This is a genomic window from Corynebacterium guangdongense (assembly GCF_030408915.1).
In the GTDB taxonomy this organism is placed as follows: Bacteria; Actinomycetota; Actinomycetes; order Mycobacteriales; family Mycobacteriaceae; genus Corynebacterium; species Corynebacterium guangdongense.
On the sequence record NZ_CP047654.1, the window covers coordinates 279,707 to 334,907 of the forward strand.

Genomic DNA, 55,201 nt, shown 5'->3' on the forward strand with positions numbered 1-55,201 from the left:
GCCAGAAGTTGTAGAGGTGCTCGCCGCGCCGGGTGACATAGGGGATGCGCGCGTCGGTGTCGAGGGCGGCGCGGATGCGTTCGCGCAGCTCGGCGCGCGGGTAGGCGGCTTCGGTGTTCTCGGACCAGTCGACGGCCCAGGCGAGCGCCTCCTCGCCTTCGACGGGCACCAGCAGTTCGGGGTTGATCGTGTGGCGGCTCATAATCTGATGAGCCTACTGGAGTCGGGTGAAGCGCTCGGCGGCGTCCGCCGGGCCGGTGACCATGATGATGTCGCCTTCATGGGGGATTTCGTGGCCGCTGGCATGATGCCAGCGACCGCCCGGGTTCTTCAGGGCGACGACGTGGAGCTGACTGGTGAGGGCGTCCGTGAGCGGTTTGCCGAGCAGCGGGGCCGGCGCGTGCGCGACGAGGATGACGAAGTCCTCGGAGTAGGCCTGGTAGTCGAGGAGGTTTCCGCCGATGACGTGCGCGGTGCGCTTGCCGGTGTCGGCGTCGGGAAAGACGACGTGATGGACGCCGAGCTGGGTGAGGATTTTGCCGTGCGCGCTTGTCGACGCCTTCGCCCACACGTGCGGCACCCCGGCGGACAGGGCCAGCGACGCCGTGAGCACGGAGGCGTCCAATTTGCTGATCGCGACGATGACGCGGTCGAAGTCGGCGATGCCGAGCTGCTCGAAGGCGGTCTCGTTGGAGACGTCGGCGACGACCACCTTCGTCAGCAGGTCGGCGTGCGCCTGGACGGGTGCGTGGTCGAGGTCGACGCCGAGGACGGGCACGCCCATGGACTCCAGCTCGAGGGCGACGGCGGAGCCGAAGCGGCCGAGCCCGAGGACGGCGATGGCGTCCGGGGTGGTGCCCGAGCGGATGTCGCGGTGCAGGAAGTTAGCCAATGATCGGCCTTTCGGTGGGGAATTCGTACTGGCGGGTGGGTTGGCGGCGCGCCAGGGAGTTGGCGAGGGTGATGGGGCCGAGGCGCCCGATGAACATGCAGGCCATGAGGGTCAGTTGGGCGGCCGGGGGCAGGGCGGCGGTGATGCCGGTGGACAGTCCGACCGTGGCGAAGGCGCTGACCACCTCGTAGAGCACGATCCCCAGGTCGAAGGGGGACAGCGCCAGGACGACGCCGGTGGCGAGGAGGACGACGCCTGCGCCGAGGGTGACGACGGCGATGGCCTCGCGCTGCACCGCCGAGGGGATGCGGCGGCCGAAGGCGGCGACGTCGGTGCGGTTGAGGTAGGCGGAGCGCGCCACCAGCACCAGGACCAGCACCGTGGTGATCTTCAGGCCGCCACCGGTGCCGGCGGGGCCGGTGCCGATGATCATGAGGATGTCCATGAGGAACCAGGAGCCCTCGTTGAGCTGGGCGATGTCGACGGAATTGAAGCCGGCGGTGCGGGTGAAGGCCGACTGCGCGAAGGCGTTGAGGATCTTGTCCCCGACGCTCAGGGGGCCGAGCGTGGCGGGGTTGCGCCATTCGTTGACCAGCAGCAGCAGGGTGCCGACGCCGAGCAGGCCCGCCGTGCCGAGCAGGACGAGCCTGGTGTTGAGGGCCCACTTCCGCGGCAGCCGGTAGGTGCGGGCCAGGTCCACGATCACCGGGAAGCCCAGACCGCCGAGGATGACCGCCCCGCAGATCGGCAGCAGGACGCCCCAGTCGGAGGCGAAGTCCATCAGGCTGAGCGAATAGAGCGCGAAGCCCGCGTTGTTGAACGCACTGACCGCGTGGAAAACCCCGTGCCACAGCGCACGCGCCGGGGAGTAGTCGTACTGGAGCTGGAACCACATCGCCAGCCACAGCGCGGTGAGGGCCTCGATGAGCAGGGTCCAGCCCGCGATGCGCAGCAGCGTCTGCCCCAAAGACCCCATGCCGTCGCTGCGCGTCATGGAGGCCACGGTGATGCGCTCGCGCAGGCCCATGCGCAGAGCGAGCAACCGGGCGAGCACCGAGGCCAGGGTCATGACGCCGAAGCCGCCGACCTGGATCAGCCCGACGATGACGGCCTGCCCGAGAATCGACCAGTGCGTGGCGGTGTCCACCACGATGAGCCCGGTCACGCATAGCGCGGAGACAGTGGTGAAGGCCGCAGCCAAGGCGTCGGTGGATGTACCGTCCGCGGAGGAGGCGGGCAGCATCAGCACCAGCGTGCCCACGACGACGGCGACGGCGAAGCCTGCGACCGTGACCCGCGAGGGGCTGGCCTGAAGGGCGAGGCGGGCTCGCCTCGCCACGCCGGGGGAATTACTCACGAGCGGAAATGCTACTCGCTCCCGGGCGGGGTGCATCCCCTGAAAGACGGAGGGGCCGGTCGAGGTCCTTGACGCCGCCGGGCCGGTGCCGCGCACGAGAAGACCCCGGGGACGCGCTGACGCGTCACCGGGGCCGGGGGCCGGGGGCCGGGCGGTTTAGCCGAAGAAGGCGCGCTCGAAGGTCGGCCAGGACAGCTGCAGATCGTCCCGCCAGGAGGGCCAGGAGTGGGTGCCCGTGTTACGGAAGTTCCAGTCGGCCGGGATGCCGAGGGAGTCCAGCTTTGCCTTCATGTCGTGGGTGCAGCCGTTGGAGGCCGCCTCGATGATGCCGCCCTCGAACTGCAGGACGGCGGCGTTGGCGGAGGCGATGGCCGGGTCGACGCCACGAGCGGTGTAGTAACCGGCCATGTCGGTCTCGCCGGCGAGGCCGGAGCCGTTGGAGATGTACATCTCGGTGCCGCGCAGACCGGCGGCGTTGACGAGGGCGTCGTTGTACAGGTTGTGGCTGCCGCCCAGGGGGCCGAGCATGGTCTGCGGGTTGCTGCCGCCGCGATCCAGGGTCAGGCCGGTGAAGCCGTAGGTGATCGGGGTGGAGGTGGAGTAGCAGCCCGAGAACGCGCCCGCGGCGTCGTAGAAGCCGGTGTTGTGGGCGGCGAACAGCAGGGCGGAGGTCGCCGACATGGAGAAGCCGATGATGCCGCGCTGGTTACCGGCGTCGAGGTAGTTCTCGATCGGACCCGGCAGCTCCTTGGTCAGGAAGGTCTCCCACTTCTGCGGGCCGGTCAGGTAGCCGGAGTTCGGGGTGCCGAGCCAGTCCATGTAGTAGGAGAAGGCGCCGGCCATCGGAATGACGACGTTGACGCCCTTGCCCGAGTAGAAGTCGATGGTGCCCTCGTGATCGGCCGTGCTCGGGTTCAGGGTGAACCAGTCGTTGTTCTGCTCGGCGCCGCCGGCGCCGTTGAGCAGGTAGATCGTCGGGGCGTCGGCGACGCGCCTGCCCTGCGGGTCGGTCGCCGGGATGACGGCGAGCGGAATGTCACGGCCCATGGACGGGGAGTAGGCCTTCAGCTTCAGGACGCGGTCCGCGTTCTGGTCCGCGATTTTGACCCACGTGCGGTCCGAGGGCTGGGTGAACTCCGAGATCGTGGACTGCGCGACGTCGCCGGCGACCTGTGCCGGGGTGACGTCGGCCGCGCCGGCGACCGGGGCTGCGACGCCGGACATTCCGGCGCCGAGGGCAATTGCGATAGCCGCCGGGGCAGCCAGCTTACGAAGCAGTTTCATCTGTCTCTCTTCCGCTTTACTTTCACCGTGACCGTGGGGGAGAGGCCGGGGTGCGTCAAAGCTTGTATCGGGGCACCTGTAACAATCGTTAGCAAACGCTCGGAATTAAACCTTGGCTCGAATCTTGGCATGTTTTCAGGCGCTGCGCACCATCGGACGCGCATCGTGGGGAAAATACCGGCGTTGCCAGTGGTGAGCAAGTGAGAATCGTGTCATAATGTTGCCAGAATTTCCTGAGGTCCCCAGGGCCGGAATGTAACGATCGCCGGCCCTTCCGGGATGAACTCAGGGAGCAATCCTCCACCCAGCGAAAGGCAACGCGCATGTCCATTGTCGAGCAGATTCAGCTTCAGATCAACGAGATTCTCGGTGCCGCCCTGCACCTCGGCTCCTCCACCTCCTCCCAGATCGCCCTGAGCCTGGGCTTCTTCTAGGAGTCTGGGTGACGACGCCCGATCCCCCACCCCACAAAGGTGGGGGATCGGGCGTCGTCGTGCCCTGTGGCCCGCGTCAATAAGCTTCCGGGGGGTAGATACCCTCTTTCTTGCGACGTTCCGGGGCGCACGCCGTATCCTTGGGCCATGGCTAATGAACATTATGACGTTGTAGTACTCGGCGCGGGCCCCGGTGGCTACGTCGCCGCCATCCGCGCGGCCCAGCTGGGCAAGAAGGTCGCGGTCATCGAGAAGCAGTACTGGGGCGGCGTCTGCCTGAACGTGGGCTGCATCCCCTCCAAGTCCCTGATCAAGAACGCAGAAGTCGCCAACATCTTCAACCACGAGAAGAAGGTCTTCGGCATCAAGGGTGACGTCACCTTCGAGTACGGGGACGCCCACAAGCGCTCCCGCCAGGTCTCCGACAAGATCGTCGGCGGCATCCACTACCTGATGAAGAAGAACAACATCACCGAGATCAACGGCCTGGGCTCCTTCAAGGACGCCAAGACCATCGAGATCACCGAGGGCGATGACCAGGGCAAGACCGTCACCTTCGACGACGTCATCATCGCCACCGGCTCCGTCGTCAACTCCCTGCGCGGCGTCGAGTTCTCCGAGAACGTCGTGTCCTACGAGGAGCAGATCCTCAACCCGAAGGCCCCGGAAAAGATGGTCATCGTCGGTGGCGGCGCCATCGGCATGGAGTTCGCCTACGTCCTCAACGCCTACGGCGTCGACGTCACCGTCATCGAGTTCATGGACCGTGTGCTGCCGAACGAGGATTCGGAGATCTCCAAGACCATCGCCAGGGTCTACAAGAAGCTGGGCGTCAAGGTCCTCGCCGGCCACGCCACGACCGCCGTCCGCGACAACGGCTCCTCCGTCGAGGTCGACTACCAGAAGAAGGGCTCGGACAAGACCGAGACCATCACCGTTGATCGCGTCCTCGTCTCCGTCGGCTTCCGCCCGCGCACCGAGGGCTACGGCCTGGAGAACACCGGCGTCGAGCTCACCGAGCGTGGCGCCATCGCCATCGACGACTACATGCGCACCAACGTCGATCACATCTACGCCATCGGTGACGTCACCGCCAAGCTGCAGCTGGCCCACGTCGCCGAGGCCATGGGCGTCGTCGCCGCCGAGGTCATCGCCGGCGCCGAGACCCAGCCGCTGGGCGACTACATGATGATGCCGCGCGCGACCTTCTGCAACCCGCAGGTCGCCTCCTTCGGCTACACCCTCGAGGCCGCCAAGGAGAAGTGGCCGGAGAAGAAGTTCAAGGTCTCCTCCTTCCCGTTCTCCGCCAACGGCAAGGCCGTCGGCGCCAACGCCACCGAGGGCTTCGTCAAGATCATCGCGGACGAGGAATACGGCGAACTGGTCGGCGCACACATGATCGGCGAGGGCGTCTCCGACATGACCCCGCAGCTGACCCTCGCGCAGCGCTTCGACCTCACCGCCGGCGAGATCTCCCGCAACGTCCACATCCACCCGACCATGTCGGAGGCGATGAAGGAAGCGGCCCACGGCATCGACGGCCACATGATCAACTTCTAGGCACGTAGAGTCGGGCGTGAACGTTTGAACGCGGCCGGGAGGACCATCGCCTGGTCCTTCCGGCCGCCGTCGTTTCCCCACCCATGTTCAGGAGGCTGGCACCGTGCGAATCGGAATTGTGGCGGATCGCGGGCAACCGGCCGCAGACGTCGCCCGGGTGCTTCAGGGCCTTGAGGACGACGACGCCCTGAAGGGCGTCAACGTCGACATGGTCACCGGCACCCTCCCCATGACGGAGGAGGGGGAGGTGCAGCTCGAGCGTTACGGTCCGAGCATGCGCACGGCCCGTGACTGGGACCGGCTCATCTACGTCACCGACCTGCCACTGACCACCCGGCGCCGGCCGGTGGTGAGCCAGACGTCCACGGACGGCAACGATGTCCTTCTCAGCACCCCGGCCTTCGGTGCTGTGCTGGGCCGGCGCCGCCTGGGCAAGGAACTGAGGTCCCTGCTCACCGGTGGGGGCCCGGTCCACGGGGTGGAGGTGGCCGAGCCGGGCGATTCCTCGGCCTCGTCGCGGGTGCTTGACCGGCCAGGACGCAGCCTCAGCCTCATCGGCGGCATGGTCCGGGCGAATCAGCCGGGAAGTATCCTGCCCGCGATGGCCGGATCTCTCGCGGCCATGGCGGCCACCGGGGGCTTCGGCGTGTTCTACGGCTCGATCTGGAACCTCTCGGAGGCGATGGGGGCGTGGCGGCTGGCCGTGCTGTCCGTGATGGCGGTGACCGTCTTCTCCGCCTGGCTCATCGTGCGCAACCGCCTGTGGGTGCGCCGGGGCACACAGCAGTCCCGCTGGCGGGAGAACATCGACAACATCGTCACGCTGCTGACGATCGTGTTGACGGTGCTGCTGATGTTTGTGGTGGCGGCGGCGGGCATGGCGCTTCTCTCCGTGGTGGTGGTCCCTGGGGATTACCTGAAAGCAGAACTTGAGGAACCGGCCAGCTGGGCCTCCTACGTGCGGATCGGGTGGCTCTCCGCCGCGCTGGGGACTTTCGCCGGTGCGATCGGCTCCAACTTCGATCGATCGGTGGAGATTCGATCTGCGATCTACACCGTGCGCGAGTACGAACGCCGCCGGGCGGTGGCCGAACGAATTGAGGAGGCCGAGCGGGAGGGCACCCTCCATGACGAGGACTTCATCCAGCGAATGAGGGTGTGGGACAGTGATTGAGGGCAAAATCCAAGGTCAATGGGGCGCGGGCAGTGGGACAGGCGTACCGGTTGTGACCGTTCCGGGGAATGTGTGAACTCAATCTTTGGGTTGATACCCATTGGGGTGGCCTCGAGGGGCGTTTGCCGTGCTGGTGGGCAACATCACAACCCATCGAAACGGGCCCGGTTATAAGGAAACAGTAATGTTCACAATTTCTGCGGACGTGCGAAAAGAAGGCCACCGCTTAGGGGAACCTAAGTAGAGCGCTCCGAGGTGATTCTGTGAAAAACATGCCTGTGCCCGGGCCTGACCGGCAGTTTCGGTGGAGGTTCCGGAGAAATTCGTCGTAGAGTAATGCGGAACACTGGAGGTGTCATGACTGTTACTAACGCAGACCGTGAATCCCTACGTCACGGCAAAATCACCGAACGACCGCTGCGCGACAAGCCGGGATATCCGTCCTGGGCAATCAAGCTCGTCATGGCGGTTACGGGTCTTATTTTCGCTCTCTTCGTCATCGGCCACATGGCCGGCAACCTGAAGCTCTACATGCCCGCACACGACGGCGTCGCCGCCCTCGATGAGTACGGTGCGTTCCTGCGCACCATGGGCGCCCCGCTCTTCCCCTACGAGTCCATCCTGTGGGTCATCCGCATCGTTCTGCTGGTCGCCCTCGTGGCCCATATCCACGGCGCGATCACCCTGATCTCCCGCTCCGGCAAGTCCCGCGGCAAGTTCCGCCGCACCAACCTCATGGGTGGCATGGACTCCGCGGCCACCCGCTCGATGATCGTCACCGGCGTCATCATCCTGCTCTTCCTCCTCTTCCACCTGGCTGACCTGACCCTCGGTCTGTCGCCGGCCGCACCGGAGACCTTCGAGCACGGTGCCGTCCACGCGAACATGATTGCGACCTTCTCCCGCTGGCCGGTCGTCCTGCTCTACGTCATCGCCAACCTGGCGCTGTTCCTCCACCTGTTCCACGGCATCAAGCTGGCCGCTTCCGACCTGGGCATCACCGGTCGCCGGTGGCGCGTGGTCTTCAGCTGGCTCGCAGCACTGGTGCCGCTGATCGTGGTTGCAGGCAACATCATCATGCCCCTGTCCGTCCTCTTCGGCTGGGTCAGCTAGGTCAGATAGGAAATTTCATCCATGAGCAACATCGCAAATTCTGCACCGGCTGAGCAGCCGCAGTTCACCGCGCCGAACTCGTCCGTCGCGGGTGTCTCGGTCGGCACCGTCCTCGATAACGCGGAGCCCAAGGGCGTCCCGATGCGCGACATGTGGGACTACCAGAAGGACCACATGAACCTGGTCTCCCCGCTGAACCGCCGCAAGTTCACCGTCATCGTCGTCGGCACCGGCCTGTCCGGCGGCGCGGCCGCCGCCGCCCTCGGTGAGCTCGGCTACAACGTGAAGGTCTACACCTACCACGACGCCCCGCGCCGTGCGCACTCCATCGCGGCCCAGGGCGGCGTCAACTCCGCCCGCGGCAAGAAGGTCGACAACGACAGCGCCTACCGTCACGTCAAGGACACCGTCAAGGGTGGCGACTACCGTGGCCGCGAGTCCGACTGCTGGCGTCTGGCCATCGAGTCGGCCCGCGTCATCGACCACATGAACGCCATCGGCGCCCCCTTCGCCCGTGAGTACGGCGGCACCCTGGCCACCCGTTCCTTCGGTGGCGTCCAGGTCTCGCGCACCTACTACACCCGTGGCCAGACGGGTCAGCAGCTGCAGCTGTCGACCGCGTCCGCGCTGCAGCGCCAGATCCACCTGGGCAACGTCGAGATCTTCACGCATGCCGACATGCTGGATCTCATCGTCTCCGAGAAGGACGGCAAGCGTCGCGCCACCGGCATCGTCACCCGTAACCTCATCACCGGTGAGCTCGAGGCGCACACCGCCCACGCGGTCATCCTGGCCACCGGCGGCTACGGCAACGTCTACGAGATGTCGACCCTGGCCAAGAACTCCAACGCGGGCGCCCTCATGCGTGCCTACGAGCAGGGCGCGTACTTCGCGTCCCCGTCGTTCATCCAGTTCCACCCGACGGGCCTGCCGATCAACGCCTCCTGGCAGTCGAAGACCATCCTCATGTCGGAGTCGCTGCGTAACGACGGCCGCATCTGGTCCCCGAAGGAGCCGGGCGACGACCGCGACCCGAACACCATTCCGGAGGAGGAGCGCGACTACTTCCTGGAGCGCCGCTACCCGGCCTTCGGCAACCTGGTCCCGCGTGACGTCGCCTCCCGTGCGATCTCCCAGCAGATCAACGCCGGCTACGGCATCGGCCCGCTGAAGAACTCGGTGTACCTGGACTTCCGGGACGCCTTCGAGCGCCTCGGCGTCGACGTGATCGACTCCCGCTACTCCAACCTCTTCAAGATGTACGAGGAGGCCATCGGCGAGGACCCGCACGACGGCCCGATGCGCATCGCCCCGACCGTCCACTTCACCATGGGCGGCCTGTGGACCGATTTCAACGAGATGACCTCCCTCGACGGCCTCTTCGCCGCCGGTGAGGCCTCCTGGACCTACCACGGCGCGAACCGCCTGGGCGCCAACTCGCTGCTGTCCGCGTCCGTCGACGGCTGGTTCACCCTGCCGTTCACCGTGCCGAACTACCTGGCCAACCACCTGGGTGAGCCGCTGCTGCCGGCCGACGCGCCGGAGGCCGTCGAGGCCCTCAACCGCGCCCAGGCCCGGATTGACCGCCTGATGAACGTCAGGGGCCCGAACCCGCACGGAGCCGAGCACTACCACATCAAGCTCGGCGAGATCCTCTACCGCGGCGCGGGCGTCTCCCGCAACGTCGAGGACCTGCAGGCCGCGATCGCCGCCATCCGTGAGCTGCGCCAGGACTTCTGGACCAACGTTCAGGTCACCGGCGAGCAGAACACCATGAACCAGCAGCTGGAGTACGCCGCCCGGGTGGCCGACTACATCGACCTGGGCGAGCTCATCTGCGTCGACGCCCTCGACCGCGATGAGTCCTGTGGCGCTCACTTCCGCGACGACCACCTCTCCGAGGACGGCGAGGCCGAGCGTGACGACGAGAACTGGTGCTTCGTCTCCGCCTGGGAGCCGAACGGCGAGAACGGGTTCATCCGTCACGCCGAGCCGCTCTACTTCGACGCCATCCCGCTGCAGACAAGGAACTACAAGTAATGAAGCTGACACTTGAAATCTGGCGTCAGGCTGGCCCGAACGCCGAGGGAAACTTCGAGACCGTCCAGGTCGACGACGCTGACTCCCAGATGTCCATCCTCGAGCTGCTTGACCACGTCAACGCCGGCTACGTCGAGGCCAACAAGGAGCCCTTCGCGTTCGCGTCCGACTGCCGCGAGGGCATCTGCGGCACCTGTGGTCTGATGGTCAACGGCCGTCCGCACGGCCCGGGCCAGCACACCCCGGCCTGCCAGCAGCGTCTGAACCTCTTCGCCGACGGCGACACCGTGAAGCTGGAGCCGCTGCGCTCCGGCGCCTTCCCGGTCATCAAGGACATGGTCGTCGACCGTTCCGCGCTGGACCGAGTCATGCAGCAGGGCGGCTACATCTCCGTCCACGCCGGCACCGCCCCGGACGCCGACACGCTGCACACCAACTACGAGGCCAACGAGCTGGCGCTCGACCACGCCGCCTGCATCGGCTGCGGCGCCTGCGTCGCCGCCTGCCCGAACGGCGCCGCGCACCTGTTCACCGGCGCGAAGCTGGTCCACCTCTCCCTGACCCCGCTGGGCACCGAGGAGCGTGGCAAGCGCGCCCGTCAGATGGTCGACGAGCTCGAGACCAACTTCGGTCACTGCTCCCTGTACGGCGAGTGCGCCGACGTCTGCCCGGCCGGCATCCCGCTGACCGCGGTCTCCGCAGTCACGCGTGAGCGCGCCCGCGCCGCCTTCCGCGGCAAGGACGACTAGCTTGCGCCCGCTGCACCGGAGGGGTCAACCTTCCGGTGCAGCACTTGTGGCGGTGTGTCGGTCTCCCGGTAGACTGGAACCACAAATCTTTTGAGGCACGATGTCCCCGCACAGCCCCCGATCACGACCGTGACCTGGAGAGCGTGCGCCGGCAAATGAAAGAGAAGCAATCATGAGCACCCCGATTCACGAAAACTCGGCGGACTTCGTCAACGAGTCCTACCGTCAGTACGGCGACACCATCGATTCCACCTACATCGACGGCTACGACCCGATGTCGCTCAACGCGCCGCACTCTTCCCTGGAGAAGGGCTCCACCTGGGTCGGCATGGGCATCTGGGTTGCTTCCCTGGCGTTCGCCGGCATCTGGATCCACGGCCTCGGCATGGTGCTGTGGGGCTCCGGTTCCGTGAACTGGGACCCGACCCCGTTCCTGATCATCGGCGGCGTCGGCCTGATCTCCGCCTGGATCATCGGCTACCTGCTCATCCGCAGCGGCCGCCGTGAGTACAAGGAGTACCGCAAGCGCACCGGCCGCCACAACTAGGCTCCGCCACCGGCGCCACCGGCGCATCGTGCTCGACAGCACCCCGCCACCACCTCACCGTGGTGACGGGGTGCTGCCGTTCTTTCCGCGGGTCCCGGCCCCGCGGTCCATAATGGGCGCATGGGAAAACACACTCGCCCGGACAACGACGACACTGCACCGGCCGTGCGCGGCACGGTACCGGGGCCGGACCCGCTGGTGGAAGCTGAACGCCGCCGGGTGTTGCGCAGGTACCAGGCCTTTGCCACGGGGTTGCTGGTCGTCGCGGCGATCATCTTTCTGACGTGTTCCTTCCTGCAGTCCCGCGGCTACGACAGCGGCTGGCTGGGGCTGGTCCGCGCCGGTGCAGAAGCAGGCATGGTCGGCGGCATCGCGGACTGGTTCGCGGTCACCGCGCTATTCCGGCATCCGCTGGGCATTCCGATTCCGCACACGGCCCTGCTTCCGCGGCAGAAGGACAAGCTCGGCGACACGCTCTCCGAGTTCGTCGGCGACAACTTCCTCAACGCCCAGCTGATCACCGAGAAGGTCTCCAGCGCCAACATCCCGGAACGCATTGGCGGGTGGATGTCGCAGTGGGACAACGCGCGGGTCGTCTCGCGGGAGGCGGGTCGCCTGCTGGCCGCCGTGGTCCGCGACATTGACCCGGCGGACGCGGAGGCGATCATCCGCTCCCAGGTCATCGGGCGCGCCACGGAGCCCAAGTGGGCCCCGCCCGCCGGACGCCTGCTGCAGGGGCTCATCGACGACGGGAAGACCGAACCGGTCGTCCAGGCCACCATCACCTGGGCACGGAGGAAGATCGACGGCATGGAGGAGTCCGTCGTCACGATGATCGACGACCGCATGCCGCAGTGGGCGCCCCGCTTCGCCCGTGATCTCGTGGGGGAGCGCGTGTACAAGGAAATCGTCAAGTTCATCGAGGACGTCGACCGGGATCCGGACCACGAGGCGCGCCACGCCATCCGCCGCTTCATCGCGCAGCTGGCCGAGGACCTGCAGCACGACGAGGGGATGATCGAGCGGGTCGAGGGGCTCAAGGCCGACATGATGGCCTCCACCGCGGTGCAGGAGCTGCCCGGCGGCATCTGGGCGTCGACGTCGAAGGCTCTCCTGGACGCGGCGGAGGATCCCGCCAGCGCGCTGCGCACCAAGGTCACGGAGCTCACGGTCGAATGGGGTGTGCGCATCCGCACCGATCACGGGCTGCGCACCAGCCTGGACCGCCGTCTCACCGGGGCGGTGAAGTTCCTCGCCGAGAACTACTCGGGCGAGGTCACCAGCATCATTTCCGAGACGGTGCAGCGCTGGGACGCCAAGGAGGCGGCGGACAAGATCGAGCTCATGGTGGGCAAGGACCTGCAGTTCATCCGCTTCAACGGCACGATCGTCGGTGCGCTCGCCGGGATGGTTATTTACACTGTGAATTACGTGCTCTTCGGAGTGTAGAAAACGAGCCATCCCAAGGATGTGATGACGATGACCGACGATCGGACACCCCCGCAGGATTCGGGCGCCGCCGACGAGAACTCGCTGCTGGACAGCCTCAAGGCCGCCGGGTCCTCGCTCGGGGGACTCGTCGGCGAGTTCACCGGGGCCTACCGCAGGGACCGCGCCGGCTCCTCCCAGGAGACCGGCACCCACGCGCTGCATGACCCGGTGGAGGAGAAGGACACGACCGTCGCCCAGATACGGGCGGCCGGCGCGGACGCCCGCAGGACTTTCCAGGAGGGCTCCGGCTTCGGGGCGGTCAAGGGGGCCGCCGGCACCTTCGCCGGTCATGCGGAGGGCATCGTGCGGGACGTCGCGGGCAGCGTGGTCGCAGCGGTCGACGCCACCAGGGGGTCGGGCAAGCTCGATGACGTCGGCGGCGCGTTGGGCCGGGTCCGGGATTCGGTGGAGGAGACCATCGGCAGGGTGCGCGGCCGCGGCGCCGACGGCGAGGAGTCCGCCGGTTCGGCGGACGAGGGCTCCACCGATATCATCGACGGGGAAGTGATCTCCGCTGAGACGACGGAGACGCCCGTCGACGAAAAGGACAAGTAACCGATGGATCCGATGTCACTGCTGGACGGGTACATGTGGCTCGAGTCGCTGCTGTACTGGCTCATCGCCCTCGCCGGCGTGGTCGGCGCCGTGCTGGCCGCCACCACCCGCGACGACGCGTACCCCGCGGCCGGGCGCCAGGGCAAGTGGATCTGGGTGGCGATCCTGGTGGCCTCCGCCTTCGTGGTCTTCACCCGCTTCCCGTTCCTCTCCTGGGCGGGCATCGTCGCGATCGGCGTGTACTTCTTTGACGTGCGGCCGCAGATCAGGAACATCGTCAGCGGCAACTACGGCTGGTAGGGCCGTCACACATGATCAGCGACGCCCAGTGGCTGGCCGGGCGCCTCGACGCCGATCTCACCGACCCCACGCTGACCCGGGAAAGGATTCGCGCCGCCTGCGCGCAGGCGGCCGATCTCGGGCTGCACGGGGTCGTCGTCGATCCCGTTCACGTCGCTGCTGTCCCGGACGGCCTGGTGGTCTCCGTCGTGGTGGGTTATCCGACGGGGCGGCACCATTCACTGGTCAAGGCCGCGGAGGCACGGCTGGCGGTGCAGGAGGGGGCGGCGATCATCTGGCTGGCGGTCGACACGACGCTGATCGACGCCAACGCACTGCTGGCTGATGTCGTCGCGGTGCGGCAGGCGGTGCCGCAGCCGGTGCAGCTTGCGGTCATCACCGGCGGCAACGCGGTCGTCAGGGACGCGGCGGTCTCGGGTGGGGCGAATTTCTGCGTCGTCAAGCACCCCGCGGAGGCTCCGGGGCGGACGCTTGTGCGGGCGGCGGACCTGGGCGAGACCGTCGAGGCCCTGGAAAACGGCGCCGCCCGGGTCGCGGTGGCGAATCCGGGCGCGGTGCTGGCGGAGATTGACTAGCGGCTAGAGCTCGCTCAGGGGCACGTCGTGGCCGGTGACCGTCACGCGCAGGGCGCCGTCGACAATCTCGTAGCTGTCGATCGTCAGCGAGTTGGCGACGTCGGCGCCGGCGTGCTCGTTGGCCTGCTCGGCGATTCCCTCCTGCAGCGCCTGGGAGATGCTGGCGGAGACCTCCTGGGGCAGCTCCATGCCGAACAGCCGGGTCGAACGTGCCTCCAGGCTCATCTGGCCGTCGACGTCGGCGGGGGCGAGCGAGATGCCCGCCAGTCCCCGGGCGAATTCCAGATCCAGGGTCTGCTCGGCGACGTTGGCGTTCAGGTCGGTGATGCCGAGCTCATCGACGAGCGTGCTCGCCATCCCGGAGTCCTGACCGACCTGCGAACGCAGCTGCTCGCGGATGATGGCGAGCATGTAGTCCTCCGGCAGCTCGGTCGTGGTGGTCAGCGTGCCGGCCACCGGGTTCTCCGCGACGGTCAGGTCCTCGATGCGCACGTCGGCGGCCGGGGTGCCCTTGTAGGTCTCGCCCTCCTGCTGCAGCGTGGAGGGGGTGCGCATCGTCACTTGGGGCAGCGTGCCACCGAGCAGGCCGAACACCAGGGGAGAGGCGCCGAAGGAGACCTCGGGTTCCTCGGTGACCACGACGCCGTCCTCCTGCGCCTGCTGCTCGAAGCCTTGCGTGACCTGGCCCGAGAGGTACATGCGTAGGCCGACTTCGGCGGCGATGAGTAGGACGACGAGGACGGTGAGGATGGCGAGGAGGACCCGCCACAGGGTGGAACCGGAGGATGTCTTAGCCATGCTGCCCAGTATCGGTGAAGGCGGGCCCCGGCACCAACCGTCACAGGGAGGGGGACACGTGCTCCCAGGGAACCTCCAGCAGGTTGTCGCGGATGCGACGGCGCACCGGGGTGAGGGGGACGCCCTCGTCGACAAGCAGCTGCCTTGCCTGACGCCAGCGCACGCGCGGCCCGTAGGGGGCCCACCCGGCGGCGCGGTCCCAGGCGGAGTCCGCGGCCTGCAGGAGGTCGTGGATGCGCTCGCCCGGGACGTTGCGGTGGATGAGCGCCTTGGGCAGGCGTTCGGCGATGTCGGAGGGCCGGTCCAGATCCATCGGATCCCAGGCCAGGGTCAGGGAGCGGGGGCCGTGGGCGTCGATGAGCACCCAGGTCGAGCGTCGGCCCAGTTCATCGCAGGTCCCCTCGATGAACAGGCCGCCGGGGGCGAGGCGCTCGGCGACGGTCTGCCAGGCCTGCAGGACCTGGGAGACGTCGTACTGGCGCAGCACGTTGAAGGCGCGCACCAGGTGCGGCCGGTGGCCGGCGAGTTCGAAGCCGCCGAGCTCGAAGGTGACGCCGTCGCGGGGCGGCAGGACACGCTCCGGGGCGATCTCGAGCCCGATGACGCGGAGGTCCGGGCGGATCGTGCGCAGCCGGGTGGCCCATTCGACTGTGGTGGTGTGGCTGGCGCCGTAACCGACGTCCACCGCCAGGGGTGCGTCGGCGCCGGTCAGGAGCGCCCGGATACCGGGGTGGTGGACCGTCCAGCGGTCGGAGCGGCGCAGGCGGTTGTAGCCCGTCGTTCCGCGGGTGATGACGCCGAAAGGCCGACCATGCGTGTTCTCGGCGCGCACGTTGTGCGCCCGGAGATTGGGGACATGGTCGGCCATCGGTCGTCAGTTTTCGTTCGGGCGTCAGCGAGGACGCGTCAGTCTCAGAGGTTCTCGGAGATCCACTGGTCGGTGAGCTTGGCCTCGTTCTCGAAGAGCTCGTCCAGGTACTCGCCGACCTTGCCCTCGATGGCCGGTCCCATGAACGGGATGTTCACGGTGGTCTCGTTGTCGTAGTCCAGGGTGGTGGTCTCGCCGTTGCCGGTGACCTTGACGGTGCCCTCGAAGGACGCCGGGGTGCCCTTGACGTCGGCGGTGTAGGACAGCGGGAAGGTGCCGGTCTCGAGGTTGCCGAAGGTGACGACGCGCTTGAGTCGGAGGGCGTCCTTGATCATGGAGTGCACGGCCTCCGGCAGGAACTCCAGCGGCAGAACCTCGAAGAGGGTGGCCTGGCCGTCGGCCAGCTCGTTGAGTTCGCCCGGCTCCGGGGAGAGGTTCTCGGCGATGAAGGTCCAGTAATCCTTGGAGGCGTACGCCTGGTGGAGCTTCTCGACGGAGTGGTTGATGGTCACGGTGTTTTCGCTATGGGTAGCCATGAGACACAGACTACCGTTACACGCGTGACCGAATCATCCTTGACCCAAAAGCTCTCAGAGATTCCCGACACCGCGCTCGACCATGACGTGTCCCTGGCGGATCTGACCACCCTGCGACTGGGCGGCCGCCCGCGCTTCACCGTGCGGTGCGCGACCACGGCGGCGGCGGTCGAGGCGATCCGCGTGCTCGACCGCGCCGGGCAGGGGATCCTCGTGGTCGGCGGCGGCTCGAACCTCGTCGTCGCCGAGGGGGACCTCGATCTGGTGGTCGTGCTGCTGGAGAACGACGGGGTGAGCTACGGGCAGGACGGTCTCATCGAGGCCGAGGCGGGGGCGGTCTGGGACGACGTCGTCGCCGGCTCCGTGGAGCGGGGCCTGGGCGGCCTCGAGTGTCTCTCGGGCATCCCGGGTTCGGCGGGCGCGACCCCGGTGCAGAACGTCGGCGCGTACGGCGCGGAGGTCGCGGAGACGCTGACCGAGGTGCTGCTGCTGGACCGCACCGACGGTTCGGTGTCCTGGGCGCCGGCGTCCTCCCTGGAGCTGGCCTACCGCTACTCCAATCTCAAGTTCACCGGCCGCGCCGTCGTCCTGGCGCTGCGCATGCAGCTGAGCACCGACGGGCTGAGCACGCCGCTGCGCTTCGGCCAGCTCGCCGGCGAGGCCGGTCAGCGCCGGCCCGTCGCGCAGGTGCGTGAGGAGGTGCTGGCCCTGCGCCGCGGCAAGGGCATGGTGCTTGACGACGCCGACCACGACACCTGGTCGGCCGGCTCCTTCTTCACCAACCCGGTGGTGGACCCGGCCGTGGCGGATGAGGTGCAGTCCCGCGTCCGGGAGACCCGGGGAGCGGAGGACGCCGAACGGATGCCACGCTGGCCGGCCGACGGCGGCGACAAGCTCTCGGCGGCCTGGCTCATCGAGCGCGCGGGCTTCCCCCGTGGTTACCCGGACGAGGGCGCGCGGGCGCGGCTGTCGACGAAACACACCCTGGCGCTGACCAACCGCGGTTCGGCGGTCACCGGCGATCTGGTGGCCCTGGCCCGCGAGGTCCGCGACGGCGTCCGCGCCGAGTTCGGCGTGACGCTCGTGCCCGAGCCCGTGTGGATTGGCGTGTCCATCGACGCCTAATGCTCGTGGCTGGTCCCGATCCAGTGGAGCAGGTGGTGGACGCGCTCGTCCGCGATGCCGTAGTGGATGCTGCGGCCGTCGCGGGAGGAGGCCACCGTCCCGTTCTGCTCCATGGCGCGCAGGGCCGCCGAGGCGGTGGCGACGCGGACGTCGGTGGCCTCGGCCAGCTCCGTGACGGTCGAAGCGAACTGCCCCGCGTAGTGGATCGCGCTGAGCAGCTTCAGCCGGGTGGGATCGCCCATGATCTTGAACGTCCCGGACCAGTCGTGGGCCAGTGCCAGGTTGTGCTCCAGTGCCGTCATTGACTACCTCCTGCGGCCGAACTCTGGGAACCAGATTAGCCGGTCAGTTCCCGCCGGTGGTGACCAGCAGGATTGCGGCCCGGACGAAGTCGGCGACGTCCTCCGACTCCGGATCGTCCCACCAGTCCGCGGCCATGGCGTAGGGGCGGATGAGGCCCCGTTCGGCGTCGGCGAGCGCGATCTCGGAATCCTCGCCCTGGACGATGACGATCCAGCGCAGGCCCGTGGCCCGGCCGATCTGCTCGCCGGCGGCAGTGCCGATGAGGAATTCGGCGTTCTCCCGGGTCAGCCCGCCGTCGGCGTCGTTGAGTTCGAGCCACCTGGCCCGGTTCTCACGCGCGAAGTTCGCCAGGTTCTCCGGAGTCAGGGTCAGCCCCATCTGATTGAGCGCCGGCAGCAGCTGGTTGATCGCCGCGGCCTCGTTCTCGTTGAGCTGCTCGATGGTGACGAACTCGTCCGCCGGATCGTCGTGGTGGCGCAGCCCGACGTCCGTGGTCGCCTCCCATCCGAAGTAACGCCCGCCCACGGACTCGGCGAGGCCGGTCAGATACGTGCGCGCGACCGGAATGGTGGTGCGGTTCGTGGGCTTGTCGGCGCGCGCGACCGCCGCCCGCCACACCTGCCCCTTCCGCGTCACGCCGACGGGGGTCCACTCCGCCGAGACGGCGGCGAGGAGCCGCTGGGCGGACGCCTCGTCCGGGAAATCCAGGAAGTGGGTCTGAGGGCGCGGAACCGAGAGGTCGGAGCGCTTGGCCAGGGTGCTCAGCAGGACGTGGTCGTCGGGATGAATGTTCTCAGTCATGGATCCTGCCTGCTCGGACGGTGACGGGCCAGGTGACGGTGCGCGGCTGCCCGGGATCGCCCCAGGCGTCGGCCAGCGCGGCGGCGAAGTCAGTGAGCTCGGTGGAGCCGCGCCGCAGCGACTCCTTCGTAGCCGACCACGTGCCGAGGTAGTCGATGAACTGCCGGTGGGTGTAGCGGCGGATGATCGGCGGGCAGTCGACGGCCAGCGGGGCAAAGGGGAAGGGCAGGGCGGCGAGGCCCTCCTCGACGTGGCGGCGGCGGGGATCCCAGAAGCGGTGGAAATCACCCCGGTAGAACTCCCGGTACATCTCGTCGAGACCCTCCAGGTGGCAGAGGCCATAGCTGATCAAGGCGATGGCCGAGCCTTCCGCCGCGAGGGAACGGACGCGGTCGTAGAAGGCGTCGAGGTCGTCGATCCAGTGGGCCGCCTGGGCGACGGTCACCAGATCCACGGGCTCGTCGACGCTGACGTCCTCGGCCGCGCCGACCCGGTAGCTCACGCGCTCGTGCGGGATCGCCGAGGCGATCTGGCTCTCGGAGACGTCGACGCCGATGACCCGGTCGAAGCGGTCGGCGAGAGGAACGGTGAGCTGGCCGGTGCCGCACCCGACATCAAGGGCAAGTCGGGTGCGCGTCGGCAGGTCGGCGAGCAGGCCGGGCAGCTCCTCCGGATAGCTGGGCCGGTGGGCGGCGTAGTCGGCGCCGGCGTCAAAGATGGGGGACATGCCACCCAAGCCTAGACACCGGGCCGGGTGCGGTATCTCGGGAGTTGCGCTCCGGGTGCCGGCGCGGGTCGAGGGTGCCTCGCCCGGGGGCGCGGGGGACTGGTGGGCAGAAATGCGGAAGCGCCCCGTGGTTCATGGCCACGGGGCGCTTCCGGAATTGCTTACCGGCCACTGGTGGCCGGATTCAGTCCCTAGGGGACTGGTTGCTTCCCTACTCCCTGATTAGGAGGAGAGGCTCTCGGAGGAGGTCTCGATTGCGCCGAAGACGCCACCGATGCCGTCGAATCCAGCCTCGAAGACGCCGACGACGCCGCTGAAGATTGCCTCAATGATGCCAAAAAGTCCGTCGATCATGGAATAAATCCTTTCGTCGTGCGGCAGACCTTGTGTCTGGCGCTGTGACCTTCACGTTACGAAAACCCGCGGCACGTGAAAAGGCGATTACAGGTTCCAGAACCATTTCTTTATGGTCCGGTACTGGCCTCCCCAGGATTCTCACAGCACCTCCTGGCTATTTGCGCGTCCATACAGAAACGAAAAACCGCCCGCCGGGGTGGGCGAGCGGCGCTTCGGTCGGTTACGCGGTCGGCGAGGGGACCATCTCGGCGGCCGCCGGGGACTGATCGGCGGCGGAAGAGTCGCCGGACTCGTCGATGACGATCTTCTTGCCCAGCTGTGCCAGCGGGACCTTGTGGGTCTCGCGGCCGGTGGCGATGGCGACGGAGGAGATCACGCAGGCGATGGTGGTCACCAGGGCGGCGGGCCACCAGGCGCCGTCGTAGCGCTGGGTCAGGGCCTGGATGATCATCGGGGAGAAGCCGGTGACGATGATGCCGAGCTGCAGGCCGATGGCCATGCCGGACATGCGGACCTTGACGTCGAACATCTCCGCGAAGAAGACGGCGTAGTTGGCGTGGACGGCGGCGAAACCGACGGAGATGGTGACGACCATGCCGATCATGATGCCGGTGACGTCGGCGTTGTAGAGCGACCAGAAGAAGTACCAGGCGGATGCGCCACCGACCAGGTTGCCGGCAATCATGACCGGCTTGCGGCCGATCTTGTCGGACAGGATGCCGAACGCCGGCTGGGTGGCCAGGGCGACGGCGTAGGCGAGGATGGTCGACCACAGGATGGTGGAGGCGTCCATGCCGACGACGTTGACGCCGTAGGTCAGGCCGTAGACCGGCACGGTGGTGGAGATGACCAGCAGGAAGGAGGCGAAGATGACGCGGACGACGTCGGCCTTCTGGTGCTTGAACAGGACCGAGATCGGGGTGGCGGCCTGGCGTGCCTCCGCCTTGCTGTCCTCGAAGACCTCCGGCTCCTGAATCTGGGTGCGGATGTAGAGGCCGAGGATGACGATCAGGGCGGAGCCCCAGAACGGGATGCGCCAGCCCCAATCCATGATGGTCTCCTGCGGCAGCGTCTGAATCGCGAGGAAGGCCAGGGTGGCGATGATGTATCCGGCCCAGATGCCCTGAATCAGCCAGGAGGTGAGGAAGCCGCGCCTGCCCTCCGGGGCGTGCTCCATGGTCAGCGAGGTGGCGCCGGCGAGCTCACCGCCGACGGAGAGGCCCTGGACCAGGCGGAGCAGGACCAGGATGATCGGGGCCCAGATGCCGATGGAGTTGTAGGACGGCAGGCAGCCGATGGCGAAGGTGGCCAGGCCCATGACCAGCAGGGTGGCGAGCATGACGTTGCGGCGGCCGAAGACGTCGCCGACGTGGCCGGCGAGGAAGCCGCCGAGCGGGCGCGCCAGGTAGGCGACGCCGTAGGTGCCCAGGGACAGCAGCAGGCCGGTCGTTTCTGCGTCGGGGAAGAAGAGCTGAGAGAACACCAGGGCCGAAGCCGAGGCGTAGATGTACATGTCGTAGTACTCGAGGGCGGAACCGAAGAAACCGGCGAGTGAGGAGCGGAAGCTCTGGCTTCCCTTGCCGTTCTTGCTCTTCGGGGTGGTGGTTGCCACGGGGGCAGCCGATGAGGCGGTAGTCACTGTGTTACTCCACTGTCCGGAGGGGGACCAGGTCCTGGCATGGTCGGGCGCCTGGTCGGCGGTGAGGCCCTCTCGCCCCGTGGCGTCGGGGCAGATCGGTCGCGGCACTCACGTGGTCGGGGCCATGTGTGGCACCCGGCACGTTGTGGGCGTGGCGCAAGAGTAGAACACAACTTCCGTAGCGCGCAAGTCTTCCCCCTATAGTTGCGCCAGTCGCAAACTAGCTGTTTAAGGTGTTATTTATGTCGCGCCGGACGGTGAGGAGGGCATCGCGCAGTTTCTCGCCCAGTTCAGGGGTGTAGCGGATAATCGGCAACGCCGCACTCAGCGCCAGGTGGGCCCCGTCGCGGATGCCCAGGGAGACCGACAGGGCCGCCACCCCCTTCTCGGACCTCTCGAAATTGGTGGCGTATCCCTGATCGCGCACCGCCTGAAGGTCCTTGTGTAGTTCGGCCACCTCCGCCGGGGTCAGGGCGTTGGCCTCACCCGGCTCGACGGCGGCGTAGCGTGCGTGCAGCTCCGTCAGGGTCAGTTCGGCGAGCATCGCCCGCCCCTGGGAGGAGTGGTGTGCGGGGAAGACCCAGCCGGGCATGTAGGCGTGCACGATCGTGTGGCCGTGCGCCTCAATGCCGTCGAGGTGGTAGACCTCGGTGCCGATGAGGGTGGCCAGGTGGACCGTCTCACCGGAGAGGTCGAGGAGTCGCTCGAGGAAGGGGCGCAGGGTGATGCGGACCTCCTCGGCCTTGTGGTCCTCCCTGCTCAGTACCGGCCCGACGGTGAAGTCGCGTTTGGGTCCCTGGGTGACGAAGCCGTTGGCCTGGAGTGTGGCGAGAAGCCGTGAGGCTGTCGAGGGGTTGACCTCGAGCAGATCGGCGGCGGCGGTCACCGTGATCGAGCCGTCCTCGATGACGCGGCGCAGGATGATGAGTGCGCGGTCAACCGACGCGATTGTTCCGGAGTTTTTGCGAACCATGCAAGAATAGTAGAACACTGTTGCTTGTTGCCACGGGTGCAATATTCATCGCCCTCCTTCGCTGGAGTGACGTCCTTATAGTCGGGGCCGGCGCCCCTTCCTTGTCCTCCCAAGGTCCTCGGAAGGTCACCGGAAGGCCCCCGGAAGTCCGGGCGAGCCGGGGCCATGACGCCATTCGGCGGAAACTCCCACCCGCCGCACACGTTGCGTCCCTAAAATGGCGGGCACCAACCGGAAGCACGCGAACAAAGGAGAAACAGATGGCTATCCCCCCGCAACTGCTCAGGGCGATGAATGATCAGGTCACCAATGAGTTCCAGGCCGCATACGTGTACATGCAGCTGGCCTACGAGATGGACCGTCTGGCCCTGGTGGGCATGCGTGACTGGTTCAAGATCCAGGCCGCCGAGGAGCGCATCCACGCCGAGAAGTTCGCCACCCACATCCTGGACCGCGACGAAAAGATCGAGCTGCACAACGTCGAAATCGGCAGGCTCGAGATCAATTCCGCGCTCGAGGCCTTTGAGGCCGCGCTCGAGCACGAGCGGAAGGTGTCCGCCGAGATTCGTGAGATCGCCCGGATTTCCGACGAGGAGAAGGATTACGACTCCCGCACCCTGGTCAACTGGTTCCTCAACGAGCAGATCGAGGAGGAGTCCACCGTCGGCGAAATCATCGACCGTCTGAAGATCATCGGTGAGGACGGCGCCGGTGTCCTGCGTCTCGACGCTGAGCTGGGTTCCCGCACCGGGCAGGGGCAGGCCGGGTAGTCGGTTCCCGTCGGGTGCCCCTGTTTGGTAACCGTTGTGAATACATCGTGGCCGTGACTCAGGTCACTTCCGTAGGCTTGGTTCATGACGACACTCAGCAAGCACCTGGTCGGGGCCTCCGCGGAGGACGTTCCCGACATCCTCCGAGCCAACCTGCGCCAGGGCCGTGAGCTGGATCTGCTCAGTGCCGCCTCGTGGCTCCTGGCCATTCACACCACCGACCGAACCGATTACCTCACCTACATGGTGAACAACAGGGAGGCCGCGGCCGGTGCCGCCCTCCAGGCCTTCGCCACGCTCCTGCCTGAGGGCGAGCACCGCGACATGGTCCTCGAGGGGCTCGGCCACCGGGTCGACCATCTCCCGGACTGGGTCGACTACCTCAACCACATCTACGTCACCGGTCAGCGCTACCGCGTCGCCCGCGCGGACGGAATGCGCGAGGTGCTCATCTGCGGGCTGCAGCTGATCGACGGCCCGCTCCACACCGTCACCGTCGCGCGGGAACCCGCGGGCGGCCCGATCACCGAGGTGCTGCTTGTCGACGCCTCCGCGAACCTCGTCGCCGACTCCTACGCCGAGGAACCGGGCCTGCTCGACGCGGAGCGCCTGACGATGGCGGAATTGTCCGCCGCGCTGGATGACGCCCTCGCCCGCACCCTGGGCACCGGACAGCAGACCCCCACGTGGCCCATCCACATGGCGTTGACGCTGTGGCTGTCGCGGCTCGTCAGCGGGGAGAAGCGCTAGGAAAACGGACAACACCGGAGGCCGTCGTCGCGCTGACGACGGCCTCCGGTGCGTGGGCAGGGTCGGGCAGGGTTTAGCCGATGCGCTCGACGGCGTCGACGCACATGTCCCAGAACTTATCGAAGTCCAGGTCCACGGCGACCTGCGTGGTGCAGTCTGCGGGTGCCGGGGCGCGGAAGTCGGCGACGGTCATGCCGGTGGTCAGCGCGCCGCTCAGTTCCACGTCGAGCGGGGCCTTCCGGGTGGTGAAGACGGTCGGGTCGATGAGGTAGGCGACTGCGCACGGGTCGTGCACCGGCGGGTTGTCGAAGCCCTGGGCGTCCTGGTAGTTCTTGCGGAAGGCGTCGAAAAGCGCGACGACGAACTCGGCGACGTCGGTGCCCAGCGCGTTGAACTTCTCCTCGATCTCCGGGGTGGCCAGCGCCTGGTGGGTCAGGTCCAGGCCGACCATGGTCAGCGGCCACTTCTCGTTGAAGACGATGTGGGCGGCTTCCGGGTCGATCTTGATGTTGAACTCGGCGACGGCGGTCCAGTTGCCGATGTGGTAGCCGCCGCCCATGAGGACGACCTCCTTGACGCGCTCGGCGATGCGCGGCTCCTTGCGCACGGCCAGGGCGATGTTGGTCAGCGGACCGGTCGGCACCAGGGCGACGGTGCCGGGTTCGTTGCTCATGATCGTGTCGATGATGAAGTCGACGGCGTGGACCTCCTCGACCGGCACGGTCGGCTCCGGCAGCTCGTAGTTGTGGATCTCCATGCCGGTGTCGCCGTGGATGTCCTCGGCGACCTCGACGGGGCGGACCAGCGGGCGGGTCACACCCGGGTAGATCCTGGTGTCCATGCCGGCGATGGTGGCCACGACCTGGGCGTTGTGGGTGACCTTGGCCAGGGTCTGGTTGCCACCGACGGTGGTGATGCCGAGCAGCTCGATGTCCGGGTTGCCGTGGGCGAGCAGCATGGCCACAGCGTCATCGTGGCCGGGATCGCAGTCGAGGATGATCTTGGTGGTCATGGGTGGGGGCTCCTTTAAGCGTTGAGGGATTCTTCGGCCAGGTTCCTGGCGGCGACGGTGTCGGTGATGGATTCGGGGCGCGGAATGAGCAGCGAGCAGAGGAAGGCCAGCGCCAGGATGATCACGCCGGCCCACATGCCCGCCGCGTAGCCGCCGTTCTGATCGCCGAAGGCGGTCGCGACGGCGAAGAGGATGGCGAAGGAGATGCCCGCGCCCAGGTTGAAGGCGCCGGCGTTCATGCCCGGCAGGTAGCCCTGGTTGTCGGCGGGGGAGAGGACGATGCCCAGGCCGTTGAGCATGATGTTGGCCATGCCGGCGTAGGCGACGCCGACGAAAATCGAGATGCCCAGGTAGGCGAACTGGGAGGTGGAGCCGACCAGGAAGGTGGCGCCGGCGACGCCGAGGATGGTCAGCACGATGCCGATCTGCAGGACGATCTTGTAGCCGAACTTGCCGGCCAGGGTGCCCGCGATCGGCCCGAATACCAGGCCGGCCAGGGCGTAGGGGGTCAGCGTCCACCAGGAGACGACGCCGGCGGACATGCCGGCGCCGTGGGTGGCGTCCTGCGCCAGGTTCGGGACCAGGCCGTTCATGATGGCGAAGACGCCGGTCATGGTCAGCAGTGTGGTCAGCAGCAGCGCCCAGGTGCGGCGCTGGCCGAGGTACTCGGTGCTGACGAGCGGGTTCTTCACGCGCTTCTCGATGTTGTAGAACACGACCACCCCGGCGACGCCGACGATGAACAGGACGGCGACGAGGACCCAGTTGGCGTCGCCAAGCTTGCCCGCCTCGTTGAAGGCCATGAGCAGGGAGCCGATGGAGACGGCCAGCGGCAGGACGCCGAGCCAGTCCATCTTCGGGGTCTGATCGGCGGTGGACTCCTTGACGCCGAAGGGCAGGGCGACGGCGGCGATGAGGCAGAAGGCGGCCATGACCCAGAAGATGGAGCGGAAGCCGAAGTTCTCGGCGAGCCAGCCGCCGGCCAGCGCGTCGACGCCGCCGATGCCGCCGTTGACCGAGGTGACGATACCCAGCAGCAGCGCGTACTGCTTCTCGTTGGGAACCTGCTGGCGCAGGACGATCAGGCACAGCGGGACGGTGGGCCCGGCCACGCCCTGAATGAGGCGGCCGAGGAAGAGAACGGCCACGTTCGGGGCGAAGGCGGCGACGATGCAGCCGATGCCGGTGACGACCATCATGCCGATGAGCACTTTTCGACGCCCGATCAGGTCACCCCAGCGCGGGAGGAACAGGGAGAACAGGGCGGCCGCGGTGAAGAACGCGGTCTGGGTCATGCCGATCTGGGCGGCGGTGGCGTTCAGCTCGACCTCCATCGTCGCCAGGGCGGGGGCCAGCATGGAGGCGTTGAGCTGGAAGGCGAACACCGCCACCAGCAGAGCGATCATCAGGGGGACGACCGTGGCGGTGGAGGCCCGCCTCGGTTCAGCAGTGGTTGTCATGGTTGCGCTCCGTATTTGGTCGAGATCTATTTGACGTCCGGGAGGACGTCGTCGGTGGTGGGGTAGGAGGCCTGGGCGCCGGGCCGGGTGGCGGCGAAGGCCCCGACGCGGGCGGCGAAACGGGCGGCGTCCACCATGGACTGGCCCTCGGCGAGCTTGGCGACGAAGGCGCCCGCGAATGCGTCGCCGGCGCCGGTTGTGTCGACCGCGTCGATGACCGGGGTGGGGATCTCGGTGAGCCCGTTCTCGTCGCCGACGACCGCGCCATCGGCGCCGACGGTCATGACGACGGTGGGGAAGCCCTGCTTGAGCAGTGCCGTGACCAGCTTCTGCGGGTCAGTTTCCTCGGTCGGCTCCCCGAGGAGACCGAGCACCAGGGCGCCCTCGTGCTCGTTGACCATCAGGGGGTCGGCCTTCTTGAGCTGCTCGACGCCGACGGGCACGACCGGCGCGAGGTTGACGACCACGCGGCCGGTGGCCAGTTCCACCGCGCGCTCGAAGCCGCCGGCCGGAATCTCGCCCTGGAGCAGGAGAATTTCGGCGTCGGCGATGAGCTCGGCGTGCTCGTCGACGTACTCCGCGTCCACGGTGGCGTTGGCGCCGGGGACGACGATGATCGTATTCTCGCCGTCCGCGGAGACGGTGATGACCGCCAGGCCCGTCGGACCGTCGACGGCGGCGACGGCCGACATGTCGGCGCCGGACGCCCGCAGGTGCTTGAGGGCGTCCTCGGCCATCGGATCCTGGCCGACGGCGCCGACCATGGCGACGTCGGCGCCGAGCAGCGCGGCGGCCACGGCCTGGTTGGCGCCCTTGCCGCCGGCACTGACGGTGCCGCCGGTGCCCATGAGCGTCTCACCCGGGTGCGGATGACGCTGGACGTTGGTGGTCAGGTCGGCGTTGATGGAGCCGACCACGACAACTGTGCTGGTCATGAGGCCTGTCCTTTCCTGATTGACTGTCTTTCGATGAGGGTGGTGGGGATGCGGATGTGTTTCTCCGGCGGCGCCTTGCCCGCGATCAGCTGGTTCAGGACGGCGAAAGCCTCCCGGGCCATCGACCCCACGTGCTGGTCGATGACCGTCAGCGGCCGCGGCTGCAGCGTGAACATCGGCTGGGTGTCGAAGCCGATGACGCTGACGTCCTCGCCGATGACCAGCCCGGCCCGGTGACAGGCCTCGATGACGCCGATGGTCATCATCGAGTCGCCGGCGAACAGGGAGCGCACGCCCTGGGCGAGCAGCGCGTTAGCACCCTCGAAGCCCTGGCTCTGCTCATAACCGCCGAGGAAGACGGGCTGCTCCTCGAGCCCCGCCTCCGTGCACGCGTAGCGGAAGGTCTCGAGACGGCACCGGCCCGTGGAGGTCGTCATCGGGCCGGAGAGGTAGCCGATCGGGGTCTGGCCGTGCCGGGCCAGCAGGCCCACCGCGTTCACCATCCCCCGCTCCGGATCGGAGGTGACCGTCGGAATATCACTGCCCGGCAGCTCTCGGTCGATCAGCACCAGCGGCATGCCCTGCCGGTGCAGGTGGTCGAGCTGGTCGGCGCATGCTTCGTCGGGGACGCAGATGATCCCGTCGACGCCGTGATTGGCCAGGAAATCCAGCGAGGTGGCCATCATGGGGGCGCTCTCGTTGCTGTTGGTGATCAGCGTCGCCATGCCGTCGTCCGTGGCGGCGTCCTGGAGGGCGGTGACCATGGTGGCGAAATAGTGGTTGATCAGACTCGGGACAAGCACGCCGATGGTGTTGCTGCGGGAGCTCTGCAGCGCCCGCGCCTGGGCGTTGGGTCGGTAGCCCAGTTCTGCGGCGAGTTTCTGGATGCGCCTCCGGGTGTCCGTGGCCACGGCCGGGTTCTCGGCGAGGGCGCGGGAGGCGGTGGACACGGAGACGCCGGCCGCACGGGCCACGTCTTTGAGGGTGGGGCGCTCCGGGAGGATTGTGTTCACCTAGTTTCCTTGCCGTTACCGATCTGCAATCGTTTGCTGCAAACGTTTGCATTGAGTATTGAAATCAAACTTATTACGGATGAGGCGTTTCTGGCAAGGGGTGGGTGGCGGGGGTGGGGCCGTTAAATGATGCGTTTCCTCCCGAGCGCCCGCTTCCGGAACTCGGTGGGTGTGCAACCTTCGATGCGCCGGAACACCTGTCCGAAGTGCGAGGGGTTCTGGACGCCCCACCTCTGCAGGAGTTTCTCGATGGGGTCGAGGGCGAATTCCGGGTTCGCCAGGTCAGAGCGGACTCGGTCGATCCGGCGGAAGCGAATGTAGTTGGCGCAGGTCATGCCCGACTGTCGGAAGATCTGCTGCAGGTACCGGGTGGAGATGTGGGCGGCGTCGGCGACCATCTGCGGGTTGAGCCGAGAATCGCTCAGGTGCTCCTCGATGTGGGACACGCACTCCTCGAGGAGTTTCCCACTTGCGGACCGGGTGATTTCCCGGTCCGGCAGGTGGGCGTCGGCGAGCATCGCTTCAACCATGCTGACCAGGTGGTTGGCGACGTGAGCTCGCGTCGACGTTGCCAGGGAGGAATCGGTGGCGAACAGGCCGGTGAGGAATCCCAGCACCGGCGGGGCCATGCCGCTGCTCGCGTCGAAAGCCCTTGCCCCGAAGTCCTCCGCTTCGATGAGCCCGGCCGTGAACCGGTCCAGCGGGATTCGTACGCTGCGACTTTCGTAGTTGCCGTAGCACTCGAGCAGGACGGGCCGGCTGGACAGGTACAGGCCGAACTGGCCGGGAGGCACGGTGATCCGCCGGTCGTCCTGCGTCAGCGTCAGTACGCCGGCGATCTGGAAGGTGACGATGAGGTACTCGTCGGGATCGTTGCGGACGTGCTCGAGGGTGCGCTCGGCCGCGTGGTCGCCGGCGCTCATGGCGAACACGCTGGCGCTGAGAAAATTGGCGGACTCGAAATTGCCCCGAAACTCCTGGGTGCTCGGGGTGGCGAATTGGAACGAGAGGACATTGTTTCCGACGTTCTCGCCCCACACGTCCAGGGGCTGACGGTCTTCGTGGTGGCCCTGCTCCGTTTCGGACTTGGTCGCTCTCTGGTGCATGGCAACTAAAACTATCACTGTGGTCTCGATTACATCTATGGCGAGAGTGAGACACATTCCACCCGTGCGCGGAAGCGAGAGTGTTGTGCGCAAAAGCGATAGGGGGGCGGTTGTGAGCTGTCTTACATTGGGGGCACCCGATCACGGCGCCGCCTGATCGCAGCACCCGATCACCTTCGCAAGGAGTCCACCACCATGACCACCACCGTCACGACCGCCGACCGCGTCCGACTCAACCCGGGCTACGAGTTCGAGGCTCTCATGGAGCGTCTCGACGGCATTACCGACCTGCTCAGCGCCAACGGCGAGAAGAGCGAGGAGCTCGGCCGCCTCTGTGACGAGAGTTTCCGGGCACTCAAGGACACCGGGGCTTTCAAAATCGGCATTCCGGAGGAACTGGGCGGCTACGAGCTCAAGCCCACCCAGGCCCTCCAGGTGCTGGAGAAGGTCTCCCGGGCGGATCCGGCCTCCGGCTGGGTGCTCATGGTCCTCCAGATGATTTCGGGCACCACCGCGGCCTACCTGCCGGAGGAAGCACAACGTGAACTGTTCCCAGCCAATGGCGAGCACGCGCTGGTCGCCGGCCAGGGCACCCGATTCGGCAAGGCGGAACGCGTTGACGGGGGCTACAGGATCTCCGGCAACTGGTTCTTCGGCTCCGGCATGCTCCACGCGAACTGGATCCACACCGGCGCCATCGACCATGAGAGCGGCCGCGTCATGATGGTTCATTTCCCACGCGACAAGGCCTCACTCGACGGCAACTGGGATGTGCTGGGCCTGCGGGCGTCGGGGAGCATCGACTACTCCTGCGACGACGTCTTCGTGCCGGAAGAGTACGTGTACGAACCGAACACCACCGACCCGTTGGCGGGTGGCGCGCTGTACAAGACCGGACTGGCGCTGATGTCGGGGATCTGCCACACCGGCTGGGCGCTCGGCGTCGGCCAGCGCTTCCTCGACGAGATGAAGAGGCACGCCGCCAAGAAGAAGGGGCAGCCCGGCGCCTCCACCAACACTGATCAGTTCCACGCGGAGTACGCCAAGGCGGAGGCGCGGATGCGCTCCGCGCGCGCCTGGGCGATGGAGGTGTGGGGCGGCAATGAGCGGGCCCTCGACGCCGGCGAGAAGCTGACGATGGAGCAGGAGACTCTTACCCGTCTGGTCCTCAACAACACCACCTGGGCCGCGCACGACGTCAGCCAGGTGGTCCACCTCTGGTCCGCCACCGCACTCGCCCGCCGCGGCGACCTCCAGCGAACCTTCCGCGACATGCACGTCGGCACCGGCCACATGACCAGCGGACCGGTCGTCCTCCAGCAGGTCGGCAAATACCTCGCCGGCCTCGCGTCCGAGGACGCCCACTGGAACTTCTTCAGTCTCGCAGAATCCGACCAGTCCTAGACATCCATCCTGAATAAGGAGAATCGCCATGAACACCCAGACGTTTCCCGACAAAGTATCCGAGGATTTCCGTGCCGCCTTCCGCATCCACCCCGCGGGTGTCGCCATCGTCACCGCCGACGCGGGCAATGGGCCGGTCGGACTGACCGCCACCAGCGTCAGCAGCGTGTCCGCCGACCCGCCGACCGTCGCGGTCAACCTGTCCGTGTTCTCCAGTTCCGCGCGGGAGATCCGTGCCGCGGAGTACGTGGTGGTGCATCTGCTGGGCAGCCACCAGCTCGACCTGGCCCGCCTGTTCTCCACCCCGGGCGCAGACAGATTCGGTGACACTTCGACGTGGGATCGTCTGCCGACCGGGGAGCCGTATCTCCTGAATTCACACGTATGGATGCGCGGCCGGATCGCCGGGGCGATCGACGTCAACGGTTCCACGCTGGCCGCCGTCGAGCTAGTCGAATCCTACGTGGACACCACCGCGGAACCGACCCCGCTGGTCTACTGCAACCGCACCTGGCACCAGCTGTCCGACATGAGCTCTGTGAAGATCAGCGCCTAAACCACCACCAACCAGGAGAAGAACATGGCATTAGACGAACCCACCGCCCAGTTCCTGGCCGCAGCCGCCGAGAACGCCGGTGACACCCCGCTGTGGGAAATGTCCGCGGCCCAGGCCCGCGAGGCAACCTCCGGACTGGATCGGCTCTATGGCCCCGGTCCACAGATGCATCATTCCGGTGATCACCGGGTGGCCGGAAAGGACGGCGGTCAGTTCACCGTCCGGGTGCTGCAACCGACTGAGTCGCCGAACGCCGTGATCGTCTATTACCACGGCGGCGGCTGGGTGCTCGAGAACCTGCAGGGCTACGACACGCTCGGTCGTCAGCTGGCCGACAAGTCCGGCGCCACCGTCGTCCTCGTCGAGTACCGGAAAGCCCCGGAGCACCCGTTCCCGGTGCCGGTCGAGGACGCCTGGGCGGGACTGGCATGGGCCGAGGAGCACGTCGCACAGGGACTTCCCCTGGTCGTCGCCGGTGACAGCGCTGGCGCCAACCTTGCGGCGGTGATGGCACAGAAAGCGCGCGATGAGGGAGGGCCGGAACTGTCCGGCCAGGTGCTGGTGTGTCCGGTGACCGACGCGGACTTCACCCGGGACTCCTATCTTGCCGAGGAGAATCAGACAATGGTCTCCCTGCCGGCCATGGAATGGTTCTGGGATCTCTACGTCCCCGACAGGGCCCAGCGCAGGGACCCGGCCGCGACCCCGATCAACGCTGAGTCCCTGGCGGGCCTGCCCCTCGCGCTGGTTCTCACCGCCGAACATGACGTCCTCCGTGACGAGGGTGAGGCCTACGCTGAGGCACTTCGCGACGCCGGCGTGGACGTCGAGCATCATCGTTGGGAAGGCCAGATGCACACTTTCTTCTCAATGGTCAACGTTCTGCCCGCCAGCGCCGAAGCCATCGATCTGGTGACAAGGCGAATCCGGGAGCGGGTCTGAGTCTGTGGTCGGGCAACGACCGCCGGAAATTCCTTCCGGCGGTCGTTGCCCGTCGTCCTAGATTGCCGTGTATCCGCCGTCGGCGTTGATTGCGGCACCCGTGATGCTCGAGGACGCGTCGCTGGCGAGGAACAGGACGACGTCAGCGATTTCTTCGGGCTCGAGGAGTCGGCCGATGGGCATCCGCTCGATGATCCGGCCCCGCGTTTCCGCGGGGAGATTCTCGATGAGCGGTGTGTTGACGTAGCCGGGGGAAACACAATTGACGCGGAGATTGTCCTGCGCGTAGGTCAGGGCCGTGGAGCGGGTGAAGTTCACCACGGCCGCCTTGGCCGCAGAGTACGCGGTGCTGTTCGCCTGGCCCACGTGACCCAGAATCGAGGCCATGTTGATGATGGAGCCGCCGCCGACGGCGAGCATCTTCCTCGCCGCGTACTTGTTGGAGATCGCCACTCCGGTCAGGTCAATGTCGATGACCCGCTGCCAGGCGACCAGATCCAGTTCGTGGATCGGCGTCTTTTCCTCCGGGACGCCGGCATTGGCGACGAGCACATCGAGTCGCCCGAATTTTTCTTCGGCCACGTCCATCAATTCGGCGACCGAGCTCTCGCTGGTGACGTCCGTGGGCAGGTACAGCGCCGGTCGGTCTGCGTCGACAAGCGACTGCACGACCGATTCCGCGGCCGAGGAAATGTCTCCGACGACGATCCGGGCGCCCTCGGCGGCGAACAGACGGGCGATGGCGGCCCCGATTCCGGACGCGCCTCCCGTAATTACGGCAGTCCTACCTTTCAGCGTCATGGTGATCCTCTCCGTTCCCTTCGTGGCGGCGGTGTAGGTCCCATGATGGCGGCTAGGTCCGGCGCGAACCACAGGAATCCATTCAACGGAAGAACCCGTGCCGTTCAATGGGATGGCCGTGCATCTGATGCCTAATGGGGTTAACGGACGGGGTTCTGGTTCAAGGCCGATTCGACGTGACCGGGTCACCTGAGCCGGTAATCTGTTCCGGTAATGGTAGGCGCGGTTACGAAGTAGACAAGGGTGAGTAGATGAACTTCATGCAGCTGATCGACCGGTTCGCGCAGATCAGCGACCCTTCCTGCCCGGAGGGGGTCGACCGGCCCGGGTACTCCCGGCTGGAGCGCGATGCCCACTCCCTCTTCGCCGACTTCATGCGTGAGCGCGGCCTGGCCGTCCGCACCGACGCCGTCGGCAACACCGTCGCGGAACTGCCCGGGACCGGGCCGGGGCTGGGCGCCATCGGCACCGGCTCCCACCTGGACAGCGTGCACCGCGCCGGGCGCTTCGACGGCATCGCGGGCGTGGTCACGGCGATGCTCATCGCCGACCGCGCCGTCGCCGAAGGTCTGCTCCCGCGCCACCCGTGGCGCTTCGTCGTCTTCGCCACCGAGGAGGGCGCCCGCTTCGGCCAGGCCTGCATCGGCTCCCGCTTCGCCACGGGTACACCGGTCGATCTCGGGCTTGTCGACGCCTCCGGCACCACCCTCGCCGAGGCCATGACCGCCGTCGGCCTTCGCCCCGCCGAGGCCGCGTCCGCCCGGTGGTCGGCGCAGGACTGGTCGGCCTTCATCGAATTACACGTTGAGCAGGGCCCGGCGCTGGCCGCCGCCGGCGTGGATGTCGGCGTGGTGGACCGCATCTCCGGGAGCAGCCGCTTCGAGGTGACTTTCGACGGCGTCGCCTCGCATTCCGGCGGCACCCCGATGGGGCTGCGCGCCGACGCCCTGGCCGGCGCCAGCGAGTTCATCCTCGCGTGCGAGGCCTACCCTTCCCAGGATGCGGGGAGGGAGGGGCTGCGGGTGACCGTCGGCAAGCTCAGCGTCGAGCCCGGCGGAATCACGACCATCCCGGGCCGGGTGGTGCTCAGCGTCGACGTCCGCGACACGGAGGTCGAGCGGATGGCGGCGGCGACCAGGGCCCTGGAACTCGCCGCGATCGAGATCGCGGAGCGGCGGGGGCTGGGGATCTCGGTCCGACCGCTGGCGCAGACGGCGCCGGCCGGCTTGTCGACGCGAGTCGTCGACGCCCTGAGCACGGCAGCCTCAGAGGCCGGGGCCAGCCACCGGGTCATGGCGTCCGGTGCCTCGCATGATGCGCAGAACGTCGCGTCGCTGACGGACGTGGGCATGCTGTTTGTCCCGAGCCTCAATGGCGGGGTGAGCCATTCCCCGGATGAGCTCTCCGAGGGTGAGGCCCTGGCGCGGGGCGTGGACGTGGTGTACCGGGCGATGGTCGGCCTGGATCGGGGATAGTCCCGCCGCCGCAATCAGTCCGTATCCACCTGCGCCGGGGCGTCGTGGTGGGTCGCGACGAGGGCGTCGGCCACGACGTCGTACAGCCGGCCGCGGGAGGAGTAGGCCTCCCGCTGGCGCCGGACCCCCGACTGCCCCTGCAGGATCTGGGTCACGCCCCTCACCACGGCGGACTCCTCCCCGTACTCGGCCAGGACCGGCCGGACATGGTCCACCAGCGCGGCGACGACCTCCTGTGCCGGGGAGGGAACGCCGGTGGCCGGGTGGATCAGGTCGCCTTCGACGCCGTGGTAGCTGGCCCACCAGGACCAGGCCCGCAGCAGGGTCGCGGACACCGGGTCCGGTTCGATTCCGGCGGCCCACTCACGCGCGGAGGTCTCCACTAGTGCGCGGATGAGCGTGGCGATCACCGTGGCGTGCTCGGCTTCCAGGCACACGTCGGCGATCCGGACCTCGACGGTGGGGTGCTTGGCCGAGGCCCGGGCGTCGAAGTAGATCATGCCGATGTCCAGCGGGACCTCGGTGGCCAACAGGCCGGCGCGCAGCCGGTCGTAGGCCTCGACGGAGCCGAAGAGGTCGGTGGGCCCGGACGTCGGCCAGCGGCTCCACAACTGATAACGGTAGGAGGCGAAACCGGTGTCGGCCCCGGACCAGAACGGGGAGTTCGCGCTCAGCGCCAGCAGCGTCGGCAACCACACCCGGATCCGGTCAAGGACCGCCACGCCTTCCGCACGGGAGTTGATGTGCACGTGAACGTGGAAACCGCAGGTCAGCTGTTCGACGGCGGTCACCCCGAAGCGTTCCCGAATTCGCTGAAAGCGGGGTTTGGGCACCATATGCGGGCGCAGCAGCCTGGGGGCCGAGGGCAGCGCCACCACCCGGCCACCCAGGCGGGCGGCACTGGCCGCGGCGAGGGCTCGGCCGACCCGGATCGCCTCCAACTGCTCCGCAAAGGTGAGTCGGGGCGGGCAGATCACCTCGACCTGCTCCTGCTGGAATTCGGCGGTGATCTCATGGCCGCTGCGGTGGGGGTTGCCGCTGCGCCTCGCCGCCTCCTCCCCGGCGGGAATCGGCTCGAGAGTGGTGGCGTCCACCAGGAGCAGCTCTTCTTCGACGCCGAAAAGACGCCGCGAATTAGAGGGCTCCGACAGCTCGCCCGTCTCCACCCGCGCCGGGTCGATCGGAGTCCGGGGCACCCGCGAAGGAAGACCATGCTGGGAAGCTTGGTTCATGACGCTCTCCTTCGGCCGGGATCAGTGACAGCACTCCGTAAATTATAACCTCGGTGACCTCACCGTAGAGGGGAATCCACCGGCGGCATGCGGGCCACCCCCGCCCCACCGGCCCGGAGGCGAGGGGGCGAGGCCGTTTGCCGCCCCCGTCCCCGTGGGGCCGGATATATTCAGCCCATGACCGCGAATCGGCGCAGAGTGCTCATCGCCCTGATGGGGGCCCAGGTGCTGGCGGGCCTGGCCCACGGCGTGACCTATTCAATGGGGGCGCTGCTCTCCGCGGAGATGGCCGGCGCCGCCTGGGGCGGGGCGGCGTCGACCGTGACGACCGTCGGCGCCGGCCTCTGGGCGGTGCCGCTGGCGACGCTCGTCGAGAAGCGGGGGCGGCGGGCCTCCCTGTCGACGGGCCTGGCCCTGGGCTCGCTCGGCGCGCTGTCGGCGCTCGCCGGTGCGCAGACGAATCTCTTCGCGTTCGTACTGATCGGGTTCTTCTTCCTGGGCGCGGCCGTCGCGATGAACCTGCAGGCGCGCTTCGCCGCCGCCGACGTCGCCGGTGAAGACAACCAGGGCCGGTTCATCTCGCTGGTGGTGTGGTCGACGACCGTCGGCGCCGTCGCCGGGCCGAACCTTTTCGCGCCCACCGAGAAGCTCGGCGAGGCGCTCGGCCTGGCGCCGTTCTCCGGCGCGTACCTCGTCTGCTTCGGGGTGCAGTGGCTGGCGGTCGTCCTGCTGCAGGTGATGATTCGCCCCGAGGTGCACCCGACCCGCACACGCGCCACGGGCAGGGTCCCGCTGGGCAGGTACCCGAGCGCGGCGGCGGCCATCGCCGTCAACGCCGTCAGCCATTTCGCCATGGTCGCGCTGATGTCCATGACCGCCGTCCACCTGCACGGCCACGGCGCGTCGATCACGCTCATCGGGGTCACCATCTCCTTCCACGTGCTGGGCATGTACGGCTTCGCGCCCGTCTTCGGCTGGCTTGCCGACGCCACCCGCCCCAGCCTCGCCATCCACCTCGGCCTGGGCCTGTCGCTGCTGTCGGCGAGCATGATGATCGCCGGGGCGCAGACCGAGGCCGTCGTGGTCGTCGCACTGCTCCTCCTCGGCGTCGGGTGGTCCTCGACGCTGGTGGGCTCCTCGACGCTGATCACCAACGTCACCGCGGAGCAGGACCGCCCGACGGTACAAGGGCGCAGCGACTTCGTCATGAACCTCACCGGCGCCACCGGCGGTGTGATCGCCGGGCCCGTGGTCTCCATGTGGGGGATCGAGTGGATGGGCGTGGTCGTGGTGGCGGCGATCGCCGTGGTGGTGGCGGGGACGCGGGTGTACGGCGCCCGGGCAGCTGCCCCTAAAAAGTGAATGCCGACATTCCTTCTGAATCGCGCACACGTGTGCGCATTGCTGTCTGCCCGGACAGGAAAGTCACGTGAGCGGGCGTGCTGGGCCGACCCCGCTTCCCCGCGGTCAGCCCAGGGAATGCAGGCTGAAGGCGGCCAGGAATCCCAGGGTGGCGATCAGTCCGGCGTAGAGGGAAGCCTTCTCGAAGGCTTCCGGGACCATGGTGTCGGTGATCATGGCCAGGATCGCCCCGGCGGCCAGGGCGTTGACGAACGCCAGGGTGGTGGCGGCCGCTCCGTCGAGAAGCAGGTACCCGGCCAGGGAGGCGACGCCGGACAGGACGGCGATCCCGCCCCAGATGCCGAAGACGTAACCCAGGCCGCGGCCGGCGTTCTTCATGCCTGCGGTGCTGGAGAGTCCTTCGGGGACATTGGAGATGAACACCGCGGCGAGCATCGGCAGGCTCAGGCCTCCACCGGTGAGGAAACTCAGGCCCAGCACCATGGACTCCGGGATCCCGTCGATCAGCGCGCCGACCGCGATCGCCACCCCCGGACCCTCGGAGGCGGAAGGCTGCTGGTCGCCGGATCGCTTGCGGTGGCGCGCACCCTGGCGGGCGAGCAGAAGATTGCAGACCACGTAGATCAGGGCCCCGCTGAGAAACCCGACGGCGGTGGCCGCCAGGCCGCCCTGCTCCATGGCTTCATCGACCAGTTCGAAGGAGAGCGCGGAGATGAGCACCCCGGCGCCGAAGGCCATGATGGCCGCCACCACGCGAGCGGGCACGGAAATGAACCAGGCGATCACACTGCCCAGCACCAGGGCGGCGCCGGCCATGAGGCCGGCGGCCCCGGCGGCCAACCATTCCGGCATCGGAATCTCCTTGTCTTTGATGGCTAGCCAGGCGGACTACCGGGGCTCCTGTGCGGGTGTCCCGGCGGTCCGGCTCGGCCATGGTGGGTATGTGAGGTGTGTTTGTCGGGGAGCGAGCACTCGTCGTCGTGAGGGGGTGGGTGCCCGGGCGGGGACGCCGCCGGGGTCAGAGGTGCAGTTCGGAGCCCAGCACGATGGTTCGTGCGGGGGGAAGGTGGAAGATCTCGGTGCGGTTGGCCTGATTCTTCTCCAGGGTGAGGAAGAGTTTCTGACGCCAGTCCCGCAGCTGCGGCGTACGCGGTGGTCGCAGGGTCAGCACCGAGAGGAAATACCGGGCCTGGTCCAGGTCGATGTGCAGCTCGGCGCTCTGGTCGACGGCGAGGGCAAGATTGTGGGGGATGTCCTGGTCGTCGGTGAAGCCGACCCGGATGGTCACGTGAACGATGCCGTCGGCGGGGGAGCCGACGTCATCGATCTGGATCCGTTCGTCCGGGGGGACGTGCGGGACGTTGGCGTGCACGAGGCGCACGATCACCACGTGGTCGTGGCGCACGTGGAAGTCCGTGACCAGCCTGACCAGGGCGAGTGGGGTGGTGCCTTCGCTGGCGTGCGGGAACACCGCGACGCCGGGAATCCGGCGAACACGCGCCGAACGCAGGGAACCCACGAACGGCAGGAGGGGGCCCTCCAGTTCCCGGCGGATGACCGACACCCGGTCGCTGCCGGCGAGCCAGGTCGTCATGATCAGCACCACGACCCCGGCTATCAGCAGCGGGAGCCAGCCGCCGGCGAAGAGTTTGGTGACGTTCGCCGCGAACAGCAGGATCTCCACCAGCCCAATCCCCACCGCGAAGGCGGCGATCCTCCACCCGCCCCACCGCCAGACGGTGGAGGCGAAGACCAGGAACAGGACCGATTCCAGGATCAGGGTCCCGGTGACCGCCAGACCGTAGGCGTTGGCCAGCTCCGCCGAGGAGGAGAAGAGCAGGACCAGGGCCAGGACGGCGAGGAACAGGCTCCAGTTGACCATGGGCAGATAGATCTGTCCCTCCTCCCGCCGGGAGGTGTGTTTCACGTTCAGCCGGGGCAGCAGGCCCAGGCGGATGGCCTGGCGGGTCACCGAGAAGGTCCCCGAGATCACCGCCTGGGAGGCGATGATCGTCGCGATCGTGGCGAAGACGACCAGGGGGATCTGCAGGGCGGGCGGCGCGAGGTAGAACAGGGGGTTGCTCACGGCCTCAGGCGTGGCGATGACCAGCGCACCCTGCCCCAGGTAGACGAGCATGAGGGCCGGCATCGCCACCGTCAGCCAGGCCAGGCGGATCGCCCGCGCGCCGAAGTGCCCCAGGTCGGCGTAGAGCGCCTCAGCACCGGTGACCGTGAGCACCACCGCCCCCAGCAGGATGAACGCCTGGAACGGATGGCGCAGGATCAGCTCGATCGCCCACTGCGGGGACAGGCTCACCAGAATTCTCGGGTGGGCGACGATCTGCGGGATTCCCAGCGCGGCCATGGTGGCGAACCAGAGGAGCATGACGGGACCGAAGGCACGGGCCACTTTGCCGGTGCCGAAGGGCTGAACGGCGAACAGTACGGCGAGAACCGCCGCGGACACCGGAACGATCAGTGGCCCGAGGTCGGGGGAGGCCACCGACAACCCCTCAACCGCGCTGAGCACGGAAATGGCGGGAGTGATGACCGCATCCCCGTAGAACAGTGCGGCGCCGAGCACACCCAGGATGGTGACCGCTGCGGCGAGGTTCCTGCGTCCGCCAAGGCGACGGCGCAGGAGGGCGACCAATGCCAGGATGCCGCCCTGCCCTTCGTTGTCCGCGCGGGTGACGAGCAGGACGTACTTGAGGGTGACGATGATGGTGATCGTCCACAGGACCATGGAAATGATCCCGTAGACGTTCGCCGGTTCCGGGGTGATCGCGTTGTGTTTCATGCTGAACGCGGTGTGCAGGGCGTACAGGGGGCTGGTGCCGATGTCCCCGAAGACCACCCCGAGCGCCCCTAGTGCCAGGAAGGGGGAGGTGGGGGCAACCGCGGGCGTCAGACGTCGGGAAGCGGGGCGACCCGCTGACGCACGGCGCCCGGCGGCGGGCCGACGATGACGGGAGGAGCCTGCGGATGATCCTGCCGGGCGTGCGGGATGCGCCGGTCGACCAGCCGACTGAGAGTCGTCCATGCCCTCAAGTGTGCTCCTCGAATCAACACTTGGCCATGGGCTGAGGGTTTTTTCTCGGCCCACCTCACCGTCGTTTTTCAGGGCCGCTGAGGAGCGGATCGTGGATCGGCGGCGTCGTCTCCCGGGGCCGCGTCGGCGGGACCGTGTCAGGGGGTCTGGCGCGTCCTGGCGCAGGCTTTGTCCTGGTGCTGTTCTTCCGGTGCCACGTCAGTCGTGGGTGATCGGCGCCAGCGGAAAACGGGGCGGGCCATCGATTACCCGGGTGCGGGTGACGCTGAGATCAGCGCTGACGTGGATCAGCTCGCCCGGCTGGATCAGCTGCCAACCACGGGAATCGTCGAGTTTCTCGCTGGCGACGAGCACCGAGGGATGTTCTCCCAGCTCCGCCGATCTGATCCGCATGCCGTGGCTGCTGTGCCGGTCCATCGGTTCCGAGAGGACCCTGTTGTCGATGAGGAAGAGGTCGTGGGTGTCGGGCCACCGCACCGCCCACATTTCGTGGGCCGAGGTGATGATGAGGTTCACGGCGGAGACCGGGACGTTGTCGGCCAGCCAGGACAGCGCCCGGCTCACCCCCTCGACCACGTCCCCGCCGGCCCGCAGTGTTTCCCGGGTGATCAGCGCGAAGACAAGCTCGGAATCCGTGTCACCGTGTACCCGGGCGAGATCGGGACCGAGATGTTCTTTGAGCGCGGGCAGGTCGGCGACGTTGCCGTTGTGGGCGCACAAGCGGCCCTCCATCTCAAACGGGTGGGTGTTGCGCAGCGCCACGGGGGTCCCGGTGCCGTAGCGCAGGTGGGCGAGAAAAGTGCAGCTGTGGCGTTCCTTGGCTTCGCGGGCGAAGTCGGTGTTCAGGTAGGCCGCGATGGGGGCCTTCTCCACCCGGGGGCGCCCGTCCTCGTCGAAAGTGCCCAGGCCGGCGCCGTCCGGGTTGCGGTGGGACTGGAGGAGGATGCTGTAGGGCGCATCCAGAAGCCAGAACGACGCGCTGATGCGCCGCCTTCCCGCGGCCAATCCAAAAAGTCGGCACATGACGCCTCATCTCCCGTGCTCCACGTAGACAATTCCCGGTGGTTTCAGTGTCCCACTTTCGCCGGTTGCGTGGGGAGGGGTGGGTTCGTGCCCGTCGTCGGCTGGCTTGCCGACGCCACCCGTCCCCGCCTCGCCGGCCGGTCGCTTTGTGTCGGGTTTCATGTAAGAATATGAGGCAGTCAATCGGAGGGGGCTGCCATGGCGACACCGGACACTAACCGGGAAGCCCGTGTCTACTCGGGTGGGGACGGTGACGATTATCTGGCTGCGCTCGGGCTGCGCCAGGACCTGTTGTGGGACTCGCTGGCGGAGGGGGTGCGGGCGCTGCGGAACACCTCGGACCACCACCCGCCCACCGCGCCGGGGTACTACCTGTGGGCCGAAACGATCGCGGCGCTGCGCCGGAAACTTGAGGGCACCGGAGAGTGGCGGATCGCCAACCCGAAGAATCGACCGTTGATCATCAACGGGAATACCGGCGTCTCGGTGACGGCGGCGGGCGGCAACGCGGCCACCGGAACCGAATCCATGCCCAACGTGGCCCGCAGGAAGGGGCAGGCGACCCGGGAACGTTACGTTCCCGACCAGCTGGAGCTCCCGCTCTTTCTCCGCCCGGCGGGAGGCGAGGACTACGACCGCAGCGTCGGAGACTGGATTTTCCTTTACCACCTGGACCCGCACGGGGCCCGGGCCGAACTCTCCCTGCCCCGCGCCTTCACCGTCGACGGCTACGTCGATTCCTGGCGGACACGGGTGCTGCTCGAACCCAGGGATGAATATGATCAGATGGTCCGAGAACTTCCAGACGAATGGGCAGGAGACGATGTCGACTTCAGACTGCAGGAGGGGTAATCCCGGCTTCCTCTTTCCGGAGCGACTCACCATTGCACGGCAACGACGCGGCCTGACCAAGACCGCTCTGGCCGCCGAGGTCGGCGTGACCCCGCGAACGATCACCCGATACGAAACCGACGGAGCGCCGCTGGACATGGGGGCGTCGCTCAGTACTGCCCTCGGGTTCCCGGCCCGGTACTTTGAGCGCCCCCTGCCTGAGGTGCTGTCCGCTGACACCGTGGCCTTCCGCGCCGGGCAGCGCGTCAGCGCCCGGGCCCGCCACGCGGCGGTGGCCACCGGAACACACGGCGTCGAGCTGGCGTGGTGGGTGCGGGAACGCTTCACCGTCCCGGCCCCCAACGTGCCGCGGCTGGACTACGACAGTCCCGAAGAGGCGGCCCTGACCCTGCGCACGCTGTGGGGGCTGGGCACGAAACCGCTGCCGAACCTGGTGCAGCTGGCGGAGTCCCACGGCATCGCCGTGCTCGGGCTCCCGCCGATCGCGGGGGAGGTCGATGCGTTCTCGACCTGGGTGGGGCAGCAGCCCTTCATTTTTCTCGCCCGCCGCCGCACCCCGGAGGGCGTCCGCTTCGACGTCGCCCATGAAATCGGCCACCTGGTCATGCACTCCTCCCGACAGTCCGGCGCGCCGCAGGACGAGGGGGAGGCGAACCGTTTCGCCTCGGAGTTCCTGATGCCGACCGAGACGGTCCGACGGTACCTTCCCTCTAACCCGGCCGTGCCTGACCTGCTGCGGGTGAAGAAGTATTTCGGCGCCTCCGCCCAGGCGATGGCCCGAAAAGCGAAGACCATCGGGTTGCAGACCGAGTGGACGGCCCGCATGAACCAGGTGGAGCTGGACAAACTCGGGTACCGGAAGGCCGAGCCGGGCGGGATGGCGGCGTACGAGCGTTCCCGGGTCTTCGATTTCATCTTCTCCAGCGAGCGCTCAACCCGGTACACGCCGGCGGGCATGGCACAGGAGCTCGCGCTTCCCGACGAGGAAGTCCACGCTCTCACCCTCAATTCCGTCATGGTCGGGGCCCCGTCGGCTGGAGGGGCCTTTCTTGCTGGCTCGGTTCCGGGAACTGAGCCGGCAGCAGCGCCACGCTTGCGGGTGGTGAAGTAGCCAGCCCTTCGGCTTCCGGAGGGGGTTTCACCCCGCTTCCCCTGAGAATCGACGCCGTGAAGTCGGACCTCTCTTACTAACGTTTGAATGAGACCGCCGCACACGGCGCCGGAGCGTGCCCAGCATTTCCGGGAGGCTTTTGTCGAGGGGCTTGGTCAGGAGGTAGACGAGTCCGAGCACCATGATTGGATTGGGCAGCGTCCAGATGCCCAGCGGAGTTATGAGTAGAAGGAACACGATCCCGCCGAGAAGTCCGAGGGCGGCCCAACGGCCCTTGGCCAGCATGAGTACTCCCAGGACGATCTCCCCGGTTCCGGCAAGGATTCCGACTGCTTGGGGAGCCCTTGCGATGATGTCGGTGAAGAACCATTCGTAGAGCGGCAGCAGAGAGGCGTCAGCGCCAAGACCCACGAAGAGATGTGGCTTCGTCATGGCCAGTACCCAGTTCACGGCGACTGCCATCACAATGAAGAAAAGACCGATGAATACCCGAGCCGCATTTGGCTTCCAAATACACAAGCCGAGGAACAGGAGGCAGAACACGAGCCAGGGAATCATCTGATCCATCGGGTCTCCTTCGAGTCGCGCCGATTTCAGAATAATCTCCTTCCCGGCAGCGGATCAAGGATCGGACCGCTTAGTAAAAGTTCCGTGACACGGCTCTAAACACTGTCAGCGTTGTGGTGAAGTCGCCGACGCCGGGTCGGCCCTGCAGACGGTCGACGGGCACTGGCAGGGTCTAATTGTCGGGCGTGGCCTTGGCCCAGCTGGGCACACTGTCTTCGCTGATCGGCACCCGGTAAGACCTGGTCAGTCACGACCACGGCGGTGAATCTGCAAGCCCGGTTCGTCGTCTCCGATGTCGGTGGCGGGGACAAGCTGTGCCGGTTCATCTCGTTGGTGGTGTGATCGACGACTACTGGCGCTGTCGCCCATTCGAACCTCTTCGCAACAAGGCACCCTGCGTATGTCCGCCCTGACATCCAGGTTCAAAAAGAACTCTCCGACTGAGGAAACAGTGGAGTAACCACATCACCTACACCCGATAGCACGGGTGCATCTGGCTAACCCCGTACTCGTCGCAAGACCCGAGTTCCTTAGCTCGTTTCTTCAGGCTGAGACGATGTGACCTACTACCCTGCTTTATTGTTCGGAAGCAAGCTTTTCGAATGCTTCGCGGGTAACGGCCGCCATCAGATGTCGGCGCTGCTCAAGGAACTCCTTGTAATCGATCTCAGGCCAGCTGTCCGGGAGTGCGTGAAGTCTGCGCTGCTCAGCGATCCTGTCCTCCGTGAGATGGCCCTTCGCCTCGATGACCTTCGGCCAGTACTCCGAGGGCGCACTATCGGAGATGTCGATATTGACGTTCCACTCGACCAGGGCCATGTTGGCGATCTGGTTGATCTTCTTGGGATCAGAAATGCCTATTTTCTTCGACAGGTAGGCCTTGGGGAACAGGTGGTGGCGTTCAATACCCTTGGTAGAGGTAACGGCCGGGTCCAACCGGTCCCGGACCCGGCCGGTGGACATCAACGACTCCGCATCGAGAATGTTCAACCCGGCCAGATACGCCGACAGGGCGGGGCTCCTCGAGGCGGAGGTACCGAGTTCGTTGGGCATCGTGATCGTCCAGAAGTCGCTGGTCAGCTGCTCCCGGATGATCTGATCCAGATGACGAATGAAACCATCGGCGCCCGTGACGGTCCCTAGTGAGGCCAGGTCGCGTTCGACCTGGGTCTCAAACGAGCCGGTATACCGGCGGGTAGTGTGTGCCATGAAAAACCAGCGGGCGATGACCTCGCGCAGCTCATCGACCGGCACCTGGTAATCGATGCGCCCGACCAGCCACATGACGTAGCTGAAGATCACGGCGTTTTCACTGGTGATCATCTTCTCACCGCGGAATCCCGCCCGCTCCAGACAGCGGAGGTACTCATGCCAGAAGGTGACATCGAGAACGTGCTTCTGGGCCTCCTGGAGCCGAGCGAACTGCGACTCCCGCGCCTCAGCGGAGACTATCCCGGTGGCCAGGTCCTTGCCGCGCAGCACCGAGTAGGCGTGACGCATGACCGCGCGGCGAAATGCCAGGGCAATACACACCCGCAGGAGTTGGTCGGGCTGGGGTGCGATCATCCAGTTAAACGGCGAGGAGGTGCCTTTGGCCGGGGTTTTGCAGGCTTGGGCGAAGGCTTCGAGTTCCTTGCGGCCCTCGTCCCAGAACACGCTCATGATCGTGAGGATGAAGTCCGCCTGGTTGAGCTTCACACCACCGGAGTTGATCCGCACGAAGACCTCGGCGAGCTGTTCTTCGTCGATGGCGGCATCGAGTTCGATGACATGGAAGGGAAAGCTCTGCAGGCTGCGCACCTGGTCGAGCACATCGTCCATCGCGTCGACCTCATCGTCGGAGAGCTCACCCTTGGCGTCCTGGAGCCGGCGGAAGAATTCGCGCTTGACCTTTTTATAGTCATCCGACCACAAAAGGGTGATATCGGGCAGATACTCGGGGTCATTGCGGGTGATCCCGCCGGCCACCTCAAAGGACTCGTCGCGGGGGCGAAACGACAGCACGATGCGAGAGGTGCTGTAGTCCTCGCGGACGACCTCTTGCCCGGTGAAAACAGAAAACAGCGACGTCAGGCGTTGCTGACCGTCCACGACTAGCCACCGGGGTGCGCGGGATTCCTTGTCTCCTGTGCCGATCTGTCGGGCGTTGGCATCTGCGCCGGTTTCCCACATCAGGAGGTTGCCGACGGGAAATCCCTTGTACATCGAGTCAAAGAGATCCCGGACTGAGGCGTTTTTCCACACGAAGGGGCGTTGTAGTTCGGGCAGGGCAATATCGCCGCGCTCGATGCTGGACACCAGGTGCAGCAGGCCAAAGGAGGTATCCCGAAACAGTGTCTTCGCCATGAGTCAATCCTGTCAGAAAGCAATGCTTCTTTGCGGCAGAAAGCTCTGTGTTGGCCATTAGAGTCCGCCGTTCGAGTCACACTCAGGCCCTTTAGGGGAGCAACGGTGGCCTCCCGGATTGCCGGGGGAGCTGGAGGGCGGAGATAGTCTTGGCGTAGAAATTCTAGATAAAGAGCCACACTTAGAGAGGAATGTAAATATAAACTGTGCGAGAGATGTCAATATTTCTTATAGTTTGATCTATGTCTCTAGGGCCCGGGATCCGCAGAAGAACCTTCGTGAAAAAAGGTCGTGCCTACTGCCATGAATGCGGTAAGAAGGTCCAGTTTCTTGCTGACCTCCGAGCGTTTGCACAGCACCCCGGAAAAAAGGGCGATCAGTGGTGTCGTCCCTCATGTGACGGTGTCGCCTTTGTGTTCCCGGATGGGACGGAGCTGAAAAATCCTTCCAGCAGTAACCCCCGTCCCGCTAAGCCCCGCCTGACTCTGGCGGACAAGGCCCACCAGCACGCACCGCAGCAGTACACGCCACATAGAAAATCCTCTAAACCCACCCGGTCAGAGTCAAAGTCCGGCAGGAAAACTGGGAGCACCCGCCGGGCCAGACGGGAAGATCGCAGTTGGCAGCGACGCATGGAGCGCTATGCCATGGCCGATCCCTTCGAGCCGACAAGCATTCAGGACTTTGATGTGCCTGACACCGGCACTTCGGTCCGCGCAAAGCACGGCGGAATACCTAGCTCCAGCAGGCGCCGCCACTAGCTGTCGAAGATCAATCAGGGAGTGGGCGAGCCGGCCCATCGAGGTAACCCGAGGTTCGTCGCCATCGCGGGGGCAGTCGGTGCAATCCTCGAGTCCTCGGCGTGGTGCGCCGCTCTTGCCGGAGGCCTTATCAATGAAGACACGGTCGACCGGTCCGCTGGTCTCCAGTTGGCGATCCGGGTTCTGGGCGGCAGTGGAGACTCGGCAGTACCCAATCAGGAGGCCACCGGGAGACGAATTGTGTTGCGTCATGCCCTAGAGGGGTGCCCCCATCTGCCGAGAAACAGGTGTTTTGGGGTTACCACGACTGCATTGTTTAGGGTCCGCCCCACTGCTGCTCTGGGGTATACCCCATCTGAACACTTCCGAGGCTTACATGAATATGGCAGAAGGGCCTGTTCGCTAGGGTGTGTTCATGCCCAACGGAACAGAACCGTCACTACCTCTAGACCTGCCCGAACAGTCCGGGGTTATCGCCGGCCAGAAGATCGGCTACGCTCGCGTCAGCTCCAAGGATCAGAATTTGGACCGGCCGATGGCCCGTCTCAAACAGGAGAAGGTTTTTCGCACCTAAACCGATCAGGTCAGCGGCTCGTCCGCGAAGCGGCCCGGCCTCGACGGCGCGCTGACCTATCTGCGCCCGGGCGATCAGTTGATCGTCACCTCGATGGACCGGCTCGCCCGCTCGCTGATTGACCTGCACCAGATCGTGGACGATCTAGGGCGTGTCTCCTAAAGTCTTGAGCCAGGTGATCACGGCACACAGCACGACGGCCCCACGGTAAACCACCGCGAGCTTGTCATACCGGGTGGCCAGGCCGCGCCACTGCTTGGCCAGGCAAAACGCACGCTCGACAACATTGCGGCCCTTGTAGGCGTGGGGGTCAAAGGCGGGTGGGCGCCCGCCTCTGCTGCCTTTACGTTTCCGGGCGGCGATGCTGTCACGCTTTTCGGGAATAACCGCCGCGATCCCCCTCTTGCGCAGATTACGCCGGATCACCGTCGTTGCGTAGCCCCGGTCAGCCAGGACCGCATCCGGACGCGACCGCGCCCGCCCCGGGCCCACGCGCGGGACGTGGATGTCATCAAGTACGGCCTGGAGCATCGCCCCGTCGTTGCGCTGCCCGCCGGTGACCACCACCGACAGGGGGCGGCCATGCCTGTCGACGCCGGCGTGAATCTTGCTCGACAGCCCACTACGTGACCGGCCGATGCCGTGACCTGCCGGTTCAGTCAGCGCTAGCGGCAGATTCTTGTGATTCGATTGCGCCCCCTGTGTCCTGCTCAGGTCGGGTCGTGTTCGTTGCGTGCTGATGGGCACGGGTGATCGAGGCGTCCACGGAGACGGTCCAGTCGATTTTTCCTTCCGCGTCGGCCAGGGTCAGCAGATAGGTCAGGATCCTGTCCCACGTGCCGTCGGCGCAGTAGCGGCGGTGGCGCTTCCAGACGGTCTGCCAGGGGCCGAACTGCTCGCGGGGCAGATCCCGCCACGGGATTCCGGTGCGGTAGCGGTAGATGATGCCCTCGACGATGAGCCGACTGTTGCGAAATGGTCGGCCTCGTCGGCCATCGCTGCTGGGTAGGAGCTCTTCGATCGTTTCCCATTGATGGTCGGTCAGGACGCGAAAGCGGCTCTTGGTGTCACTCGCCGATCCAGTATCGCCCCACCGGCAAAACTATTTAGGAGACACGCCCTAGCCAGTTGCGGCGTCCCGGTGAAGTTCCTCAAGGAGTGCCAGACCTACTCGCAGGACTCCTCCCCGGTCGCCAAGCTTATGCTCAGCATGCTGGGTGCGGTCGCGGAGTTCGAGCGCTCGATCATCCGTGAGCGCCAGGCCGAGGGCATCGCCAAGGCCAAGGTGTTAGTCGAGTTAGTTTGGCTGAGCTGGCGACACGCGTGGAGATTGCGACTGGTCGCGTAGTTCCGGTTCGCCTCACAGGCAATAAACTTCGAGAATAGCCGGATTGCGGAAATCCTAGTTCTCGAGTCCGAATGTGGTCCGGAAAATTTAAGTAAGGGCGCGTTTCAACATTCCACCAGCAGGGATTCTCTCGGTTGAGCAAGGTGCAAGATACATCAATCCTCTACCGCACCCACGCCCCACCCATCAGCTCCCCGTCCTCCATCTCCACAATCGAATCCGACACCGTCGTCGCCTCCTCCGGATCATGAGTCACAAAAATCGCCGCCGTCCCGGAACGCTTCAATATCGAACGGACATCCACCGCCAGCCGCTCGCGCAGCTTCTTGTCCAGGGCGGAGAGTGGTTCGTCGAGAAGCACGAGACCCGGGCGCGGGGCCAGGGTGCGGGCGAGGGCGACGCGCTGCGCCTGACCGCCGGAGAGCGTGTCGACGGGGCGCTCGGCGTACCCGGCCAATCCGACCAGCTCCAGCAATTCCTCAACGCGAGCCAGACGCTGAGCGCGAGAAACACCCGCCATCTCCAGCCCGTAGCTGATGTTGCGGCCGACGTTGCGGTGGGGGAAGAGCTCGCCGCGCTGAAAGACCATGCCGATGCCGCGCTTGTGGGTCGGCACGCGGGTGACGTCGCGGCCGCCCATCAACACACGTCCCGAAGCCACGGGTTCCAGCCCGGCGATGGCGCGCAGCAGCGTGGACTTGCCGGACCCGGAGGCCCCGAGCAGGCCGAGAATCTCGCCTGACTTCAGCGAAAGCGACACTCTTCGGACAGCGTGCACCACCCGCGAAGGCAGCCGGTAATCAACAGAAACGTTCTCCAGAACCAGAGCATCGGTCATGAGCTTCTCCTTATCCGGGCGGCTTCCGCCAGCACCATGATGGCCGCCGTGCCGACGCCCAGAATCACGGAACCGGCCAGGGCCATGCCGTAGTTGTCGGAACCTGGCCGGCCCAGCAGGCGGGCGACGAGCACGGGCAGGGTCTGGTAGTCGGGGCTGGCCAGGAAGGACGTGGCGCCGAACTCACCGAGGGAGATGGCGAAGCCGAAGCCGAAGGCCACGCCCAGGCCCCGCAGCAGGAAGGGAACGTCCACGGTCAGCAGCACCCTGAACGGGCTGGCGCCGAGGGTGGCGGCGGCCTCGCGCATGCCGGGGCTGATGGCGCGCAGCACCGGGACGAGCGAACGCACCACCAGCGGCAGCGCGACGACGGCCTGGGCGAGGGGGACGACGTAGGCGGAGTTCAGCCACTCCACCCGGCCCCAGGTGATGAGGAAGCCGAAGCCGACGGTCACCGCGGAGATTCCCAGCGGCAGCAGCACCAGGCCGTCGAGGGCCCGCTGCGCCCTGGCCAGGGAACCCGTCGCGGGCCGCGACAGCGCCAGCGCGAGGGGGATGCCCGCCAGCAGCGCGATCACGGTGGCGTCGAGCGCGATGGCGAGGGAATGCCGCAGGGCGGAGAGCACGCTGGTGCCGCCGCTGAACCCGGCGCCGGCCTGGCCCAGGAGCTGATAATTGTGCAGGGAGAAGGAACCGTCGACGGTGAAGGAGCCGAGGACCAGCGCGCTCAGCGGGGCGAGGATGAGCATCAGGGCGGTCGCCACGGTGGCCAGGATGGGGGCGGCGTCGGCGCGGCGCGGGTGCCGGGTGACACGCGGCTGCAGGTGCAGCGCCGTCTCGGTGCGCGCGGTCAACCGGTTGGAAACGAGGATCGCGGCGACGACGATGAGCAGCTGCAGCGTGGAGAGTACCGCCGCGGTGCCGAGGTCGAGGTAGACGTTGGTCTGGACGTAGATCTCGGATTCCAGGGTGCCGTAACCGGGCCGGCCGAGGGTCTGCACGATGCCGAAGGAGGTGGAGCAGAAGAGGAACACCAGGCCGGCCGCCGCGGAGACGGCAGGCCCGATCTGCGGCAGCGTCACCGTGCGGAAGGCCGTGAATGGGCTGGCGCCGAGGGTGCGGGCGACCTCGTCGAGCGGGGCGACCTGCGCCCACAGCACCCCGACCGTGCGGGCGACCAGGCCGACGTTGAAGAAGATCATCGCCAGGACGACGGCGGCGACGGACTGATCGAGGCCGAGGACGCCGAGGGGTCCGTCGTCGGCAAGCAGGGCCCTAAACGAAATGCCGACGACCACCGTGGGCAGCGCGAAGGGCGCGATCATGACGCCGCGCAGGAGTTTCTGGCCCGGGAAATGCAGGCGGTAGAGCGCGTAGGCGGCGGGCAGGCCGAGCAGGACCGAGCCGGCGGTGGCGGCGAGCGCCATGCCGACGGTCTGGCCGAAGATGCGCCAGGTGCGCGGCTGGGTCAGGACCTCGGCGAACAGCGAGAGATCCGGCGTGCCACCGGGGGCGACGCCACGCACGAGCATGGCGCCGACCGGCCAGAAGAAGAAGAGGGCGAGAAATGCCAGGGGCAGGGCCACCAATGCGGCCCCGGCGGCTAGCGGGCGGCTTCGAAGAGCGTGGTCCACTGCTTGATCCAGTCATTGCGGTTGGCCGCAACGGTGCTCGGGTCCGGGACGATCGGGTTCTCGGCCAGGGAGGCGAACTCGGCCCACTCGGCCGGCAGCTCGACGTCCTGGTCGACCGGGTAGACGTACATCGTCTCCGGGAGGCTGGCCTGCACGTCCTCGGAGACCATGAAGTCCACGAAGGCCTGCGCGCCCTCCTCGTTCTTCGCGCCGTCGACCACGCCGGAGTACTCGACCTGGCGCACGCAGGTGTCCTCGACGTTGCCGATCGCCCCCGCCATGTACGCGGGCGAGGAGGAGTAGCTCAGCACGATCGGGTAGGGGCCCTCGCCGTCGGCGCCGGAGAAGTCGGAGTAGAACGCGTCCGACCAGGAGTCGCTGACCTTCGCGCCGTTGGCCAGCAGCTCCTGCCAGTAGCCCTGCCAGCCCTGCCCGAAGTGCTCGACGGTGCCGACCAGGAAGGCCAGCCCCGGCGAGGAGGTCGCCGGGTTGGTCACCACCGTCAGATCCTGGTACTCCGGCCTGGTCAGGTCCTCGAAGGAGGCGGGCTCCGCGAGCCCCTGCTCGGTGAACCACTGCTTGTCGACGTTCAGGCACACGTCACCGATGTCCGTCGCGGTCAACCGGTCGGCGATTCCGTACTCGGCGCCCGGGTTGTTCTCCGGGACGTACTCGGCGAGCACGCCCTCGTCGACGGCCTGCTGCGCCGAGAAGTTGTCGATGCCGAAGACCGCGTCGACGGTGGGGTTGTCCTTGTTGAGGATCAGCTGGTTGAGCACCATGCCGGCGTCCCCGGGGGAGACCGTGGAGATGGTGTACCCGGACTCCTCCTCGAACCTCGCCTGCGCCTCTTCGTCGAGGGTGAAGGAATCGTGGGTGAGCACGGTGACGGTGCCGTCGGCGTCCTGGCCACCGGAGCCGGCCTGTTGATCCGCCGCCGAGCACCCGCTCAGCGTCAGAGCTGCGGCCGCGGTGGCGGCGATGAAAAAGTTACGCATTGTCGTCCTCCATTCAGCTATGGAGGGCGTGTCCGCGCCCTGGCGGGCACGGACACGGAGATGACTACTCGACTTCCTATGCCGGTACTAACCGGAGCAGGTTCGAGGGTCTGCACTCAAGCACTCTCAGCACCGCGCACGGATGGGCGGGGCTCCCCTGTCGTTGCTGTTCAACTTAACAGCGGGCGGGACGGGGAGCAATGTGGCCCCGCCGCGGACTGTGACCGCATAGTCACAGCGCAGGCGCAGGAACAGTGGGACAATGGGGATATGACCACTCCCAATGAATACACCCGGATCCTGACTCCGGAGGAGTCCCTCGAGCTGCTGGCCACCCAGACCTTCGGCCGCCTCGTCGTCCAGCGCACGGACGACATCGATCTCTTCCCGCTCAACTACGCCGTCCACGACGGCAAGATCTACTTCCGCACCGCCGAGGGCACCAAGCTCTTCAGCGTCCGCCTTGACCATGAGGTGCTGTTCGAGGCGGACCACGTCGACCATGAGGCGCACGAGGCATGGTCCGTGATCATCAAGGGGTCGGCCCGCCCGCTGGTCTCCAGCGCGGAAACCCTGGCCGCCGAGGACTACGGGCTGGAGCCGTGGCTGCCTTCCTTCAAGTACAACTTCGTCGAGATCACCCCGCGGGACATCTCCGGACGCAAGTTCAGGCTGGGTGAGGAGCCGCAGCGCTACTGATCTGTCAGGTCGAGTCTCTCAGCGGCTGGCGTAGCCCGGCGTTCCGGTCTCAACCGTGCGCGGCGAACCGCTGAAGGCGATGGTCTGCCGGGAAAATCCCTGATCCGGTACTGAGGTGCTCGCACCGATATCGCCGATCCGTCCCGGACCGGACCGGGCGAGCCTAAGATCGAGGTCACACGCCGCCGACCGAAAGGCCTCCCATGTTCCGCTCCCTCGCCGCCACCCTCGCCGCCGCAGCACTGACCGTCGCCCTGGTGCCGGCCGCCGGCGCCCAGCAGTCCTCGCCGACCGATTTCCTCGACGGCGGCCGCCTGGCCGGCGGCTCCTCCCAGCTGGCCCCGACGGGCTTCAGCCCGAATCCGCTGCCCGAGTACGGCGGGAAGATCGACCTGGAGCGCTACGCCGGCACCTGGTACCAGGTCGCCGCGGTTCCCCAGCCGTTCACTCTGCAGTGCGTGGACAATGTCACCGCCGAGTACGCGGTCATCGATCAGGACACCATCTCGGTCCGCAACTCCTGCGGCACCCCGTGGGGCGACCGCTCTGCCATCGAAGGATTCGCCGACGTGCGCTCCGACGCCTCCCTGCGCGTGAACTTCGGCGGCATCCCCTTCCAGGACCCGAACGGCCCGGTCAACTACCGTGTGACCTGGCTGGCCGACGACTACTCGCTGGCGATCGTCGGCGACCCGGACCGCAGGTCCGGGTTCATTCTCTCCCGCACGCCCAGCCTCAGCGCCGAGCAGTGGTCCACCGCGCGCGCCGTGGTCCAGGACCGGGGCTGGTGGGACTGCGCGTTCGTCACCTACCCGGTGGCCGGCGGAAAGACCACGCACCAGTCGCTGTGCGCGCTGAGCTAACAGGGCCGCACCGGCGGGTGTCTGACAGTCAGCGGGCGTCGAGAATCATCGCCGCCAGCTCATGGGGGACGATCTCCGCCGGCCACTGCGGAATCTCACCGTTCGGGGCCCAGGCCACCACCCAGGATTCCTTCTCCCGGTCGCTGTCGCCGCCGTGCCCGCCCTCGTCACGGTGGCCGTGATCGGTGGTGATGACGACGAGCCAGTCTTCACCCAGCTCTTCATGCCGCATGGTCACCTTGTCGATGATGCTGGACACGTGCGTGTCGACGCGCCGGATGGCGTCGCGGTACTCCGAGCCCATGACGCCGAAGACGTGGCCGGCGTCGTCGATGTCGCAGAAGTAGGTGAAGCCGATGTCGAAGCCGCCGTTGGCGGGCAGGAGCTTGGCCGCGGTGGCCGCGGCGATGTCGGCGTCGATGCGGATGTAACCGTAGGTCTCCCCGTCGCGCGCGATGACGTTGTGCAGACCCGCGTACTGCTGCTCCATCCGCGGGTGGATGATGGGGCCGAGCCCGGCCGGGTCGACGAGCACCGGCCAGCCGGCGGCGGCGAAGGTGCGGGTCGAGTGATCCCGGTAAAAGGCCTCCGACAGGATGTCGGGGTGGTGCCACAGGTTGGAGCCGACGCAGGAGTTGTCCTTCAGCCCGTGCTCGGCGTGGGTCGTGCCGGTGAGGATGGAGGCCCAGCCGGGGGCGGAGATGGTGGGCGCCTCCATGGTCTGGCGATGCCAGCTGCCCGCGTCGGCGAGCTGGGTCAGGCGCGTGCCGACGCCCTCCTCGGCGACGGCGTCCCAGCGGGCGCCGTCGAGGCCGAGGAGGAGGACGTGGCGCGCGGCGGACTCGGCCTGCTGCGCGGTGCTCATGTTGCGGAGGATGGAGTTCACTGTGACCATGCTTTCTGAAGGTTGGCCCACGTCTCACGCTCGGCGTCGTTCGGGACGTCGATGACGGTGTCGGTGCGGGCAATGGTGAGGCGGACGCGATCACCGATCGCGAGTTCGTCGGAGTCGCGGGTGGGCATGTCCATCCGGAGATAGCCCTTGCCTCGCTGGCCCTGGACGGTCACCGAGGAGAAGATGCCGCGCAGCTGCTTGTCGACGACGACGTAGTGCGCCGCATCGTCGCGGTGCGCGAGCAGCTGCTCGGGGCGGATGAGCCCGGTCGCGATCTCGCCCTGGGCCGCGTCGCTGGCGGCGTTGACGATGTCCAGTTCGGTGTCCAGCAACCGGACGCGGTCGCCGTGGACGGAACCGACGATGCGGTTGGCCACGCCGACGAACTGGGAGATGAAGGGGGTCTGCGGATGGTGGTAGAGCTCGGCCGGGGTGCCGATCTGCTCGATCTGCCCGGCGCGGATGACGGCGACGCGGTCCGACATGACGATCGCCTCCTCCTGGTCGTGGGTGACCATGAGGGTGGCGATGCCGCGGGACTGCTGGATGCGGCGAATCTCGTCGCGCAGCTGAACGCGGACCTTGGCGTCGAGCGCGGAGAGCGGCTCGTCGAGCAGCAGGACC

The 55,201-nt window shown here is 67.0% G+C and carries 58 protein-coding genes (2 of these 58 cut by a window edge); 24 read left to right on the top strand and 34 right to left on the bottom strand.

Going from position 1 to position 55,201, the window contains the following annotated elements:
• The 4 genes from CGUA_RS01390 to CGUA_RS01405 all read right to left on the bottom strand — a co-directional run.
• Positions 1-202, bottom strand: partial view of a prolyl oligopeptidase family serine peptidase gene (locus CGUA_RS01390; RefSeq protein ID WP_290196974.1) — the start only. The gene continues 1,784 nt to the left of window position 1, outside the view; only the first 202 of its 1,986 coding nucleotides appear in the window; its start codon is at positions 200-202; the stop codon falls past the left edge of the window.
• A 12-nt stretch (positions 203-214) separates the two neighbouring features.
• Entirely contained in the window at positions 215-892 is a 678-nt protein-coding gene (locus CGUA_RS01395) for a potassium channel family protein (protein WP_290196977.1), read from the bottom strand.
• A complete protein-coding gene (locus CGUA_RS01400; protein ID WP_290196979.1) occupies positions 885-2,249 on the bottom strand; it encodes a TrkH family potassium uptake protein in 1,365 nt (454 codons plus the stop codon). The genes CGUA_RS01395 and CGUA_RS01400 overlap by 8 nt, the downstream gene beginning before the upstream one ends.
• A gap of 156 nt (positions 2,250-2,405) precedes the next feature.
• A complete protein-coding gene (locus CGUA_RS01405) occupies positions 2,406-3,533 on the bottom strand; it encodes an alpha/beta hydrolase (RefSeq protein WP_290196981.1) in 1,128 nt (375 codons plus the stop codon).
• A 581-nt stretch (positions 3,534-4,114) separates the two neighbouring features.
• On the opposite strand from CGUA_RS01405, the gene lpdA reads away from it, so the two are divergent.
• The 10 genes from lpdA to CGUA_RS01455 all read left to right on the top strand — a co-directional run bounded on the left by lpdA (position 4,115) and on the right by CGUA_RS01455 (position 14,071).
• The gene (lpdA, locus tag CGUA_RS01410; RefSeq protein ID WP_290196984.1) at positions 4,115-5,527 is read left to right on the top strand and encodes a dihydrolipoyl dehydrogenase; all 1,413 of its coding nucleotides are present in this window, start codon (positions 4,115-4,117) and stop codon (positions 5,525-5,527) included.
• Positions 5,528-5,630: 103 nt separating this feature from the next.
• Complete coding sequence (locus CGUA_RS01415; protein WP_290196985.1) at positions 5,631-6,701, top strand: hypothetical protein; 1,071 nt, start codon at positions 5,631-5,633, stop codon at positions 6,699-6,701.
• A gap of 357 nt (positions 6,702-7,058) precedes the next feature.
• Positions 7,059-7,814, top strand: coding sequence for a succinate dehydrogenase cytochrome b subunit (locus CGUA_RS01420; protein WP_290196987.1), 756 nt, complete (start codon positions 7,059-7,061; stop codon positions 7,812-7,814).
• Positions 7,815-7,835: 21 nt separating this feature from the next.
• Complete coding sequence (locus CGUA_RS01425; RefSeq protein WP_290196989.1) at positions 7,836-9,854, top strand: fumarate reductase/succinate dehydrogenase flavoprotein subunit; 2,019 nt, start codon at positions 7,836-7,838, stop codon at positions 9,852-9,854.
• Complete coding sequence (locus CGUA_RS01430) at positions 9,854-10,603, top strand: succinate dehydrogenase/fumarate reductase iron-sulfur subunit (RefSeq protein ID WP_290196991.1); 750 nt, start codon at positions 9,854-9,856, stop codon at positions 10,601-10,603. Before CGUA_RS01425 ends, CGUA_RS01430 begins: the two co-directional genes overlap by 1 nt.
• A 172-nt stretch (positions 10,604-10,775) precedes the next feature.
• Positions 10,776-11,150, top strand: a complete 375-nt coding sequence (locus tag CGUA_RS01435; RefSeq protein WP_290196993.1) for a hypothetical protein — start codon at positions 10,776-10,778, stop codon at positions 11,148-11,150.
• Positions 11,151-11,270: 120 nt separating this feature from the next.
• A complete protein-coding gene (locus tag CGUA_RS01440; RefSeq protein WP_290196995.1) occupies positions 11,271-12,599 on the top strand; it encodes a DUF445 domain-containing protein in 1,329 nt (442 codons plus the stop codon).
• Between the two features lie 30 nt (positions 12,600-12,629).
• A complete protein-coding gene (locus CGUA_RS01445; RefSeq protein WP_290196997.1) occupies positions 12,630-13,196 on the top strand; it encodes a CGLAU_01105 family protein in 567 nt (188 codons plus the stop codon).
• A gap of 12 nt (positions 13,197-13,208) precedes the next feature.
• The gene (locus tag CGUA_RS01450; protein ID WP_374725081.1) at positions 13,209-13,496 is read left to right on the top strand and encodes a DUF2516 family protein; all 288 of its coding nucleotides are present in this window, start codon (positions 13,209-13,211) and stop codon (positions 13,494-13,496) included.
• A gap of 11 nt (positions 13,497-13,507) precedes the next feature.
• A complete protein-coding gene (locus CGUA_RS01455) occupies positions 13,508-14,071 on the top strand; it encodes a hypothetical protein (protein ID WP_290197002.1) in 564 nt (187 codons plus the stop codon).
• A gap of 3 nt (positions 14,072-14,074) precedes the next feature.
• Here the strand turns inward: CGUA_RS01455 and CGUA_RS01460 are convergent, their stop codons facing one another.
• From CGUA_RS01460 to CGUA_RS01470, 3 genes are read right to left on the bottom strand one after another with little or no spacing between them, the layout of a single operon-like run.
• Positions 14,075-14,869, bottom strand: a complete 795-nt coding sequence (locus tag CGUA_RS01460; protein WP_290197004.1) for an LmeA family phospholipid-binding protein — start codon at positions 14,867-14,869, stop codon at positions 14,075-14,077.
• Between the two features lie 40 nt (positions 14,870-14,909).
• Positions 14,910-15,737: a class I SAM-dependent methyltransferase gene (locus tag CGUA_RS01465; RefSeq protein WP_290197007.1), complete on the bottom strand. Its 828-nt coding sequence runs from the start codon at positions 15,735-15,737 to the stop codon at positions 14,910-14,912.
• A 44-nt stretch (positions 15,738-15,781) separates the two neighbouring features.
• Positions 15,782-16,273: a DUF2505 domain-containing protein gene (locus CGUA_RS01470; protein WP_290197009.1), complete on the bottom strand. Its 492-nt coding sequence runs from the start codon at positions 16,271-16,273 to the stop codon at positions 15,782-15,784.
• A 24-nt stretch (positions 16,274-16,297) separates the two neighbouring features.
• On the opposite strand from CGUA_RS01470, the gene CGUA_RS01475 reads away from it, so the two are divergent.
• Positions 16,298-17,398, top strand: coding sequence for a UDP-N-acetylmuramate dehydrogenase (locus tag CGUA_RS01475; RefSeq protein WP_290197010.1), 1,101 nt, complete (start codon positions 16,298-16,300; stop codon positions 17,396-17,398).
• Here CGUA_RS01475 and CGUA_RS01480 read toward each other — a convergent pair.
• The 6 genes from CGUA_RS01480 to CGUA_RS01505 all read right to left on the bottom strand — a co-directional run bounded on the left by CGUA_RS01480 (position 17,395) and on the right by CGUA_RS01505 (position 22,198).
• Positions 17,395-17,700, bottom strand: coding sequence for an ArsR/SmtB family transcription factor (locus tag CGUA_RS01480; RefSeq protein WP_290197036.1), 306 nt, complete (start codon positions 17,698-17,700; stop codon positions 17,395-17,397). The genes CGUA_RS01475 and CGUA_RS01480 overlap by 4 nt on opposite strands.
• A gap of 43 nt (positions 17,701-17,743) precedes the next feature.
• Complete coding sequence (locus tag CGUA_RS01485; RefSeq protein WP_290197038.1) at positions 17,744-18,502, bottom strand: ribonuclease E inhibitor RraB; 759 nt, start codon at positions 18,500-18,502, stop codon at positions 17,744-17,746.
• Positions 18,495-19,229, bottom strand: a complete 735-nt coding sequence (locus tag CGUA_RS01490; RefSeq protein ID WP_290197040.1) for a class I SAM-dependent methyltransferase — start codon at positions 19,227-19,229, stop codon at positions 18,495-18,497. Before CGUA_RS01490 ends, CGUA_RS01485 begins: the two co-directional genes overlap by 8 nt.
• A 222-nt stretch (positions 19,230-19,451) precedes the next feature.
• Positions 19,452-19,583 (bottom strand): hypothetical protein, encoded by a 132-nt coding sequence (locus CGUA_RS01495; protein ID WP_290197042.1) that lies wholly within the window; start codon positions 19,581-19,583, stop codon positions 19,452-19,454.
• A gap of 223 nt (positions 19,584-19,806) precedes the next feature.
• Positions 19,807-21,198, bottom strand: coding sequence for an MFS transporter (locus CGUA_RS01500; RefSeq protein WP_290197044.1), 1,392 nt, complete (start codon positions 21,196-21,198; stop codon positions 19,807-19,809).
• 247 nt (positions 21,199-21,445) lie between these two features.
• The gene (locus CGUA_RS01505) at positions 21,446-22,198 is read right to left on the bottom strand and encodes an IclR family transcriptional regulator (protein WP_290197046.1); all 753 of its coding nucleotides are present in this window, start codon (positions 22,196-22,198) and stop codon (positions 21,446-21,448) included.
• A gap of 260 nt (positions 22,199-22,458) precedes the next feature.
• Here CGUA_RS01505 and CGUA_RS01510 point away from each other — a divergent pair, with 260 nt between their 5' ends.
• Together CGUA_RS01510 and CGUA_RS01515 are read left to right on the top strand one after the other, a co-directional pair.
• Complete coding sequence (locus CGUA_RS01510; protein ID WP_290197048.1) at positions 22,459-22,968, top strand: ferritin; 510 nt, start codon at positions 22,459-22,461, stop codon at positions 22,966-22,968.
• 84 nt (positions 22,969-23,052) lie between these two features.
• Positions 23,053-23,718, top strand: a complete 666-nt coding sequence (locus tag CGUA_RS01515; protein ID WP_290197050.1) for a hypothetical protein — start codon at positions 23,053-23,055, stop codon at positions 23,716-23,718.
• A 73-nt stretch (positions 23,719-23,791) separates the two neighbouring features.
• Here the strand turns inward: CGUA_RS01515 and uriH are convergent, their stop codons facing one another.
• From uriH to CGUA_RS01540, 5 genes are all read right to left on the bottom strand, one after another.
• Positions 23,792-24,730 carry a uridine-preferring nucleoside hydrolase UriH gene (gene uriH / locus CGUA_RS01520; protein ID WP_290197052.1) on the bottom strand — a complete coding sequence of 313 codons (939 nt, stop codon included), beginning with the start codon at positions 24,728-24,730 and terminating at the stop codon, positions 23,792-23,794.
• 14 nt (positions 24,731-24,744) lie between these two features.
• Positions 24,745-26,190, bottom strand: coding sequence for a uridine transporter UriT (gene uriT, locus CGUA_RS01525; RefSeq protein WP_290197054.1), 1,446 nt, complete (start codon positions 26,188-26,190; stop codon positions 24,745-24,747).
• A gap of 26 nt (positions 26,191-26,216) precedes the next feature.
• On the bottom strand, positions 26,217-27,125 hold the full coding sequence (gene rbsK1 / locus CGUA_RS01530; protein WP_290197056.1) for a ribokinase RbsK1: 909 nt from the start codon (positions 27,123-27,125) through the stop codon (positions 26,217-26,219).
• Complete coding sequence (uriR, locus tag CGUA_RS01535) at positions 27,122-28,138, bottom strand: transcriptional regulator UriR (protein ID WP_290197058.1); 1,017 nt, start codon at positions 28,136-28,138, stop codon at positions 27,122-27,124. The genes rbsK1 and uriR overlap by 4 nt, the downstream gene beginning before the upstream one ends.
• 122 nt (positions 28,139-28,260) lie before the next feature.
• On the bottom strand, positions 28,261-29,244 hold the full coding sequence (locus CGUA_RS01540) for an AraC-like ligand-binding domain-containing protein (RefSeq protein WP_290197060.1): 984 nt from the start codon (positions 29,242-29,244) through the stop codon (positions 28,261-28,263).
• A gap of 195 nt (positions 29,245-29,439) precedes the next feature.
• Here CGUA_RS01540 and CGUA_RS01545 point away from each other — a divergent pair, with 195 nt between their 5' ends.
• From CGUA_RS01545 to CGUA_RS01555, 3 genes are read left to right on the top strand one after another with little or no spacing between them, the layout of a single operon-like run.
• Complete coding sequence (locus tag CGUA_RS01545) at positions 29,440-30,648, top strand: acyl-CoA dehydrogenase family protein (RefSeq protein ID WP_290197063.1); 1,209 nt, start codon at positions 29,440-29,442, stop codon at positions 30,646-30,648.
• A 28-nt stretch (positions 30,649-30,676) separates the two neighbouring features.
• A complete protein-coding gene (locus tag CGUA_RS01550) occupies positions 30,677-31,204 on the top strand; it encodes a flavin reductase family protein (RefSeq protein ID WP_290197065.1) in 528 nt (175 codons plus the stop codon).
• Between the two features lie 24 nt (positions 31,205-31,228).
• Positions 31,229-32,146: an alpha/beta hydrolase gene (locus tag CGUA_RS01555; RefSeq protein WP_290197067.1), complete on the top strand. Its 918-nt coding sequence runs from the start codon at positions 31,229-31,231 to the stop codon at positions 32,144-32,146.
• Positions 32,147-32,203: 57 nt separating this feature from the next.
• Here CGUA_RS01555 and chcB2 read toward each other — a convergent pair whose 3' ends face one another.
• Positions 32,204-32,947, bottom strand: coding sequence for a cis-4-hydroxycyclohexanecarboxylate dehydrogenase (chcB2, locus tag CGUA_RS01560; RefSeq protein ID WP_290197069.1), 744 nt, complete (start codon positions 32,945-32,947; stop codon positions 32,204-32,206).
• Between the two features lie 251 nt (positions 32,948-33,198).
• Between chcB2 and CGUA_RS01565 the strand changes: the two genes are divergently transcribed.
• Positions 33,199-34,422, top strand: a complete 1,224-nt coding sequence (locus CGUA_RS01565) for a Zn-dependent hydrolase (protein WP_290197071.1) — start codon at positions 33,199-33,201, stop codon at positions 34,420-34,422.
• A gap of 14 nt (positions 34,423-34,436) precedes the next feature.
• Here the strand turns inward: CGUA_RS01565 and CGUA_RS01570 are convergent, their stop codons facing one another.
• Entirely contained in the window at positions 34,437-35,654 is a 1,218-nt protein-coding gene (locus CGUA_RS01570; protein ID WP_290197073.1) for a glutamate--cysteine ligase, read from the bottom strand.
• 177 nt (positions 35,655-35,831) lie between these two features.
• Between CGUA_RS01570 and CGUA_RS01575 the strand changes: the two genes are divergently transcribed.
• Positions 35,832-37,016: an MFS transporter gene (locus CGUA_RS01575; RefSeq protein WP_290197076.1), complete on the top strand. Its 1,185-nt coding sequence runs from the start codon at positions 35,832-35,834 to the stop codon at positions 37,014-37,016.
• 105 nt (positions 37,017-37,121) lie between these two features.
• Here the strand turns inward: CGUA_RS01575 and CGUA_RS01580 are convergent, their stop codons facing one another.
• The 4 genes from CGUA_RS01580 to CGUA_RS01595 form a co-directional block, all read right to left on the bottom strand.
• Positions 37,122-37,868: a ZIP family metal transporter gene (locus CGUA_RS01580; protein WP_290197078.1), complete on the bottom strand. Its 747-nt coding sequence runs from the start codon at positions 37,866-37,868 to the stop codon at positions 37,122-37,124.
• A gap of 166 nt (positions 37,869-38,034) precedes the next feature.
• A complete protein-coding gene (locus tag CGUA_RS01585; protein WP_290198287.1) occupies positions 38,035-39,927 on the bottom strand; it encodes a potassium transporter Kup in 1,893 nt (630 codons plus the stop codon).
• Positions 39,924-40,067 (bottom strand): hypothetical protein, encoded by a 144-nt coding sequence (locus tag CGUA_RS01590; protein ID WP_290198409.1) that lies wholly within the window; start codon positions 40,065-40,067, stop codon positions 39,924-39,926. The genes CGUA_RS01585 and CGUA_RS01590 overlap by 4 nt, the downstream gene beginning before the upstream one ends.
• Positions 40,068-40,266: 199 nt before the next feature.
• A complete protein-coding gene (locus CGUA_RS01595; protein WP_290197080.1) occupies positions 40,267-41,091 on the bottom strand; it encodes a class II glutamine amidotransferase in 825 nt (274 codons plus the stop codon).
• 198 nt (positions 41,092-41,289) lie between these two features.
• Here CGUA_RS01595 and CGUA_RS01600 point away from each other — a divergent pair, with 198 nt between their 5' ends.
• Positions 41,290-41,943 (top strand): hypothetical protein, encoded by a 654-nt coding sequence (locus CGUA_RS01600; protein WP_290197081.1) that lies wholly within the window; start codon positions 41,290-41,292, stop codon positions 41,941-41,943.
• The gene (locus tag CGUA_RS01605; protein ID WP_290197082.1) at positions 41,915-43,054 is read left to right on the top strand and encodes an XRE family transcriptional regulator; all 1,140 of its coding nucleotides are present in this window, start codon (positions 41,915-41,917) and stop codon (positions 43,052-43,054) included. Before CGUA_RS01600 ends, CGUA_RS01605 begins: the two co-directional genes overlap by 29 nt.
• A 27-nt stretch (positions 43,055-43,081) precedes the next feature.
• Here the strand turns inward: CGUA_RS01605 and CGUA_RS01610 are convergent, their stop codons facing one another.
• From CGUA_RS01610 to CGUA_RS13180, 3 genes are all read right to left on the bottom strand, one after another.
• A complete protein-coding gene (locus CGUA_RS01610) occupies positions 43,082-43,621 on the bottom strand; it encodes a hypothetical protein (RefSeq protein WP_290197083.1) in 540 nt (179 codons plus the stop codon).
• A gap of 576 nt (positions 43,622-44,197) precedes the next feature.
• The gene (locus CGUA_RS01615; RefSeq protein WP_290197084.1) at positions 44,198-45,967 is read right to left on the bottom strand and encodes a GmrSD restriction endonuclease domain-containing protein; all 1,770 of its coding nucleotides are present in this window, start codon (positions 45,965-45,967) and stop codon (positions 44,198-44,200) included.
• Between the two features lie 563 nt (positions 45,968-46,530).
• Positions 46,531-46,980, bottom strand: a complete 450-nt coding sequence (locus tag CGUA_RS13180) for a recombinase family protein (protein WP_353959855.1) — start codon at positions 46,978-46,980, stop codon at positions 46,531-46,533.
• Between the two features lie 382 nt (positions 46,981-47,362).
• On the opposite strand from CGUA_RS13180, the gene CGUA_RS01620 reads away from it, so the two are divergent.
• Complete coding sequence (locus tag CGUA_RS01620; RefSeq protein ID WP_290198288.1) at positions 47,363-47,464, top strand: recombinase family protein; 102 nt, start codon at positions 47,363-47,365, stop codon at positions 47,462-47,464.
• On the opposite strand, the gene CGUA_RS01625 is transcribed toward CGUA_RS01620, so the two are convergent.
• Both CGUA_RS01625 and CGUA_RS13185 read right to left on the bottom strand, forming a co-directional pair.
• Positions 47,447-48,049 carry an IS5 family transposase gene (locus CGUA_RS01625; protein WP_290197085.1) on the bottom strand — a complete coding sequence of 201 codons (603 nt, stop codon included), beginning with the start codon at positions 48,047-48,049 and terminating at the stop codon, positions 47,447-47,449. The genes CGUA_RS01620 and CGUA_RS01625 overlap by 18 nt on opposite strands.
• Positions 47,958-48,347, bottom strand: a complete 390-nt coding sequence (locus CGUA_RS13185; RefSeq protein ID WP_353959861.1) for an IS5 family transposase — start codon at positions 48,345-48,347, stop codon at positions 47,958-47,960. The genes CGUA_RS01625 and CGUA_RS13185 overlap by 92 nt, the downstream gene beginning before the upstream one ends.
• Here CGUA_RS13185 and CGUA_RS01630 point away from each other — a divergent pair.
• The gene (locus CGUA_RS01630) at positions 48,336-48,650 is read left to right on the top strand and encodes a recombinase family protein (protein WP_290197086.1); all 315 of its coding nucleotides are present in this window, start codon (positions 48,336-48,338) and stop codon (positions 48,648-48,650) included. The genes CGUA_RS13185 and CGUA_RS01630 overlap by 12 nt on opposite strands.
• 163 nt (positions 48,651-48,813) lie before the next feature.
• Here the strand turns inward: CGUA_RS01630 and CGUA_RS01635 are convergent, their stop codons facing one another.
• The 3 genes from CGUA_RS01635 to CGUA_RS01645 all read right to left on the bottom strand — a co-directional run bounded on the left by CGUA_RS01635 (position 48,814) and on the right by CGUA_RS01645 (position 52,120).
• Positions 48,814-49,410, bottom strand: a complete 597-nt coding sequence (locus CGUA_RS01635; protein WP_290197087.1) for an ABC transporter ATP-binding protein — start codon at positions 49,408-49,410, stop codon at positions 48,814-48,816.
• Positions 49,411-49,484: 74 nt separating this feature from the next.
• Entirely contained in the window at positions 49,485-51,074 is a 1,590-nt protein-coding gene (locus CGUA_RS01640; protein ID WP_290197088.1) for an ABC transporter permease, read from the bottom strand.
• 17 nt (positions 51,075-51,091) lie between these two features.
• Positions 51,092-52,120 (bottom strand): thiamine ABC transporter substrate-binding protein, encoded by a 1,029-nt coding sequence (locus tag CGUA_RS01645; RefSeq protein WP_290197089.1) that lies wholly within the window; start codon positions 52,118-52,120, stop codon positions 51,092-51,094.
• Positions 52,121-52,390: 270 nt separating this feature from the next.
• Between CGUA_RS01645 and CGUA_RS01650 the strand changes: the two genes are divergently transcribed.
• Positions 52,391-52,819 (top strand): pyridoxamine 5'-phosphate oxidase family protein, encoded by a 429-nt coding sequence (locus CGUA_RS01650; protein ID WP_290197090.1) that lies wholly within the window; start codon positions 52,391-52,393, stop codon positions 52,817-52,819.
• Between the two features lie 203 nt (positions 52,820-53,022).
• Entirely contained in the window at positions 53,023-53,682 is a 660-nt protein-coding gene (locus CGUA_RS01655) for a lipocalin family protein (protein WP_290197091.1), read from the top strand.
• A 28-nt stretch (positions 53,683-53,710) separates the two neighbouring features.
• On the opposite strand, the gene CGUA_RS01660 is transcribed toward CGUA_RS01655, so the two are convergent.
• Positions 53,711-54,568: an alkaline phosphatase family protein gene (locus CGUA_RS01660; RefSeq protein WP_290197092.1), complete on the bottom strand. Its 858-nt coding sequence runs from the start codon at positions 54,566-54,568 to the stop codon at positions 53,711-53,713.
• Positions 54,565-55,201, bottom strand: the 3' portion of a protein-coding gene (locus CGUA_RS01665) for an ABC transporter ATP-binding protein (RefSeq protein ID WP_290197093.1). It continues 464 nt past the right edge of the window; 637 of the gene's 1,101 nt are visible here — the last part of the coding sequence; its start codon lies off the right edge, out of view — the gene reads right to left on this strand; the stop codon is at positions 54,565-54,567. The genes CGUA_RS01660 and CGUA_RS01665 overlap by 4 nt, the downstream gene beginning before the upstream one ends.

Excerpts from the sequence above, each read along its gene's own strand:
- CGUA_RS01405 (WP_290196981.1), bottom strand. The coding sequence starts at position 3,533 with ATGAAACTGCTTCGTAAGCTGGCTGCCCCGGCGGCTATCGCAATTGCC.
- lpdA (WP_290196984.1), top strand. The coding sequence starts at position 4,115 with ATGGCTAATGAACATTATGACGTTGTAGTACTCGGCGCGGGCCCCGGT.
- CGUA_RS01420 (WP_290196987.1), top strand. The coding sequence starts at position 7,059 with ATGACTGTTACTAACGCAGACCGTGAATCCCTACGTCACGGCAAAATC.
- CGUA_RS01425 (WP_290196989.1), top strand. The coding sequence starts at position 7,836 with ATGAGCAACATCGCAAATTCTGCACCGGCTGAGCAGCCGCAGTTCACC.
- CGUA_RS01430 (WP_290196991.1), top strand. The coding sequence starts at position 9,854 with ATGAAGCTGACACTTGAAATCTGGCGTCAGGCTGGCCCGAACGCCGAG.
- CGUA_RS01435 (WP_290196993.1), top strand. The coding sequence starts at position 10,776 with ATGAGCACCCCGATTCACGAAAACTCGGCGGACTTCGTCAACGAGTCC.
- CGUA_RS01440 (WP_290196995.1), top strand. The coding sequence starts at position 11,271 with ATGGGAAAACACACTCGCCCGGACAACGACGACACTGCACCGGCCGTG.
- CGUA_RS01445 (WP_290196997.1), top strand. The coding sequence starts at position 12,630 with ATGACCGACGATCGGACACCCCCGCAGGATTCGGGCGCCGCCGACGAG.
- CGUA_RS01450 (WP_374725081.1), top strand. The coding sequence starts at position 13,209 with ATGTCACTGCTGGACGGGTACATGTGGCTCGAGTCGCTGCTGTACTGG.
- CGUA_RS01455 (WP_290197002.1), top strand. The coding sequence starts at position 13,508 with ATGATCAGCGACGCCCAGTGGCTGGCCGGGCGCCTCGACGCCGATCTC.
- CGUA_RS01460 (WP_290197004.1), bottom strand. The coding sequence starts at position 14,869 with ATGGCTAAGACATCCTCCGGTTCCACCCTGTGGCGGGTCCTCCTCGCC.
- CGUA_RS01465 (WP_290197007.1), bottom strand. The coding sequence starts at position 15,737 with ATGGCCGACCATGTCCCCAATCTCCGGGCGCACAACGTGCGCGCCGAG.
- CGUA_RS01470 (WP_290197009.1), bottom strand. The coding sequence starts at position 16,273 with ATGGCTACCCATAGCGAAAACACCGTGACCATCAACCACTCCGTCGAG.
- CGUA_RS01480 (WP_290197036.1), bottom strand. The coding sequence starts at position 17,700 with ATGACGGCACTGGAGCACAACCTGGCACTGGCCCACGACTGGTCCGGG.
- CGUA_RS01485 (WP_290197038.1), bottom strand. The coding sequence starts at position 18,502 with ATGACTGAGAACATTCATCCCGACGACCACGTCCTGCTGAGCACCCTG.
- CGUA_RS01490 (WP_290197040.1), bottom strand. The coding sequence starts at position 19,229 with ATGTCCCCCATCTTTGACGCCGGCGCCGACTACGCCGCCCACCGGCCC.
- CGUA_RS01495 (WP_290197042.1), bottom strand. The coding sequence starts at position 19,583 with ATGATCGACGGACTTTTTGGCATCATTGAGGCAATCTTCAGCGGCGTC.
- CGUA_RS01505 (WP_290197046.1), bottom strand. The coding sequence starts at position 22,198 with ATGGTTCGCAAAAACTCCGGAACAATCGCGTCGGTTGACCGCGCACTC.
- CGUA_RS01510 (WP_290197048.1), top strand. The coding sequence starts at position 22,459 with ATGGCTATCCCCCCGCAACTGCTCAGGGCGATGAATGATCAGGTCACC.
- CGUA_RS01515 (WP_290197050.1), top strand. The coding sequence starts at position 23,053 with ATGACGACACTCAGCAAGCACCTGGTCGGGGCCTCCGCGGAGGACGTT.
- uriH (WP_290197052.1), bottom strand. The coding sequence starts at position 24,730 with ATGACCACCAAGATCATCCTCGACTGCGATCCCGGCCACGATGACGCT.
- uriT (WP_290197054.1), bottom strand. The coding sequence starts at position 26,190 with ATGACAACCACTGCTGAACCGAGGCGGGCCTCCACCGCCACGGTCGTC.
- rbsK1 (WP_290197056.1), bottom strand. The coding sequence starts at position 27,125 with ATGACCAGCACAGTTGTCGTGGTCGGCTCCATCAACGCCGACCTGACC.
- CGUA_RS01540 (WP_290197060.1), bottom strand. The coding sequence starts at position 29,244 with ATGCACCAGAGAGCGACCAAGTCCGAAACGGAGCAGGGCCACCACGAA.
- CGUA_RS01545 (WP_290197063.1), top strand. The coding sequence starts at position 29,440 with ATGACCACCACCGTCACGACCGCCGACCGCGTCCGACTCAACCCGGGC.
- CGUA_RS01550 (WP_290197065.1), top strand. The coding sequence starts at position 30,677 with ATGAACACCCAGACGTTTCCCGACAAAGTATCCGAGGATTTCCGTGCC.
- CGUA_RS01555 (WP_290197067.1), top strand. The coding sequence starts at position 31,229 with ATGGCATTAGACGAACCCACCGCCCAGTTCCTGGCCGCAGCCGCCGAG.
- chcB2 (WP_290197069.1), bottom strand. The coding sequence starts at position 32,947 with ATGACGCTGAAAGGTAGGACTGCCGTAATTACGGGAGGCGCGTCCGGA.
- CGUA_RS01565 (WP_290197071.1), top strand. The coding sequence starts at position 33,199 with ATGAACTTCATGCAGCTGATCGACCGGTTCGCGCAGATCAGCGACCCT.
- CGUA_RS01570 (WP_290197073.1), bottom strand. The coding sequence starts at position 35,654 with ATGAACCAAGCTTCCCAGCATGGTCTTCCTTCGCGGGTGCCCCGGACT.
- CGUA_RS01575 (WP_290197076.1), top strand. The coding sequence starts at position 35,832 with ATGACCGCGAATCGGCGCAGAGTGCTCATCGCCCTGATGGGGGCCCAG.
- CGUA_RS01580 (WP_290197078.1), bottom strand. The coding sequence starts at position 37,868 with ATGCCGGAATGGTTGGCCGCCGGGGCCGCCGGCCTCATGGCCGGCGCC.
- CGUA_RS01595 (WP_290197080.1), bottom strand. The coding sequence starts at position 41,091 with ATGTGCCGACTTTTTGGATTGGCCGCGGGAAGGCGGCGCATCAGCGCG.
- CGUA_RS01600 (WP_290197081.1), top strand. The coding sequence starts at position 41,290 with ATGGCGACACCGGACACTAACCGGGAAGCCCGTGTCTACTCGGGTGGG.
- CGUA_RS01605 (WP_290197082.1), top strand. The coding sequence starts at position 41,915 with ATGTCGACTTCAGACTGCAGGAGGGGTAATCCCGGCTTCCTCTTTCCG.
- CGUA_RS01610 (WP_290197083.1), bottom strand. The coding sequence starts at position 43,621 with ATGGATCAGATGATTCCCTGGCTCGTGTTCTGCCTCCTGTTCCTCGGC.
- CGUA_RS01615 (WP_290197084.1), bottom strand. The coding sequence starts at position 45,967 with ATGGCGAAGACACTGTTTCGGGATACCTCCTTTGGCCTGCTGCACCTG.
- CGUA_RS13180 (WP_353959855.1), bottom strand. The coding sequence starts at position 46,980 with ATGACGCAACACAATTCGTCTCCCGGTGGCCTCCTGATTGGGTACTGC.
- CGUA_RS01630 (WP_290197086.1), top strand. The coding sequence starts at position 48,336 with ATGGTCGGTCAGGACGCGAAAGCGGCTCTTGGTGTCACTCGCCGATCC.
- CGUA_RS01645 (WP_290197089.1), bottom strand. The coding sequence starts at position 52,120 with ATGCGTAACTTTTTCATCGCCGCCACCGCGGCCGCAGCTCTGACGCTG.
- CGUA_RS01650 (WP_290197090.1), top strand. The coding sequence starts at position 52,391 with ATGACCACTCCCAATGAATACACCCGGATCCTGACTCCGGAGGAGTCC.
- CGUA_RS01655 (WP_290197091.1), top strand. The coding sequence starts at position 53,023 with ATGTTCCGCTCCCTCGCCGCCACCCTCGCCGCCGCAGCACTGACCGTC.